We start from the raw sequence: 56211 nt of genomic DNA, 5'->3' as shown, positions 1-56211 counted from the left end.
GCCAGCGGGAGGAGCAGCAGGAAGGCCAGCCCGTAGCGAAGGAACTGGCCGCCCGCGTACGGGTAGTCGCCGAGCAGGCTGTTGGCGGTGAAGGATCCTCCGACGAGGACACAGGCGAGCGCGGCGAGCAGGGCCCCGCGCGTGGTGGTGGCGTTCATGCCCCCGACGCTAGGGAGCGCGGCGGTCCGCCACGGGGTCCACTTCAGGGGCGCTGTCGGGGGCCAATCGCGACGCGCGGACCGGCCTACGGGGAGCCGCCGTCCGCCTCCCGGCGCTCCCGGTCCGAGGCCGGCCAGACGTAGGGCAGGTCGTCGGGGACCCCGGGGAACTGTTCGGCGTACACCTCCGGGTCCTTGCGCACCAGCGCCGAGCGGTGGCTGCGGTGGAAGGCATCGTCGCCGAGCCAGGGCGGCAGTTCTCCCGCGGCGGCCAGTTCCGCCTGCTCCCGCACCGGCTCGCCGGGACGGCGCTCGGCGAGTCCCGCGACCAGTGAGGCCGCGCAGCTGTCCTGGTGGCCCTGCTCCCGCCAGACCCGGCAGACGTCGAGGCCGTAGCGGACGAGTGCTTCCTCGTAGCCCGTCCACATCCGCACCGCGGGGTGCCGGCGCCAGCCGTAGCCGGGGACGGTGAGTCCGCGCAGCACCTGGAGGGCTTCCACGCGCTGTTTGCCCAGGCGCCGCCGGTCCAGGGCCAGTGCCGAGTCCCGGAAACCGGGGTGGGGGAGGAAGGTCTGCACGGTGGTGCCGCTCCGTTCAGCCGGGGAAGAGGCCGCGGGCACGCAGGTGTGCGCGGCGTTCGGCGTAGGCGAGGTCGTCGCGCCACAGGCGGCCCGCGGCGGCGCGCATCAGCGGCCGCAGGGCGGGCGCCAGACGGCGGGCCAGGGGGAATCCGGGCCGGTCCGAGGTGGCGAGCACCGCCTCGACGACGGCGGTGCGCGGCAGTCCGTCCACGCCGGGTCCCAGCGGTGTGGCATGGCTCTCCACCACGGACCCGGTGCCCTCGCCCTCGACGATGCGCATGACGACGGTGCGGGGTCCGGGCGCGGTGAACTCGGCCCGGACGGGGACGACCAGGCGGCCGGTCAGCCGGAAGGACACGTCCACGACGAAGCGGTCGCCGCCCTCCTTGGGGGGCGTGTCCTGCCCGGGTGCCTCGACGACGGTGAGGTCCACGAAGGAGTACGGGTGGAACCACGCTCCGTGCCACGGGTCGAGCCGGTTGGCGACCACGTCCTCGGGCTCGCAGGTGCCCACCCCGCGCCACACCGAGGTCAGCGCCGTCGCCCGGGGCGGCCGGGCGGGCACGAGGGGCTCCGGGGTGGGCGGCTCCGCCCCCACGGTGTCCAGCCGTACCCACACCAGGACGCCGTCGTCGTGGACCGGCAGGGGTTCCCACCCGGCGAACGGGGCGCCGTCGAGGGCGAGTCCGTGCCAGTGGCACACGAGCGTGCCGCACCGTACCGGGCTGTCGGCCAGCGGGGCGCCGAGATGGGGGCAGGCGCCGGGGCCGCCCACCAGACGCCCGTGCGCGTCCCGCCAGACGACGGCCTCGACGCCGGCGACGGTGCCGGCGAGCGGACGCGTGGGCCGTACGCCGGTGCTCGCGCCGAGGACGTACCAGTTGCCCGAGGGGCGGGCCCCGGCACGCCGCAGGGCCGCGGCGACGACGGCGGGGCGCGCCTCGCGCCATGTCGGGCGCTGCCGCTCCCAGGGGAGCGCACGGCGCCGCAGCCGCAGGGGGAGGCGTCCTCGGCGGGGGCGGCCGTCCGTGCTCATCCGGGCTCCTTCGCGTCGAGGGCGGCACCGCGGGGCACGGTCGCGGGCGTGGGGGTGCGGCGTGCGGCGAGCCGGGCGGCGAGTACGCGTACGAGTCCGTCGGCGGCGACGGCCGCGCGGCGTCGGCGGGGCACCACCGCGCGCCGGTGCAGCACCGCGTACCCGCCCTCCGCGATCGTGTCGAGGATGCTCCGGTAGAGCAGCAGGGCGGTGCGGATGCAGGGCCGCGCCACGGGGTCGAGCATGGCGAGGCCGGGTTCGGCCTCGCGGTAGACGCCCCGGGTGAGGTCCTCGGCGGCCCGCAGCGCGGCGGTGATGCGCGTGTCGTGGCGGCCGGTGCGCCTGCTCCACAGCAGCAGGTCCCGCTGGACGCCGTGCGCGGCGAGCAGGTCGGCGGGGAGGTAGACCCGGCCCCGGTCCAGGTCCTCGCCGACGTCCCGCAGGAAGTTGGTGAGCTGGAAGGCGACGCCCAGCGCGGCGGCGTGCGGGGCGGCCAGGGCGCGGGAGGTCACGGTGCCGAGGACGGGGAGCATCTGGAGGCCGATGACGGCGGCCGAGCCGTGCATGTAGGCGCGCAGGTCGGCGTAGGTGGCGTAGTCGGTGACGGTGAGGTCGGCGCGCATCGAGGCCATGAAGTCGGTGAAGTGCGCCGGTTCGATGGCGTACCGGGCGGCGGTGTCGGCCAGGGCCAGCACCACCGGCTCGGCGGCGGGGCGGCCCCCGGTGAGCGCGTGCCGCAGCAGCCGGTCGAGGCGGGCGAGGGCGGCGGCGCGCTCGGCGGGCGTGGCGTCGGCCGTGTCGTCGACGATGTCGTCGGCCCACCGGGCGAACCCGTACAGGGCGTGCACGGCGGGCCTGCGGTCGGCGGGCAGGAGGCGGGTGGCCAGGAAGTAGGTGCGGCCGTGGCGGGCGTTGAGGAGCCGGCACCGGGTGTAGGCGGCGCGCAGGGCGGGGTCGGTGACACCGGCGGCGTCGAGTTCGCGTCCGGTCATCGCCGCCCGCCCCTCGCCGCCCGGGGGCGCCGCGGTGTTCCGGTGATGCGGGCGGCGGCCAGCTTGCCGGACAGCAGTACGGTCGGCACCCCGACGCCCGGGGTGGTCCCGCAGCCCGCGAGGACCGCGTTGTCGGTGCCGCGCACCAGGTTGCGGGGGCGGAAGGGTCCGGTCTGGGCGAGGGTGTGGGCGACCGAGAAGGGGGTGCCGGCGGCGTGCCCCTGTGCGGTCCAGTCGGCGGGCGTCACCAGGCACTCCTCCTCCACGGCGGCGGCGAAGCCGGTCAGTCCCCGGCGTTCCAGGGTGGCGAGCAGCCGGTCGCGGTAGCGGGGCGCGAGGTCGCTCCAGGCGCGGGCGCCGGGGCCGGTGTCGGTGTTGGGGCAGGGCGCGAGGACGTAGTGGAGGTGGCGGCCCTCGGGGGCGAGGGAGGGGTCGTGGGCGGTGGGCCGGGTGATCAGCAGGGACGGGTCGGTCATGAGGGTGCCGGTCCGGGTGAGTTCGTCGAAGGTCCGTCGCCACGCGGCGCCGAAGGAGAGCGTGTGGTGGGCGAGGTGCGGCCAGGTGCGGGTGGTTCCGGCGTGCAGGACGACGGCCGAGGGTGCGTGCCGCAGGGCGAGGGGGCGGCGTGGGCGGCGGCCCAGGAGCCGGTGGACGACGGGCAGGTCGGGGGTGAGGACGACGGCGTCGCACGGGATGCGCTCGTGGCCGGTGACGACGGCGGTGACGCGGTTGCCGGACCGTTCCAGGCGGGTGACGGCCCGTCCGAGGCGCAGGTCGGCCCCTGCGCCGGTGGCGGCCGCGGCCATGGCGCGGGGCAGGGCGTGCAGGCCGCCGCGCGGGAAGTAGACGCCGGCGACGGTGTCCATGTAGGCGATGACGGCGTAGGCGGCCAGCGCGCGGGACGGCGCCACACCGGCGTACAGGGCCTGGAAGGAGAAGACCCGCTTGAGCCGTTCGTCCGTCAGGAAGCGTCCGATGCGGGCGTCGAGGCGGCCGAAGCCGCCGAGGGCTGCGAGCCGCGCCAGGTCGGGGGTGAGCAGGCCGAGCGGCGAGTCGAAGTTGGCGTCGATGAACCGGCGCATCTGCACGGCGTACAGCCGCCCGAGCCAGTCGCGCAGCCTCCGGTACCCGGCCGCCTCCCGGGCGCCGGCGAACCGTTCGACCTCCGTCTCCATCGCGTCGGCGTCGGTGTGCACGTCCAGGGTGGTGCCGTCGGCGAAGCAGGCGCGGTAGGCGGGGTGCAGGGGCAGCAGCTCGACGCGGTCGCGCAGCCGTTCGCCGACGGCCGCGAAGGCCTCGTCGGCCAGGTCGGGCATGGTCAGGACGGTGGGGCCGGTGTCGAGGCGGTAGCCGCCGAGTTCGCGCCGTCCGGCCCGGCCGCCGGGCAGCGGGTCGCGTTCCACGACGGTCACCCGGCGTCCCGCGCCCAGCAGGTGCAGGGCGGTGGACAGCCCGGCGAGTCCGGCTCCGACGACCACGACGTGGTCGGTGCGCCCGGACACCGTCCGCGTCATCGCTCCCTCCGGTCCGCGGGCGGTTCGTCCGGCCGGGGGGTGCGGTGGCCGGCCGTGCCGGGGGGCGTGGCGGGGTTTTCGCTGGAGGGCATGGCGGGGTCCTCTCGTGTGGTCGGCCCCATGCCTTCCCCCTTCGCCTCCGGCGCGACGCCGCGGGGCCCGGTTCGCGTCCGGCAGTCACCCGCCCGGCGGTATCGGGTCCCCCCGGCGGGTTCCCGCGTCGCCCCGTCCAGCGCGCCCTGCGTCGCCGCGGACGGCGCCGGGCGGAATACTCCGCCGGACCCGGCGGGATGCGGCCGGCGGGCGGCGGAAGGGAAGGAGGCGGGCGTGCTCGACGCGGACATCGTGGTCGTCGGTGCCGGGGCGGCGGGGCTCTCCCTGGTGCACCGGCTGCCGGCCGGGACGCGGCACGGCGCGGCGCCCTCCGTCGTCCTCGTCGATCCGCCGCCGGGGCCGCTGCGGCCCGCGCGGCGCACCTGGTGCTTCTGGGAGGCCGGGCCCGGCCGCTTCGACCGGGCGGCGACGGCCTCGTGGGAGTGGCTGCGGGTGCACGGCCGGGACGGGAGGGCCGTGCGCCGCAGCATCGCGCCGGCCCGCTACAAGATGGTCCGCTCCGACGACTTCGAGGCGCTGGTGGAACGGGACCTGAAGGACCGTCCGGGGCTGCGGCGCGTCGAGGCCACCGTCGGCGCGGTGACCGGCCTGCCGGACGCCACCGTGCGGGTCTCGGCCACGGACGCGGCGGGCGCGCCGGTCGGCCTGCGCGCCCGCTGGGTCTTCGACTCCCGTCCGCCGGACCGGCTGCCGGCCGCGCGCACCCGGCTGCTCCAGCACTTCCGGGGCTGGTTCGTGCGCACCGAGCGGCCGGTCTTCGACCCGGAGGTGGTCGACCTGATGGACTTCCGCACCGCGCAGCCGCGTCGGGGCCTGTCCTTCGGCTACGTACTGCCCACCGGACGGCACACCGCGCTGGTCGAGTACACCGAGTTCGGCCCGGCTCCGCTGACGGCCGAGGCGTACGACCGCGCGCTGGAGGACTACACGCGCCGCGTCCTGCGCACCGGCGCGACGGAGGTCCTGTCGACCGAGCAGGGGATCGTGCCGATGACCGACGCCGTCTTCGCGCGGGGGGCCGAGGGCTGCGACCGCGTCTTCCGGATCGGCGTCGCGGGCGGTGCGACCCGGGCGTCCACCGGGTACACGTTCGCCGCCGTGCAGCGGCAGTCCGAGGCCGTCGCCCGCGCGGTGCGCGCGGGCCGCCGTCCGGTCCCGCCGCCCCCGCACCCGGCGCGGGCCCGGTGGATGGACGCGGTGCTGCTGCGCGCCCTGGACACCGGCCGGGTCGACGGACCCGACCTGTTCTTCCGGCTGTTCGACCGCGTACCCGCCGGGCGGCTGCTGCGCTTCCTCGACGGCCGGTCGCGGCTGTACGAGGACCTGGCGGTCGGCGTGCGCGTCCCCGTCCTGCCGATGCTGCGCACGGCGGCCGAACTGCCGTGGCTGCCGCGCCGTCACCTGCCCGTCCGCTGAACCCCACCCGCCGAGTACCGACCGTCCGGAGCCCTTGATGCCCTTGCCGTGCCACACCGCGCCGACCACCGCCTCCGGCCGCGACGCGGCCCCCCGCGACCGCCTCGGCACGCCCGCCCCGGCCCGTCGCACCCCGCCCGGCCACGTCACCCGCCGACCGGGTACCGCGGGCGGCGGTGCGGCGCCGCGCCACACCGCCTCCGGCCGCGCCGCGGCCCCCCGCGACCGCCTCGGCACGCCCGCCCCGGCCCCGACGGGGTCCCTCCCCCGCGCCGGGACCGTCGGCCGCGTCCGTACCACCCGGGACGCGCGGTGATCCGGGGCGGTGGGGTGCGGCCGCCCGGGCGGGACCGGCGGGCGCGGATGCTGCCGCCCGGGCCGGGCCGGGAGCGGGTCGAGGGCGACGCGCCGCCGTCCGTGGCGGTGGTCGGCGGCGGCATCGCGGGGCTCGCGGCGGCGACCCTCCTGGCCGAGCGCGGGGTGCGCGTCGTGCTGCACGAGCGTGAGCCCGTGCTCGGGGGCCGGGTCGCGGGCCGGGCGGTCACCCTGCCGGACGGCACGCCCGCCACGATCAGCCGCGGCTTCCACGCCTTCTTCCGCCAGTACTACAACCTGCGGAGCCTGCTGCGCCGGTGCGATCCGGGCCTCGCCATGCTGACCGGGCTGCCGGACTACCCCCTGCGGCACAGCAGCGGGCTGCACGACGGCTTCCGCCGGATTCCGCGCACTCCCCCGTTCAGCGCCCTCGCCTTCGTCGCGCTGAGTCCCAGTTTCGGGCTGCGGGACCTGGCGGCACTGCGGCCCGCCGCCGCGCTGCCGCTCCTCGACGTCGGTACCCGCCGCGTCCACGAGCGCCTGGACGGCGTCAGCGCCGACGCCTTCCTCGACTCCCTGCGCTTTCCCGCGGCGGCCCGGCACCTGGCCTTCGAGGTGTTCTCCCGCAGCTTCTTCGCCGACCCGGGCGAGCTGTCGGCCGCGGAGATGGCCCTGATGTTCCACATCTACTTCCTCGGCTCCAGCGAGGGGCTGCTCTTCGACGTGCCGCGCGAGCCGTTCCCGCAGGCGCTGTGGGACCCCCTCGCCGGGCACCTGGTGCGGCACGGCGTCGAGATCCGCACGAGCACGTCCGTCGAGGCCGTCCGGCCCGGTCCCTCCGGCGGGCGGCTCGTGGTCGACGCCGCCGGGGCCCGCCCGTACGACGCCGTGGTGCTCGCGATGGACGTCGGTGGGTTGCGCGGCGTGGTGAGCCGCTCGCCGCACTTGGGGGACGCCGGCTGGCGCGCGCGGGTGGCACGGCTGCGCAACGCCCCGCCGTTCCTGGTCTCCCGCCTGTGGCTGGACCGCCCGGTCGCCCCCGGCCGGCCCGGGTTCCTCGGCACGAGCGGCTACGGCTCGCTGGACAACGTCAGCGTGCTGTCCCACTGGGAGGGCGAGGCGGCCCGGTGGGCTGCGCGCACCGGCGGCTGCGTCGTCGAACTGCACGCCTACGCCGTGCCGTCGGGGGCTGTCCGGGAGGTGGAGGAGAAGCGTCTCGTGGACCAGTTGCACCGGGTGTATCCGGAGACCCGCCGGGCCCGCGTGCTCGCCGCGCGGCACGAGTGGCGGGCGGACTGCCCGCTGTTCGCCGTCGGCGGCTACGGCGACCGTCCCACGGTGCGCACCCCCGACCCGGCCGTCGTGGTCGCCGGGGACCTGGTCCGTACGGATCTGCCGGTGGCGCTGATGGAGCGCGCCGCCACCTCCGGCTTCCTCGCCGCGGGCGCCCTGCTGGAGCGGTGGGGGGTGCGGGGCGAGACGCTGTGGACGGTGCCCGACCGGGGCCGGTCCGCACCGCTGCGGGCCCTGGCACGGCGGTTCGGGGCACACTGAGACGGACGGGGCCGCGGCGGATCGGGGCACACCCGCACGGACAACCGCGGGCGCGCCGCGCGGGGCGCTGCCACCGATCGCCCGCCGCCTCCGGAACCCACCGCCGTGAAACCAGCCCCGACGGGGGGCGACTCGCCACCAGGACCCCGCCCGGACCCGGGCCAGACCGACCCGCCGGGACGGGACGGGCGCCGCCGCGCGTCGGCCGTCGCCCCGGGGCCCACGTCGGGAAACCGGCCGAGGCGGGGGCGGTTCGCCGCCGGGCCCGGCCCGGTCCCGGGGCCCGGGTCCCGCCGGGGCTAGCGTCCCCGGTCCGCTGTGCGGTCGGCCTGTCCGCCCGCGCCCAGCGGGCCGGTGTGGCCAAGGGGCTCCTGGGCCTCCATCCGGGGCAGTTCGTGGCGGGACAGCCGTACGACCGTCGGCGGCAGCGTCGCGCGTCCCCACTGGACCAGGCGCAGCCAGCCCGGCACGTACACGGCGGTACGGCGGCGCTCCACGGCGCGGACCAGCCGGGCGGCGACGTCCTCGGGCGGGAAGGTGCGGCGGGCCGGGGGCGGCATGTGCGCGCGCAGTTGACGCAGGACCGGGTACCGGTCGGCGTCGCGGATCATGTCGGTGTCGATCCAGTTCAGGTAGGCGGTGCCCACGGCGACGCCGCGGTGGGCCACTTCCGCGCGCAGCGAGTGGGTGAAGGCCTCCACACCGGCCTTGGCCGCGCAGTAGGCGCTCATCATGGGGGCGGCGCCGAGCGACGCCAGCGAGGCGATCTGGAGGTGGTAGCCCGCGGTGTCGAGCAGGTCCGGCAGGAAGGCGCGGGCCGTGTGGGCGCTGCCGGTCAGGTTGACGTCCACGACGCGGCGCCACTCGGCGGGGTCCGAGGTGGCGAACGGACCTCCGTGGGCGATGCCGGCGTTGGCCACCACGACCGACGGTCTGCCCAGGCGCCGGCGGGTCTCGTCGGCCGCGTCGGCCAGCGCCGCGGGGTCGGTGACGTCGGTCTCGACGGCGAGCGCCGGGGTCGGCAGGTCCGCCGCCAGGGCGTCCAGCAGCGGTTTCTCCAGGCCGAGCAGGGCTAGCCGGGCGCCTCGGTGGGCACACGCGCGGGCCAGGGCGGCGCCGAGTCCGCGCGCGGCGCCGGTCACCACGACGGTGCGGTGGTCAAGGGGACTGTCGTTCACCGGTCGGCCCTTCCCTCGGTTCCTCGGAGACGTCACGGACCGGCCCGGACCGGCGCCCGCTCGCGGTCAGCACCGGTCACCGGCCCGGTCGCGTCGGGTCAGGGACCGCTGCAGCCGGGCGAGGCCCGCGAACCGGTGCTGGCGCAGGGCGGCGCGCGCCGCGTTGGCGCCGGGTGCGCCGTGCACCCCGCCTCCCGGGTGGGCGCCCGCGGAGGCGAGGAAGAGACCGGTCACCGGTGTCTCCGGCCGTCCGGTGCCGGGCACGGGCCGGAAGACGAGTTGCTGGTGCATGGCGGTGGTGCCGCCGTTGATGGCGCCGCCCTCCAGGTTGGCGTTCATGGCCTGGAGCGTGGGCGGGGCGAGCACGCGCCGGGCCCGGACCAGGGCGCGGAATCCGGGCGCGAACCGTTCCACCTGGCGTTCGACCCGGTCGGCCATCAGTTCCCGCTCCCGTCCGTCCCAGCTCCCGGTGATGCCCTCGTCGCCCGCGTCGCCGCGGATGTCGTGCGGGACGTGGGTGTAGGCCCAGGCGGACTCGGTGCCGGCCGGTGAGCGGGTCGGGTCGGTGGTCGTCATCTGGCCGAAGAGCGAGAAGGGGCGGTCGGGGACCTGCCGCATGGCGATCTGGGCGGCGAACCGGGTGAGTTCGTCGAGGCCGTCGGCGAGGTGCACGGTGCCCGCCCCCGCCGCCTCCTCGCAGCGCCAGGGCACGGGGCCGTCCAGCGCCCAGTCCACCTTGAAGGTGGCGAAGTCCCACTGGAAGCGCCGCAGGTCGCCGCGGACCTGGTCCGGCAGGTCCGCCGGGGCGACGAGCCTGCCGTAGAGGGCGGGGACGGACACGTCCGCGAGGACGGCGCGGCGGGCGGTGACGGCATCCCCGTCGGCGGTGCGCACACCGGCCGCGCGCCGGTCGCGGACCAGGACCCGGTCGACGCGCCGCCCGCAGTGCAGGGTGCCGCCCCGGGCACGCAGCCGTCGGACCAGGGCCTCGGTGAGGGCGCCGGAGCCGCCGACCGGCACGGGGAAGCCGTAGGTCTGTCCGAGCATCGACATCAGCCAGCCGAAGCCGCCGCTGCCGGCCGCTTCGGGGGCGAGGTCGGCGTGCAGGGCGTTGCCGGCCAGGAGCAGTTTGCCGCCCTCGCCGCGGAACTCCTCCTCGCCCATGCGGCGCACCGGCAGGACCAGGGTGCGGGCGAGCCTGAGTCCGCCCGCTCCGCGCAGCCGCAGGGCCAGCCGGGCACCGGCGCGCAGCGGCGGGAAGGGGGTGAACAGGGCGTCCACGATGTCGGCCCGGTAGCGGTCCCACACCTCGTGCAGCCGTTCCCAGGCGGCGCCGTCCCCGGGTGCGAAGGCGTCGAGCGAGGCCGCGGTGGTGGAGAGGTCGCGGTCGAGGACGGCGCAGGTGCCGTCGGTCAGGGGGTGGGCCAGTACATGGGGTGCGTGCGCCCAGCACAGCCCGTACTCCTGCAGGCGCAGTCCGCGAAGGACCGGGGATGCGGCGGCCAGCGGGTAGAAGGAGCTGAACAGGTCGTTGACGAAGCCGGGGGCGACCGCCTCGTCGTGCCGCACGGCGCCGCCCGGCTCGGGCTGCTCCTCCAGGACCGTCACGCTCCAGCCCGCGTCGGCCAGCAGGTTCGCCGCCACCAGGCCGTTGGGTCCGGCTCCCACCACGACGGCATCGACGGCGTCGACGGCGTCAGGCACGGCCGGTTCCCCACCCGCGGTGCACCTCGCCCACCGAGTCGGGCGGGTCGGGACGGCACCGGTCGCCGGCGCGGGACTCGCACAGCTTGGCGAGTCTGGCGAGCATGGCGCGGTGCCGTACCTGGATCAGCGCCTCGACGCCGACGTTGTGCAGCAGGCCGCCGGGACCGCGCAGGGGGTGCTCGTCCACGATCACCAGGCACTGCTCGCCCCACGGGCGCAGTTCGACGGCGATCCGCGCGGTGCCGAGCCGGCCCGCCTTGGCCTCCAGTTCCAGCACGGAGCCCTCCACGCATCGTCTGACCACCGACTCGTTGTCCAGCAGCAGCGGCCCGAGCCGCACCTCGTACGCGATCGTCGCCCCGACCTGCGGCCACCGCCCGTCCCTGGGGGTGACCTTCGAGGGGCCGACGACCCATTGCACGTAGGCGTCGCCGTCCGCGAGGACGTCCCAGACGGCCTCCGGGGTCGCCTGGATCAGCCGGTGCCGAACCGCCACGTGTGCCTCCCACGTCCAGTGGCCGCTGCGGGCCGTCATTGCGAGGACGGAGCCTGAGTGCCCCGTCGGCGGCCGGCCAACCGGGGCGGAGGCGTCGGATCGCCCGGGCGTCTCCCGGGAGCGCGGACCGGCGGCAGGGAAAGGCCCTGCATTGGCATGGACCTGAAGACTCGGGCTGGCTAAGCTCGAAGCGACCCGACGAGAGCGCTCTCAAACCGCGGTTGTGCCACGCCACCTGTTCCACCCCCACCTTTGCTGGAACGACGAAGGGCAACTCCGTGAGACGCAGCAGACTCAGGCACCTCGGCCTGGCCGGACTCCTCGTGCTCGGCAGCCTCACCGCCGTCGGCACCCTGCCGGCCTCGGCGGCCGACACCCCCGCCGCCCCCGCCGCCTCCGTCGACGAACGGCCCGCCTCCGCCGGCCTCCTGGACGCCATGCAGCGCGACTTCGGCCTCACCCGGGACCAGGCCGAGGACCGGCTCGCGGCCGAACGCGAGGCCACCGAGCTGGAACCGGTGGCACGCCGGGCCGCCGGATCGGCCTTCGGCGGCTCGTGGTTCGACGCCGACGCCGGGAAACTCACCGTGGCCGTCACCTCCGACGCCGCCCCCTCGACCGTGCGGGCGGTGCGCGCCACCGGCGCACAGGTGCGCACCGTCGAGCACAGTGCGCGGCAGCTCGACGCGGCCAAGGCCCGCGTCGACCGCCTCGACGCACCCGCCGGTGTCAGCGGCTGGCACGTCGACCAGCGCGCCGGCACCGTGGTCGTCGACGTGGTCGCCGGCGAGCAGGCTGACAACGATGTCCGGCACTTCTTGCAGCAGGCCCGCGAGACGGGACCGGTCACGGTGCGCGCGGTGCCGTCGGCGCCGGGTACCTTCGCCGCGGGCACCGTCGGCGGCGACCCGTACTACACCGGCAACGTCCGCTGCTCCATCGGCTTCTCCGTGCACGGCGGGTTCGTGACCGCCGGGCACTGCGGCCGGGCCGGCGCCGGGGTCAGCGGCTGGGACGGCTCGTACATCGGCACGTTCCAGGGCTCCTCCTTCCCCGACAACGACTACGCGTGGGTCAGCGTGGGCAGCGGCTGGTGGACGGTGCCGGTCGTGCTCGGCTGGGGCACGGTCTCCGACCAGCTCGTGCGCGGTTCGAACGTGGCGCCCGTGGGTGCGTCGATCTGCCGCTCCGGCTCCACCACGCACTGGCACTGCGGCACGGTGCTCGCCCACAACGAGACGGTCAACTACAGCGACGGCTCCGTGGTGCACCAGCTCACCAAGACCAGTGTGTGCGCCGAGGGCGGCGACTCCGGCGGCTCCTTCATCAGCGGTGACCAGGCACAGGGCGTCACCTCGGGCGGCTGGGGCAACTGCTCCAGCGGCGGGGAGACCTGGTTCCAGCCGGTCAACGAGATCCTCAACCGCTACGGCCTGACCCTCCACACGGCCTGACCGGGCGGGGTGACGGGGAGGGCCGGGACGTTCTCCGCCCGGCCCTCCCCCACCGCCGGCGCCTCGGGCACCCAACGGCCGCCGGTCCGGGGCACGGGGCCCAGGGCGCGAGCCCGGAGCGGGAGCCCAAGTCGCGGGCCCAGGGCGCGAGCCCGGAGCGGGAGCCCAAGTCGCGGGCCCGGGTGGGCTCAGACGTCGCCGGGACCGGTCCCCGGCTCCGGTGCGTCGGGGCCCGTCGCCGTGGTCAGCCGGCGGTAGGCGGCCCGCGCGTGCACCAGGCGGGCCAGCGCCGTACCGACGAGGGCCGCGCCCAGCAGGCAGGCGAGCCACAACGCGTCCCGCCGGCCGGCCCACGTGAGGGTGCCGGCCGGCGGTATGGCGAAGCCGTTGAGGGACAGCCAGCACAGTACGGCCGTCCCCGGTGCGGCCGCGAACGGCGCGCACAGGCCGAGCAGGGCCGCCAGCAGCGAGAGCGCGACCAGGGCGAGACCCGGACGTCCCGAGCCGACGGTTCCGTTGAGGAGCCCCACCAGCAGGAGGGCGCCGCCGAACGCCCCGGCCCACACCAGGGGGGCCGCGACCGGCCTGGGAACGGGTCTGGCACCGCTGCCCAGGGGCACCCACTCGATCATGCTGACTGGCTCCTTCCGGTCCCGGACGCGTCCGGCCACGGCGGCGTGACCACGCTCCTGTGGGCAGATTGTCCCACCGGGCACGTGGTGTTCCGCCTTGGCACCGCGCCGGGGCGGACGGGGCTAACGCTCCGCCTCCGCGTGCTCCGAGGTGGAGAGCGGCGAGCTGGACGAGGAGGAGGCCCCGGCCGGCACCGGACGACTGTCCTTGTCCGTCTCCGTCCCCTCGCCGCTCCCGCCCGGTGCCGCGGCCGTTGCCGCAGCCCCGGGCAGCAGCCGGCCCGCGGCCCGCAGCGCACGGGCGAGTACGTGGGCGCGCCCCGCGACGACGGGTCCGAGGACGGCGAGGACGAGCACGTACCCCGCGATGAAGGGAGCGAGCCGCGCGTCCAGTCCGGCGCCCGCGGCCATGGCGGCCAGGATCAGCGCGAACTCGCCCCGGGCGACCAGGGTGGTGGCGATCTCCGCGGCCGGTTCGCTGCCGTAGCGGTACACCCGGGCGACGCACAGTCCCGCGACGACGTTCATGACGACGGTCAGGGCCGCCGCGGCGGCGACGGGACCGGCGACCGAGGCGAGGTCGCCGGGGTCGATGGCGAGGCCGAAGGCGAAGAAGAAGATGGCCGCGAAGGCGTCGCGCAGCGGGTGGACCAGCTCCCTGATCCGCGGCCCCGAGGGAGTGCCGGCGAGGATCAGGCCGACCATGAAGGCGCCGATCGCGTCGGCGACGCCGAGGGTTTCGGAGACCCCGGCGACGAGCACGGCGGCGCCGAGGAAGCTGATCACGAGCAGTTCGTTGTCCCGCGTGCTGATCAGCCGGCCCACGAGCCGGGTGCCGTAACGGGCGGCGGCGGCCAGCACCAGCAGGAAGCCGAAGGCCTTGCCGGCCTGCAGCGCCGTGTCGGCCAGGCCGTGCGCGCCCGAGATGACCGGTTGCAGGGCGGCCAGGTACAGCGCGAGGAAGATGTCCTCCACGACGATGACGCCGAGGATGAGCCGGGTCTCGGGGCGTCCGATCCGGCCCAGGTCGATGAGGATCTTGGTGACGATCGCGGACGAGGAGATGCCGAGGACGCCCGCCAGGACCAGCGCCTCGCGCACGCCCCACCCGAGGACGAAGCCGAAGCCGAGCCCGGCGCCGACGTTCAGGAGCAGATAGACGCCCCCGGCGGTCAGCAGCCGTTTGCCCCCGCTCTTGAGGTCGTCGAGGTGGAACTCCAGCCCCAGGTAGAAGAGCAGCAGCACCAGTCCGAGTGCGGAGAGCATCTCGAAGTCGTGCGCGTCCTCCACCAGGACCAGGCCCGGTGTGTGCGGGCCGAGCAGGATGCCGGCGAGCATGAACAGGGGGATCGTCGGCAGTCCGATCCTGCCGCCGAGGCGGGCGAGGAACGCGGCGGCCACGAAGGCACCGCCCATGGCGAGCAGGGTGTCAGCGTGTCCCACGGGTCACCGCCTTCACGCGCGCGCAGGGTCGCAAGGGCTTCACTTGACGGGGATGGATGCGCATTCTCCTTCGTCGGTCGTGCGTAGTCGGGTGGTACGTCGTCAGGTCTTGCGTCGTCGGGTCTTGCGTCGTCGGGTCGTGCGTCCTCGGGTCGTGCATCTTCAGGTCGTACGTCGTCAGGTCGTGCCGGCCGGGTCGTGCGCGGACGTGCCGCGGCCGTCGCACGGCACGTCGTCGTGCGGCACGTCGCTGTGCCACACGTCGCTGTGTCGAACGTCGCCGTGGCATACGTCTTGGTGCCACACGTCGTCGTGCCGCATCGTCGTGCCGGGCCGGGCGGCCCCGGACCGCCACGCCGCGTGGCGTGACACCGCTCGGGGCGGGAAACCCGCGGGCCGGCACCGGGCCCGGACGGCGAGCGCCCGTGCCCCGGGCCGCTTCCGGTCCGCGGCGTACGCCACCGTGCCGCCCGTCGGCCGACCGGCGCCCGGGCGGGCACGGCGCATCCGCGCCGGACCATGCGGCACCGCCCGCGAACGGGCGGGACAGGGCTTCCGCGACAACCTCCCCCGGCCCCCGAAAAACCCCCGGGGCGCGGCGTCGGTCCACTGTCACACGCTCTGCCACCGCGCGGCCATCGGGGACGACACCCAAATGCTCCGGCGGCCGACACCCATCGGCGGGCCGGGTGGAAAGGCCGCTCGGCGGCCCGATGCGGGCACGCCGCGGCCGACTCGGGGATCCCGGCCGCGGCGCACCCTGCCGCCCCGTGCGCGGGAGGACGGCGCGCGGCGGGGCACGACCCGCGTCTTCCCCGGCCTCTCGTCATGACTCTGCGCCGACCGAGTGATCGTCAGCAGCGGCCCCCGGTGTCCGGCCCCGTCACGCCGTCCGCCCCGCCGCGCGGAGCGGCGAGGCGGACGGGTTGCGGACGGTCCGTCAGCACGGTGTGGTTGCCATCAACTTCTCGAAGGAAGCCATGCAGTCCGGGCAATGACGCGCCCGTTCACCGTCGGATGCTTCTCTGCGTTCGCGGAGCTGCTGTCCGCAGAGTGTGGCCGCGGCCTGCTTGGACAGTACGTGCCACACCAACGCTCCGCCCGCCTTCTCCGGGCCCACGCACATTTCGTACATGATCGGCCTCCCAGCCTGGACGCCGCTGACACCCACCAGGAGACACCGGTTCGGCCGCGACCAGTAGCGCGCGGGGTCCATTCGGGTGACCGCCGGTTCGGCCGCCCGGGACGGATGCGCACCCGGACGGCTGCAAACGATCAGCCAACCGGCCCTGAACGGGTGCGCGTGACGCGGCGTCAGGGTGCGCGGCACGGGGCGGCTGCCGTCGCGGACGCGGGTCGGGCAGCCAGGCGCAGCCCTCGGTGAGCAGTGCCGGGGTGCGGTCCGGCAGCGGGTTCAGCCGGCCGCGTTGTCGGTGCGCATCCGCACCTGCTCCTCCAGCCGCCGCAGGCTGCCGTCGAGGGCCTCGGTCACCGTCCCCCGTCCCGGGTCGTGGCTGTCGTCGAAGAACGACAGGTGCACCGTGACCTCGCTGGCCCCGCTGTCCAGTCCGGCGACCTGCAGCCAGCCGGCGTAGCTGCCCTGCTCGCGGGTGCCCCATTCGAGCCGCATCTGCTCGGGCCGGGCGCGCAGCAGGGCGGAGGTGTCCTGGTCGGTGCGGTCCTCGTGGACGGTGACGGCGGGCGGTTCCTCCGGCTCCACGTGCAGGTCGCCGGGGAGCCAGGTCGCGAGCTGTCCGACGTTCGCGGCCTGGTCGAAGACCTGCTCGGGCTGGGCGGGCATGGTGCGGGATCGCTCGTACTCGGTCATGCGGCACCACTCCTCCGTGCTCGGGGTCGTACGTGGTGACGCGTGCCCCTTCTGCCGGGACCGAAGCGCTACCCGGACGACCGGCTCGGGGGGCGGGGCCGGGAGCCCGGTGCCAGACTGCTGGGCACCGTCCCCGCCGCGGCGGGCTTGCGACGAGAGGAGACGACGTGGCCACGCCGGACCCGGGCGACGCGGCGCTGAGCCGGTTCCTCGCCGATCCGGCCCGCCTGAACCTGGACCTGCGCGCCACCACCGCGCGTTCCGCCAAGGCGCTCGGGCTGCGGCACGCCGTCGTCTACCTCGTCGACCTCCAGCAGCGCCGGCTCGTCCCCCAGACGGCCGTGGCGCCGACGCTGCCGGTCGACGGTTCCCTGGCGGGCTGGGCCTACCGCACGCAGTCGCTGCGGGTGGAGGAGTCCGCGACGGGCGGCGGCATCACCGCCTGGTTCCCGCTCCTCGACGGCGCGGAACGGCTCGGCGTACTGGCCGTCGACGAGCCGGCCCTCACCGCGTCCTCGCTGACCCGCGGCCGGGCGCTCGCCTCGCTGCTCGCCATGGTGATCACCTCCAAGCGGCTGTTCGAGGACTCCGTGGTCCGGCACACCCGCACCGAGCGGATGCAACTGCCGGCCGAGTTGCTGCGCGCCCTGTTGCCGCCGCGCACCATCGGCGACGGGAACGTCGTGTCCACGGCGGTGCTCGAACCGGCCTACGAGATCGGCGGCGACGCCTTCGACCACGCGCTGACCGAGACGACGCTGCACGTGGCCGTCATGGACGCCATGGGGCACGACCTGGCCTCCGGACTCACCACCACCGTGTCGCTGGCCGCCTGCCGCAATGCCCGGCGCACCGGTCTGCACCTGCCCGAGCTGGTGCGGAACGTGGACGAGGCGCTGTCCTGCTGGCTCCCGGACAAGTTCTGCACGGCGGTCGTGGCACAGCTCGACCTGGTCACCGGCTTGCTGCACTGGGTCAACTGCGGTCACCCGGCGCCGATCCTGATCCGTGACGAGCGGCTGCTCATCGACGCCATGGAGCGTGACACCGACCCGCCCATGGGCATGCCCTCCCTGCTCACCTCCCAGCAGCGCCGGGTGCACGAGATCGCGCTGAAGCCGGGGGACCGGGTGCTGATGTACACCGACGGTGTGGTGGAGGCCCGGACCCGGGAGGCGAAGCTGCTGGGCCTGGAGCGTTTCGGCGACTACGTCATCAGGGCCACCGCCGGCGGTGAGCTGGCGCCGGAGTCCCTGCGCCGTCTGATCCACTCGATCCTGGACATGAAGAAGGGCCAGTTGCGGGACGACGCGACGCTCCTGATGTTCGAGTGGCGGCCGCCGCCGCGGGGCGGGCGGACCCTCCCGCGCCCCCAGTCGGGCTGACGGCCGGCGGTACGGCGCCGGGTACCGCGCACAGGGGCGGCGGCCGGTCCGCCCCCGCGACGGCGATCAGCCGGGGAAGGGGACGGGCGACGAGGCAGCCCGCCGACGGCCGGGCCCGCGGCCCGGACGCCGGCGTCTCCGAACCGCGCCCCACCGCCGGGCAGGCAGGCACGGCCCCCGGGCGCGAGGCACCTCACGAGGACCGCTCCGTCGCCCGCGCCCAGGCGATCCTCCCTGCCTTCGACGTCTGCCGGCCGGGCGCGGCCCGGCCGTCCCCCCGCTCGTCGGGGCCGTCGCGTCCGGCCCGTCAGGACCGGCCCGTCTCCTCCCCCGTCGTACGTCCGAGGCAGGTGACGTCGGCGGGGTCGAGTCCGGCCGCGCTGATCTCGTGGAAGCCCAGGCGGTCGTAGAAGGCCCTGGCCGGGGTGTTGGCGGTCGCCATGACCAGGTGGACGGCCGGGACGCCGCGCTCGCGCAGGGCACGCCAGAACGTCCGCATCAGGGTGCGGCCGTGGCCCTGTCCCTGCCAGTCGGGGAGCAGGTCGATGTGCAGATGGGCCGGGTACGCGGCCAGTTCGGGGACGATCATGCGCTCCGGGTCGTGCAGCAGCCCGGCCATGACCTCGTCCGGGGTGCGGTCGGCGGACGGGGCCTTCGGCGCGGGGTACCGGTCGGCGACCCGCGGCAGCCACTTCGTGCGGAACTCCCCGGCGAAGCGCGCGGTGTCCGCCGTGCCGAGGATGTAGCCGACGGCGCGGCCCTCGCCGTCGTCCAGCACGAAGGCCAGGTCCGGGTCGAGGTGGACGTAGGGGGCGGCGAAGATGGCGGGGAGGATCGCGGGGTCGGCGTACACGGGCCGGCTGTCGCGGCCGTTGTGCGCGGTCCGGATGCAGATGTCGTCGAGGGCCGGGGCGTCGGCCGGGCGGTAGGGACGTACGGATGCGGTCGCTGTCACCGCAGCATCCTGCCCGCTTGGGAGCGCTCCCACAACTGCTTTCGCTTCGACCCTCCGCCCCCGGGTACCCGGCGCCCCGCCAGTGCCCGGCGACGGAGCGCGGACGGAAGGCCGGCAGGAGGCCGACGATGGAGGATGCGACGGACCGGATCGCGCGCCCGTGGGGCCCGAGGGTGCCCTACGGGCGGCACGGGACCTGGCCGGCCCGGGTGGACACGTTCCTCGCGGACGGCGTGGAGCCCGGCGCGGTGCAGCGCTGGGTGCAGTCCGCGTCGATCCTGCACTCGGACGGCGACGCGATGGACATCGCGGTCGCCGACGGCCGGATGGTGGGCGTACGGGGCCGGGACGTGGACCGGGTCAACCGCGGGCGGCTCGGCCCCAAGGACCTGTTCGGCTGGCAGGCGAACGCCTCCCGGGACCGGCTGACCCGTCCGCTGGTACGGCGCGGCGGGCGGTTGACCGAGACGGACTGGGACACGGCGATGGACCTGGTGGCCGCCCGCTCGCGCGCGCTGCTGGACGAACGCGGGCCGGGTTCGATCGGCTTCTACACCACCGGCCAGTTGTTCCTGGAGGAGTACTACACGCTCACGGTCCTGGCCCGGGCCGGCATCGGCACCCATCACCTCGACGGCAACACCCGGCTGTGCACCGCGACGGCGGCGGAGGCGCTCAAGGAGACCTTCGGCTGCGACGGACAGCCGGGCAGCTACGACGACTTCGACCACGCCGACGTGGTCGCGCTGTTCGGCCACAACATCGCCGAGACACAGCCCGTGCAGTGGATGCGGCTCCTCGACCGCTTCGAGGGGGCCGACCCGCCGCGCCTGCTGTGCGTGGACCCGCGCCCCACCCGCGTCGCCGAGCACGCCGCGGTACACCTCGCGCCGCGGGTCGGCACCAACGTCGCCCTGCTCAACGCGCTGCTGCACGAGACGATCCGGCACGGGCGGATCGACCGCGACTTCATCGCCGCGCACACCGTCGGTTTCGACGAACTGGTCGCCCGCGTCGCCGACTGCACGCCGAAGTGGGCGGCGGGAATCTGCGACGTCCCCGCCGCCCGGATCGAGGAGGCGGCCGAACTCGTCGGCACCACCGACGCGTTGGTCTCCACCGTCCTCCAGGGCGTCTACCAGTCCCACCAGGCCACCGCCGCCGCCGTCCAGGTCAACAACCTGCACCTGATCCGGGGCATGCTGGGCCGGCCCGGGGCCGGCCTGCTCCAGATGAACGGCCAGCCCACCGCCCAGAACACCCGCGAGTGCGGTGCCAACGGCGACCTGCCGGGGTTCCGCAACTGGCAGAACGACGCCCATGTCGCCGACCTCGCCGCGGTCTGGAACGTCGAACCGGAGACCGTCCCGCACTACGCGCCGCCGACCCATGCGATGCAGATCTTCCGGTACGCCGAGCAGGGCTCGCTCAGGATGCTGTGGATCAGCGGCACCAACCCCGCCGTCTCGATGCCCGAACTCTCCCGCATCCGCGCGATCCTGGCGCAGGAACGGCTGTTCACGGTCGTCCAGGACCTGTACCTGACGGAGACGGCGCAGTTGGCCGACGTGGTGCTGCCCGCCGCCACCTGGGGAGAGAAGACCGGCACCCTCACCAACGCGGACCGTACGGTGCACCTGTCCGAGAAGGCGGTGGAACCGCCCGGCGAGGCCCGGCCCGACCTGGACATCTTCCTGGACTACGCGCGGCGCATGGACTTCCGGGACAAGGACGGCGGTCCGCTGGTCACCTGGGACGGCCCGGAGTCGGCGTTCGAGGCGTGGAAGCGGTGCAGTGCGGGCCGCCCGTGCGACTACACGGGGCTGTCCTACGCCCTGCTGCGCGACACCAGCGGCATCCAGTGGCCCTGCGACGAGCGGAACCCGCGGGGCACCGCGCGCCTCTACACGGACGGCATCTCCTGGGCCCACCCGGACGTGTGCGAGAGCTACGGCAAGGACCTGGTGACCGGCGCGGCGCAGGAGGCCGTGGAATACCGCTCGCTCAACCCGGACGGCCGGGCGATGCTGAAGGCCGCCGCGTACCTGCCGCCGCACGAGGAGCCCGACGAGGAGTACCCCTTCCAGCTCACGACCGGCCGGACCGTGTACCACTTCCACACGCGGACGAAGACCGGCCGCGCGCCCCAGCTCGACGACGCCGCCCCCGACGTGTGGGTGGAGATCTCCACCGGTGACGCGGAGCGGCTCGGTCTGGGCGAGGGGGACCTGGTGGAGGTCACCAGCAGGCGCGGCGCCCTGCGCGGGCGGCTGCGGGTGACCCGCATCCGCCCGGGTCTCCTCTTCGTGCCGTTCCACTACGGCTACTGGGACACCGCCGGCGGGTCCGGGCCGGGCCGGGACACCCCCGGGCGGGCCGCGAACGAGACGACCGTCACCGACTGGGACCCCGTCTCCAAGCAGCCCCTGTTCAAGACGGCCGCGGCCGCGCTCACCCTCGTCGAACGCGGGGACGGCCGGCCCTCCCCCGCCCCGACGACCACCGCGTCGGCCCCCGCCGACCCCGGCGTCGCCCCGCCCACCTCGGGCGGACCGGCGGCGCACACGACGCGGCAGGAACCCGCCGCGTTCCCGCACGGCCGGCAGGAGGACGCACGGTGAACGGCATCACCCTGACCCTGCGCACGCTGCACCGGGGCGAACGGCGCCTGGCGCACGACCTGGTGACCGTCGCCGAGCGGCACCGCACCGAGCACGAGGTCCACCACGTCGCCGCCGACCTCTCGGCCTGGTCCCGCGAGCACGTGCGGCGGCTCGCAAAAGCGGGTGCGGAGCACGGCGTGAGCCTCGGCGACCCGCCGGACCACTCCCCGGACGGCGTCCTGGCGACGCTGCGGAAGAAGGCGTCCGAGGCGGTCGTGCACCGGCCGGAGCCGGGCCTGCTGCTCCTGCGCGACCTGCGGGAACTGCACCTCGCGGCGGCGGAGAACTCCCTGCACTGGGAGATGCTCGCCCAGGCCGCACAGGCGTCGAAGGACAGCGGACTGCTGGCGCTCGTCTCCTCCTGCCACCCGCAGACACTGCGCCAGATGCGCTGGACCAACACCATGGTCAAGAACCTGTCGCCCCAGCTCCTCACCAGCCTGTGACCTGCGGGTTCCCCGCCGGGCACGGTACTGGGGAGCGCCGGTGGCGCCCCGGCCGCCGAATGGCGCGGGCCGCCACGGGCACCTGATGATCCCAGGGGGCACGCCCCCGCCGATGCCCCCGTTGACACCCCCTCGGAGAGAGCGAGACAGCGTCATGAGTCTTCTGCGTCTGGCCGGCCGGCCGATGCTCGCCTCGATGTTCGTCGCGGGCGGCCTGCAGTCGCTGCGCAGGCCGCAGGACGTGGCCCCGGCGGCCGAGCCGGTCGTGCGGCCGGTGGCCGACCGCGTTCCGGTGCTGCCGGACAGCACGGAGCAACTCGTACGGCTGAACGGCGCCGTGCACGTGGCGGGCGGCCTCATGCTCGGGCTCGGCCGCTGCCCGCGGCTGGCCGCGCTGGCCCTCGCGGTGACCCTGGTGCCCACCACGCTGGCCGCGCACCGGTACTGGAACGCCGAGGACCCGTCCGAACGCGCCCAGCAGCGCATCCACTTCCTCAAGAACCTGTCGATGATGGGCGGGCTGCTCATCGCGGCAGACGACACGGGCGGCGCGCCCTCGTGGCTGTGGCGCGGCCGGCACGCCGCCCGGGGGCTGCGGCACGACGCCCACCTGGTGCAGCGTTCGGTCCGGGCCGCGGCCGGTCCCGCGTCCCGCGCGGGCGGCGTCCGGGCCAGGCTCGGCGTCTGAGGCGGGAGTTAGCCCACCACGCTCGGGGGGACCCGGTCGTTCCCGATGCCCGTGGCGGTCGTTCCCGCGCCCGCCACGACCCTCTGGAGGTGGACATGGGACACGGCGGAAACGTCATCGACGAGCTGACGACCGATCACCGTGAGGTCGAGGAACTCTTCGGCAGGATCGAGGCTCTGCCGCCCGGTCACAAGGACCGCAAGCTGTACGCCGATCAGGCCACGATCGAGTTGGTGCGGCACTCGGTGGCGGAGGAGGCCTACCTGTACCCGGCGGTCCGGGAGCACGTGGAGGGCGGTGGCGCCCTCGCGGACAAGGAGCTCGAGGACCACGCCGGCGCCGAGCAGATCATGAAGGACCTGGAAGGACTCGCGGCGGACGACGCCGAGTTCGACCGGCTGATCGGCAAGCTGATGAGCGAGATCCGTGAGCACGTCGCCGACGAGGAGGGCAACCTGTTCCCGAGGCTCCGTGCGGCGTGTCCCGCCGAGGCCCTGGACGAACTGGGCGAGAAGGTCCGCCGGGCGAAGAAGACCGCGCCGACCCGGCCGCATCCCTCCACCCCGGACAAGCCCCCGATGAACAAGCTGCTCGCGCCCGGCGCGGGCATGGTCGACCGGGTGCGGGACGCGCTGTCGGGGCGCGGCAAGTCCGGCTGAGCGGCCCCCGCCGGCACCCGTGCCAGGGGCCCGTCGCCACGGCGACGGGCCCCTGGCACGTGTCGGGGTACGGCCCGCCGCTCACGTCCACCACTCCCCCGTCCGCCCCTTCGCCGGCACCCCGGTCGCCTCCGGGAGCGGGTCGGGCCGGTCCCGGAGGGCGGCGACGGTGCGTTCCAGGCCCTCCTGCCAGGTGACCCGCGGCAGCCAGCCGAAGATCTCGCGGGCGAAGCCGGTGACCGGCCGGGGCCCGACGGGCTCGTCCCCGGTGTCCTCGACGAACCTGAGCGGCGAGCGGGAGCCGGTCAGCTCGATCACCCGTCGGGCGATCTCCGCGGCCGTCGGCTCCTCGTCGCCGCCGAGGTCCACGGGCCGCACGGAGCTTCCGGCCGCGACCAGCAGAACGCCGTCGACCATGTCGTCGACGTAGCACAGCGGGTGGGTGCGGCTGCCGTCCCCGGGGACGGTGACCGGCCGTCCGGCCAGGGCCTGCTCGATGAGGGCGCCCGGGGTGCCCCCGCAGTCCGTCCGCATGCCGGGGCCGTAGCCGGTGAACAGCCGGACGATCCCGGCGTTCGAACCGTGGGCGCCCGCGTGGGCGGCGACCAGGGCCTCGGCGAACCGGACGGCCTCGGCGCGCACGCTGTGCGGCCGGACCGGGTCGGCGTCGTCCGGTACGTCGCCCACCGGGCCGGCGGGGCCCGCCGGCGGGGAGGATGCGAGCAGGAACCGGGCGCCGTCCCGCTCCGCGACGGCCAGCGCGGTGCGGGTGCCCAGGCTGCCGGTGTCGAGGACGTCCACGGGCTGCCGGGGCCGGGCTGCCAGGGTTCCGGGACCCGCCAGGTGCAGGACCAGGTCGTAGGGGCCCCGGAGGGCGTCCGCGCAGCCGGGTTCGCAGACGTCCCGTTCGAGGAAGCGGAAGCCGGGGCGGCCCGCGAGGTGGGCCACCTTCTCGGCGCGCCCCGTGGAGAGGTTGTCCAGGCAGTCGACCTCGGCGCCCGCGTCGAGCAGCCGGGTGCACAGGTGGGAGCCGAGGAATCCGGCGCCGCCGGTCACCAGGACCCGGTCCCAGGGCGCGCGGGACTCCCCTCGGCTGAACGCCGCCGTCGGCATCATGAGGACGACCCTTCTCCTCGGCGAGGCACTGCCGGAGCGCCGGGTGCGGACACGGAGCGCGCGCTGCGCCCGGGGGCACGCCCGGCGCGCCCGAAACGCGCCCCGAGTGCCCCGCCGGGCCGCTCACATGCGCCGGTGCCCGCCGCCGGTCCGCCTCGCCGTGACCGCCGTCACGCCCGCCGGTCGTGCTCCGTCCGGCGCCCGGTGCCGCACACCCGTGCTGTGAGCAAGCCCACTCGGCCCGCCAAGTACGTCGCGGGCCACGGTTGTTGGCCGGCCCGGGCAGCGGGCGGGGGCGCGTACCGGCGAGGACTCGCCGGTGCCTTCTGCCACGATGGTCGGCGCCGTCTCCGGCTCAGTGGAACGGCCGCGCAACGCAGCCGGCGTACTCGTTCCCGTCCGTTTCCCCCTCCGGGTCCCCCGACCCGCCTTCGAGTGGCGCCCTGTGTCTTCTTCCCCCGTCTCCGCCCCGCCGCCTCCCGCTCCCGCGCCGTCCCGGCCCGCGGCCGCCTCGCCGTGGCGCTCCCTGCGGTACCGCAGCATGCGCTGGTGGTCGGTCGCGAACTTCGTGTCCAACGCCGGTACGTGGATGCAGATGACCGTGCAGAACCTGCTGGTGCTGCAGATCACCGGGTCCGCCGCGGCGACGGGCCTGTCCATGTCGGTCCAGGCCGCGCCGGCCCTGCTGATCAGCGTGTTCGGCGGGGCGGCCGTGGACCGCTGGCCGCGCAAGCTGACCGCCGCGGTCAGCCAGGCACTGCTCGGCGCGGTGGCCTTCGTGACCGCGCTCATGGTGGCGCTGGACCGGCTCGACGTGACCTCGCTGATGGTGCTGGCCGCCGTCACCGGCGTCGTCGCCACCGTGGACGGCCCGGCGTGTTCCCTGCTGGGCAACGACCTCGTCCCGCGCGAGGACGTGCCCTCCGCGATCGGAGTGGGCGCGCTGGTGCACCAGGCGGGCCGGCTCACGGGCGCCGCCCTCGCCGGAGTGACGGTCGGCTTCCTGGGCACGGCCGCCGCGTACGCCGCCAACGGGCTGTCGTTCCTGTTCGTGGCCTCGGTGATCCCCTTCCTGCGGCCGGTGCGCGGTGCGGTCGGACACCGGGCGGCGGCGAAGGACGCCGCTGCGCCGGAGAGCATGGGCGTGCGCGAGGGGCTGGCCTTCTTCGCCCGCCGTCCCCGGCTGCTGGCGCTGGCCGGGGTCACGGGCGTGAGCGCCGTCTTCGGCCGCAACTACCAGTTGACGCTGGCCGTGCTGGTCACGGGGCCGCTGGCGGGCGGGGCCGGGTCGTTCGGCACGGTCTCCACGGTGCTGGCGGCCGGCGGCATCGTCGGCGCCGTGCTCGGCGCCCGGCTGCGCCGCCCCTCCGTACGGGTGGTGGGCGCGCTGGCGGCGGCGGGCGGGCTGCTGCAGGTGGTGGCGGGGATGTCGCCGTCGCTGGCCGTCCTGCTGGTGATGGTGCTGCCGATGGCCGTGGTGGAGTCCGTCTCCGACACCGCGGGCACGGCGGTGCTGCAGACCGACCCGCCCGCCCGCATGCGCGGCCGGGTGCTCGGCGTGTGGGGCAGCATCGGCACGGTGTGGAGCCTGGGCGGTCCTCCGGCGCTGGGCCTCCTGATGGAGCTGGCCGGTGCCCGCGGCGCCCTGATCGTGGGCGGGCTGGTCATCGCCGCCGCCATCGGTGCGGGCCACCTCCTGCACGGACGCCTGGCGACGGCGCCGCGGGTGTCTCCGGTGGCGAACCTGGAGACGGCCGCCTGAGGCCGTGCGGGGTGGCCGAGGTACCCGCAGGGCGTTCCCGGCCGGGCGCGGGGTCGGGCGACGAGGGGCGGGGTCAGGCGACGAGGGCCTGGCCCGGATCCAGCCGGGTCACGAGCTGGGCGTGGTGCAGGGCCGCGACGGGGGCGACGAGGTCGGGGTGGCGCAGCAGCGCCGCGGCCCGGCGGTCCGCCGCGTCGGGGGCGAGCAGGCGCCGGAACTCCACCGGTGTCCCGGCCGGGCCGCCGCCCCCGGTCAGCGCGGCGACGGCCGGTCCGGCGAGCGCCGGGTCGGTCAGCAGACAGGCCGCCCAACTGGCGACGACCTCGTCCACCCAGGTCCGCCAGGCGTCCGCGTCGGGATCGGCGGACGGCGCGCCGTCGGCGCCGGTGATCCAGTCGAGCCGGGCGGAGCCGCCGGGGCCCGTCACGTCCAGCAGCGCGACGTCCATCGGGGTGGGGTAGCGCAGCCGGGCCGCCACCGTCACGGCCTGCCGGGCCTGCGCCTCGCACAGGGCGTCGGCCAGCGCACCGCCGGAGGCGGGGTAGGCGCGCAGGAGCCACTGCGCGGTCGCCGCGATGACGGGGGAGAGGTCTGTGTGCACTGCCGGGCCGTCCGAACTGCTCGTCGTGGGGAACACGGGTCCGTGGAAAACGGTAGCCCGCGGCGCGCCCCGCGGGACATGGCACGGCTCTCGCCCGCGGCGTGGCCTCGGCCACACCGCACCCCGGTACGGTCGGCGCGGCCGTGACCCGCGGGGCCTGGCCCGTGCCGCCGCTCCCACGCGAACCGACCCCGCCCCACGAAGAAACCGAACACCACCACCAGCACCGGACCGACCGCACCGCGCCGCCCACGCCCCTACGGCATGGCCCCCGCCGCACCCCACCCCGACACGGTCTGCACGACCACAAAACCGCCAACGCGAGGCCCACCCCGGGCGCGCCGCTCCCACGTGAACCGACCCCGCGCCCACGAGGAAACCGGACGACACCGGCGGCCCCGCGCCGCCCGCGCCCACGGTGCCCACGCTGCCGATCCTGCCCCGGTCCGCGGCATGGACTCCGCCGCACCGCGGGCCGCCGGCCGCGGCCCCGTCCCCGGGTGCGACCCTGTATCCCGTTCGCCGATCACCGGGTTCCCGCCCGGTTCACCGGTGTGGAGGAGAAGCCCTGAGTACCGCCGTCCTCTCCGAGGCCGTCCCCGTCGCCCTGCTGCTGGGCGTCCTCGCCTTCGCCGTGCTGCGCCCCCGGGGCCTGCCGGAGGCGGTGGCCGCCGTGCCCGCCGCCGTGCTGGTGGTGGCGCTCGGCACGGTCACCCCGCGCGAGGCGTGGGAGCAGACCCGGACGCTGCTGCCGGTCATCGTCTTCCTCGCGCTGGTGCTGATGCTGGCGTACCTGTGCGCGAAGGAGGGCCTCTTCGAGGCGGTCGGCGCGGCCGTGGCCCGCCGGTGCGGGGGAAGTCCGCGGCGTCTGCTGGCCGGGGTGTTCGCCATGGCCTGCGCGGTCACGGCCGTGCTCAGCCTGGACGCCACCGCCGTCCTGCTCACCCCCGTGGTCCTGGCCACCGCGGCCCGGGCCGGCGCCCGGGCCCGCCCGCACGTGTACGCGACGGCGCACCTGGCGAACTCCGCCTCGCTGCTGCTGCCGGTGTCCAACCTGACCAACCTGCTGGCGTTCACGGCCAGCGGGCTGACCTTCACGCGGTTCGCCGTGCTGATGGCGCTGCCCTGGGCGGCCGCGATCGCCGTGGAGTACGCCGTGTTCCGCCGGTTCTTCCGCGCGGACCTGGCCGAGCCCGTGCCCGCCGCTCCCGCCCGGGTCGCTCCCGTGCCCGCGAAGAAGCCGGACGACGAGGCCGGTGCCGGGCCGGCCGCGCCGCCCGCGCCGACGGTGCCCCGTTTCACCGTCGTCGTCGTGGCCCTCACGCTGGCCGGGTTCGCGCTGGCCTCGCCGGCCGGGGTGGCGCCCGCCTGGGCGGCGCTCGGCGGTGTACTGGTGCTCGGCGGACGTGCGCTGGCCCGGCGCCATGTCACGCCCCGGGAGCTGGCGGGCGCCGCGGCGCCGTTGTTCTGCGTGTTCGTGCTGGCCCTCGGCATCGTGGTGGGGGCGGTGATGACGGGCGGCGCCGCCTCGGGGCTGGAACGGCTGCTGCCGGACGGGGACTCCCTGCCCGCGCTGCTCGGGGTGGCGGCGGTAGCCGCGCTGCTGGCCAACCTCGTCAACAACCTGCCGGCCGTGCTGGCCCTGCTCCCGCTGGCCGCGCCCGCCGGTCCCGCCCAGGTCCTCGCCGTGCTGATCGGCGTGAACCTGGGCCCCAACCTGACCTACGTCGGTTCGCTGGCGACCCTGCTGTGGCGGCGCATCCTGCACCGGCAGGGCATCGAGGTGGAGCTGGGCCGGTTCACCCGGCTGGGGCTGCTCACCGTGCCCACCACGGTCGCCGCCTCGACGGCGGCCCTGTGGGTGGCGGTGCGCCTCGTCGGCACCTGAGTACGGCCCCTGCCGGTGCCCGCCCGTCAGCGCCGGTCAGTGCGGGTCGGCGCCGGCCGGCGCCGGTCACTGGGTCGCGACGACGAGGCAGCGCCGCAGTTCCGCCACGGCCTCGGGCGCACCCTCGACCCGTACGTCGCCGTCCCCGCCCTCGCCCGCCCGGTTCCACAGCGACCTCAGCACGCTCTCCGGGGAGCCGCTCAGCCTCACGTCGGCGGTGCCGTCGCCCGCGCCGTCCGTGACGGTGAACTCCCCCGGACCGGTCCGCACCCGCCACGCCGCCTCGTCGCCGGCCCGCACCAGGAACGTACGGCCCGGCGAGCCGTCCAGGATGCCGGTGAAGTAGTCGCCCCACTCGGCCACGGCGTACGCGGCGAACACCTTGAGCACTTCGTCGATCCCGTCCACGGCGAGGTCGTCCGGTACGGCGGTGACGGGCCGGCCGGTGGCGAGCTCGGCGTCGATGCGGTGGACGACGGTCTCCTGCGCCATCCGCCGGATCCAGAAGCCGACGCTCTGGTCGGGGCCGTACCAGGTGGCGGCCGGGTCCTCGGGGGCGCGGGCGGCGAACTCGGCGCGCAGCGCGGCGTAGCCCCGGTCGAGGAGTGCCGTCGGGGGCTCGTCGGCGAACTCCGCGGGCGGCCAGGGCTCGGGCTCGGCCCCGTCGCGCATGGCTGCGGTCTTGTGCAGGTAGACCCCGCCGACGTGGCGGGTCAGGTCGGCGACGGTCCAGCCGGGGCAGGTCGGCACGGGGGCGTCGGCGTCCGTGCCGACGACGGCCCGCAGCCGGTCGTGGTCGGCCGCGAGGCAGTCGAGGAATCGGGTGTACTCCATGCCGCCGAGCCAAGCACAGGCTCAGGCCCCCGGCACGGTCTTTCCGGCGGGCGCCGGATTCACCAGGCCGGGCTGGGCACCGCCGGGCGGCGGACCGCCTCGGCCGCGTCCCGCAGGTGCAGCGCGACGCTGATCAGGGCGCGCAGGGCGGAGGGCCGCAGGCTCTGGGCGCTCTCGGCGGCCAGCACCAGCAGACAGCCCGCGGCCTGCTCGACGACCGGGACGGAGAAGGCGAAGTCGTCGCCGTCGGCCCCGCGGAACGCGCGCCACGGCGTGGCGGCACCGTCGATGGCCTTGTGCACCGCCTGCTCGAGGTGCTGTGCGGCCTGCCGGCACACGGGGGCGGGCAGGGTGATGGTGCGATGAAACGCTGAACTGGTCATACTCCCATTGCTCCCCCGTGCCCGAGGTGTCCGATAGACGTATCCGGCGCTTTTCACCGGGTCGGCGGGCAGCCGGCCCTCCGCGGCGGGCCCCGGTTCGGACCTGCCCGGGCACGCGGTGTCGGCCTAGGCTCGCGGCATGGATTCCGTCACCTCGTCCTCGGCCGTAGCGGCCCGCTTCACCGGCCGGACGGCCACCGTCGAGCGCCCGCTGTCCGGCGCGCTCACCGAAGTCGGCCTCGACGACGGCCGCACGGTGGTGGTCAAGCTCGCGGACTCCCCCGGCGCGGCACGGGCCGAGGCCGCGGGGCTGCGCTGGCTGGCGGACGCCGGCACGGTGCGGATCCCCGCGGTGCACGGCGTGGACGGGCGCCGGCTGGTCTCGGACCGGGTGGCGCAGGGGCCGTCGAGCGCCGGGGCGGCGGTGCGGTTCGGCCGGGACCTGGCCGGGCTGCACGCCGCCGGGGCGCCGGCGTTCGGGTCCGCGCCGCCCGGTGGCCCCGAGGAGGCGTACATCGGGCTCGCCCCGATGCGCAACGTCACCGGGGACGACTGGCCCCGGTGGTACGCCGCGCACCGCGTGCTGCCGTACCTGCGCCGCGCCGTCGACGCCGGCACCGTACGGACCGGTGAGGCGGCCGTCGTCGAGCGGGTCTGCGAGCGCCTGCCCGAACTGGCCGGGCCCGCGGAACCGCCCGCCCGGCTGCACGGCGACCTGTGGAACGGCAACGTGCTGTGGGGCGCCGACGGGCACGTCCGCCTGATCGACCCGGCCGCCCACGGCGGGCACCGGGAGACCGACCTGGCGATGCTGCGCCTGTTCGGCTGTCCGCACCTGGACCGGGTCCTGGCGGGCTACCGGGAGGCGGCTCCGCTCGCCGGGGGCTGGGAAGGCCGGGTCGGCCTGCACCAGCTCTTCCCGCTGCTGGTGCACGCCGTGGTGTTCGGGCGCGGTTACGCCGAGCAGGCGGTCACGGCGGCGCGCACGGCGCTGCGCCACGCGGGCTGAGACCCGCCGTCCGCCGTTCCAGTCCCCCGTACTGTCCCAGTGGGTCACATGTCCCACTGGGTCACATGTCTCAACGGGTCACATGTCCCAATGGGACATGAACGGGTGTAGTCTCGGAGACATGACGGCGACGAAGCCCTCCCCCACCACCGAGGACCGGCGGCAGCGCAAGGCGCGGCAGACCCGCGACGCGCTGGCCACCGCCGCCTGCGACCTGATCCTGGAGCGCGGGCCGGCGGCGGCCACGGTGGAGGCGATCGCCGAGCGCGCGGACGTCACGCGCCGCACGTTCAGCCGGCACTTCGCCGGCAAGGAGGACGCGGCGCTCGACTTCGTCCGGCGGGACGGCGAGCGGATCAACGCGCTGCTGCGCGCCCGCCCCGCGACGGAGCCGCCCCTGCTGGCCTACCGCAGGGCGGTCCGGGACTGGCTGACCGACCGGGAGGACCCGGCCTGGCACGTACGGCCGCGCATGCGCCGCCTGCTGGCCCTGGCCGACACCGAGCCGGAGCTGTTCGCCGCCTACCAGCGCATCCGGGTCGACGCCCAGGAGGAGTCGATCCGCATCGTCGCCGGCCGGCTCGGCACGGACGACGTCCGGGACGTGCGCCCGGCCGTCGTCGTCGACGCCGCCGCCGGAGTCCTGATTGCCGCCCTGCGCCTGTGGGCACGCGGCGACGAACGGGACTCGGGAGCCGCAGACCTCGCCGCCCTCGTGGAGCGGGCCTACGACGCCCTGACCTCGGAGGCCGCGGCCGCGACCCCCGACAGCACCACCGAAGAGTGAGAACAGCACCATGAGCACCACTCCTGCCAGCACCGAGTACGCCACCGAGTTCACCGGGCGTACCGTCCTCGTCACCGGCGCCGCCTCCGGCATCGGACTGGCCACCGCCCGCAGGCTGGCCGCCGGCGGCGCGAACGTCGTCGTCGCCGACTTCAACGCCGAGGGCGCCGAGCAGGCCGCCGCCGAGCTGCGGGCCGCGGGCGCCGGGGCGACCGCCGTCGAGCTGGACGTGACCCGCCCGGAGTCCGTCGAGGCGGCCGTGAAGTCCGCGGTCGACACCTACGGCGGCCTGGACCTCGCCGTGAACAACGCGGGCATCGGCGGCCCCAGCGCCCCGACCGGCGAGTACGACGTCGACGCCTACCAGCGCGTCGTGCGCACCAACCTCGACGGCGTCTTCTACTCGATGCGCTACGAACTGCCCGCCATCCTGGCCGCGGGCCGGGGCGGCTCGATCGTCAACGTCGCCTCGATCCTCGGCTCGGTCGGCTTCGCGGGCTCGCCCGCCTACGTCGCCGCCAAGCACGGCGTGGTCGGACTGACCAAGGCCGCCGCGGCCGAGTACGCGGCCCAGGGCGTACGCATCAACGCGGTCGGCCCCGGCTTCATCGACACCCCGCTGCTGAAGACCATGGACGAGGCCGCCTACAAGGGCCTGGTGGCCCTGCACCCGGCCGGCCGCCTCGGCCGGTCCGAGGAGGTCGCCGAGCTGATCGCCTTCCTGCTGTCCGACCGGGCGTCCTTCGTCGCGGGCAGCTACCACCTGGTCGACGGCGCCTACACCGCCGTCTGACCACCGGTCGTCCACCCCGGGGGGAACGAGAACAAAGGAGTTCGGTCATGAAGGCACTGCAGTACCGCACCATCGGGGCCCCGCCCGAGGTCGTCACCATTCCCGACCCGGAGCCCGGGCCCGGCCAGGTGCTGTTGAAGGTCACCGCGGCCGGCGTCTGCCACTCCGACATCGCGGTGATGAGCTGGCCGGCCGAGGGCTTCCCGTACGAGCTGCCGCTCACCCTCGGCCACGAGGGCGTCGGCACCGTGGCCGCCCTGGGCGCCGGGGTGACCGGGCTCGCCGAGGGCGACGCGGTCGCCGTGTACGGGCCCTGGGGCTGCGGCACCTGTGCCAAGTGCGCGGAGGGCAAGGAGAACTACTGCCTGCGCGCCGGCGAGCTGGGCATCAACCCGCCCGGGCTCGGCCGTCCGGGCTCGATGGCGGAGTACCTGCTCGTCGACGACCCCCGGCACCTGGTCCCGCTGGACGGGCTCGACCCGGTCGCCGCGGTACCGCTGACCGACGCCGGACTGACGCCGTACCACGCGATCAAGCGGTCGCTGCCCAAGCTGGTCCCCGGCTCCACCGCGGTGGTCATCGGCACGGGCGGTCTCGGTCACGTGGCGATCCAGTTGCTGCGCGCCCTGTCCTCCGCCCGGGTCGTCGCCCTGGACGTCAGCGAGGACAAGCTGCGGCTCGCCCGTGAGGTGGGCGCGCACGAGGCGGTGCTGTCGGACGCGAAGGCGGCGGACGCGGTGCGTGAGATCACCGGCGGTCTCGGCGCCGAGGCCGTCTTCGACTTCGTCGGCGTGGTGCCCACCGTGAAGACCGCGGGGGCCGTCGCGGCCGTCGAGGGCGATGTCACGCTCGTCGGCATCGGAGGCGCCTCGCTGCCCGTCGGGTTCGGCATGCTGCCGTTCGAGGTGTCGGTCAACGCGCCCTACTGGGGCAGCCGCAGCGAACTGATCGAGGTGCTGAACCTCGCCCGCTCCGGAGCCGTGTCGGTGCACACCGAGACGTACTCCCTGGACGAGGCCCCGCTCGCCTACGAGCGCCTGCACGAGGGCAAGGTCAACGGCCGCGCGGTGATCCTGCCCAACGGCTGACCGGCGGGGGCGCGACCGGTCCCCCGTTCCGGTCGTGCCCCCTGCTCCTCGAACCTACGCGGGCGGCTCCGGCGTTGTGAATCGTGCCGGTGCCCGCTGCCGGGCCGGAAGGACTCACTCGTGCACAGGTGAGTCCGGATGGCCCGGTTTCGTCCCGGGCAGGCGGGGCTCGCCGAGCGCGCCGGTCGCCAGGTGGGCCAGCACGACCTCGTACAGATCGCTGCCGGCGGCGAGCAGCTCGCGCTCCAGGACGGGCTCGGCGCTGCGCACGTGCTCGCGGACGGTCTGCGCGTGCATGCCGAGCTTCTGCGCCGCACGCTCGGCGTTGCCCCCGGCGGCGATCCAGGTCCGCAGGGTGCGTCGCAGGTCCCGGCCGTCCGCGTCGAGCCGGCCCAGCAGATCGGCGGCCCAGGTGCGCGGCGCGGCCCCCGACAGCAGCTCGCCGAGCCGGACGGCGCCGGTCCGCGCGCCGGCCCCCGGCGGGGGTTCGGCCAGCCCGATCTGGCAGTTCAGGGCGAGGTGCACGGCGGCCCGCACGGTCAGGTCGGCGAAGTCCGTGCGCAGCAGCGACTCGACCCGTTCCATCCGGGCGCGGACCGTGTTGCGGCTGACGCCGAGGACCTTCGCCGTGCTGACGGCGGTGAACTCCAGGCCGAGCCGGGTGGTGGCGAGCAGTTCGGCGCGCGTGGGGTGCGACAGGGTGTCGAGCGGGCTGAGTACCCCGGCCGTCCAGTCGTGCAGCCCGACCGGGTCCATCAGTCGCTCGGGGCGGGTGCGCTCGGCGTACAGGGCCGCCTTGCCGGGGTGGAACCGGGCCACGGCCAGGGCGCTGACGGCCTGTCCGTAGGCGGCCGCGGTGCGGGCGAGGCCCTGGGGGGCGCTGCCGCCGAGGAAGACGCCGGGACGGCGGCCGACCAGTGCGCGCAGCTCCTGCCCGGCGCTGTCGCGCGGTGCGAGGACGATCACGTGACCGTCCACCGCCGGACACCGCACGACCAGCGCCCGTTCCCCCGTCGCCGACACGCACTCCTCGGCGATGCGGTCCCGTTCCGCGGGGCTGCTCTCCACGACGTAGACGCAGGCCGTGTCGGTGTCCAGGAGGCCGGGCCAGAGTCCGGCGGCCACCCGGCGGGCGGAGACGGTGTCCTCGACCATCAGCAACTGCAGGATGGCCAGGCGCAGGTCCGACGTGGCCCGGCGAAGCCGCCGCCCGGCCGCGGTCGACTCGTGGCCGGCCAGCAGCAGCTCCACCACCTGGGCGGTGTGCGTGACGATCTGGAAGACGTCCCGGTCGAAGGGCGCCTCGCGCACCACGGCGAGCACCGCGGCACCGTCCGGCCGGGACCGTTCCACGCGGACGAGCCGCAGATGGCGGCCCCGGTCCTCCAGCGCGGCCGAGGCGATACGGCCGGAGGTGACGTCGGCGACCAGCGCCTCGTCGAGCGGGACGCGGGTGCCGGCCAGCAGCCTGCCGGTGCCGTCCTGCAGCGAGACGGTGGCGTGCGCGGCGCCGGCCAGCCAGGCCACCACCCGGTTGGGGTCGCGTCCGGCCGGACGCAGGTGCCCGAGCAGTTCCCGCGCCCATTCCGCCTGCTCACCGGCGCCGGGCGTCCGCTGCCCTCTCGCGTCCTCACGGCCCGCCACGTCGGCCTTCTCCTTGTCTCGCCCGGTGCCCTCCCCCAGGCCGGGGACGTTACCCCATGGTCCTGTGCCGGGCCCTTCGCCCGCCGCGGCGGGCGGACCGCCGGGCCTGTCGGGCGCCAGGGCCGGGCGGGCATAAGCTCGGTGAATGGCGAAGTACTTCGACGTGCACCCCGACAACCCCCAGCCGCGCAGCATCGCCCAGGTCGCCGACAGCGTCCGCTCCGGCGCTCTCATCGCGTACCCGACGGACTCCTGCTACGCGCTGGGCTGCCGGCTGGGCAGCCGCGACGGGATCGACCGCATCCGCTCCATCCGGCACCTGGACAACCGGCACCACTTCACCCTGGTCTGCCAGGACTTCGCGCAGCTCGGGCAGTTCGTACAGATCGACAACGACGTGTTCCGGGCGATCAAGGCGTCGACCCCGGGCAGTTACACCTTCATCCTGCCGGCGACGAGGGAGGTGCCGCGCATGCTCCAGCATCCCAAGAAGAAGACGGTCGGCGTCCGCATCCCCGACCACGTGGTCGCCCAGGCCCTGCTCGCCGAACTCGGTGAACCGCTGCTGTCCAGCACGCTGTTGCTCCCCGACGAGGAGGAGCCGATGACGCAGGGCTGGGAGATCAAGGACCGGCTCGACCACGTGGTGGACGCGGTCGTGGACTCCGGGGACTGCGGCACGGAGCCCACCACGGTCGTCGACTTCTCCGACGGCGGGGCGGAGATCGTGCGGCGGGGCGCGGGCGACACGTCGCGGTTCGAGTAGCCGCCCGCCCGCGGGCGACAGCAGACAGCACGACAGGAACGACCGGAACACCGGCGAGAGCGGCAAGAACGGCAAGAACGGCAAGAACGAGAGAAGGGCGTGCCCCCCGATGACCGCAGTGCAGGGAAGCGACGTCGGCATCCCCACCGACGACGGCGTCGCCGACGCCTACCTGACCCGTCCGGCCGACGGCGGACCGCACCGCGCGGTCCTCGTGTACATGGACGCCTTCGGGCTGCGCCCGGGCCTGCGCGCCATGGCGGACCGGCTGGCCGGTGCCGGGTACGCCGTCCTGGTGCCGAACGTCTTCTACCGCGGCGGACGGGCGCCCGTCGTGGAACTGCCGGAGTTCATCGGCCCGGAGGAACGGCCGGAGATCTTCCGGCGGCTCGACCCCGTCCGGAAGGCGCTGTCCCCGAAGCGGGCGATGCGGGACGCGGGCGCCTACCTGGACTGGCTGGCCCGGGCACCGCAGGCGGCCGAGGGGCCGGTCGCGGTGACCGGCTACTGCATGGGCGCCGCCCTCGCCCTGCGCACCGCCGGCACCTACCCGGACCGGGTCGCCGCGGTGGCCGGTTTCCACGGCGGCAACCTGGCGACGGACGGTCCGCACAGCCCGCACCTGGTGGCCGGGGACATCGCCGCCGAGGCGTACTTCGCCCACGCGGACCGGGACCCGGGCATGCCCGCCGAGCAGCAGGAGCGGCTGGAGGCGGCCCTGACCGCGGCCGGGGTGACCCACCGCTGCGAGGTCTACGCGGGCGCGCACCACGGCTACACCCAGGCCGACACCTCCGCGTACGACGAGGAGGCGGCGGAACGTCACTGGGACGCGCTGCTCGGACTCCTGGCCCGGACGCTCTGACTCCGGCCCCGCGAACCCGCCCGCACCGGGCCGGAGTTGACCCTCCGGCCCCCGTCCAGTCCCGGTTCGGCCCCCGTCCGGCCGCCGGTCCGGGCGTTGTTACCGTGCCCGGATGTCCAACTCCTCACGTGATGGTGCCGAGGGCGCCGGCTGGGGCTCCGCCGAGCCCGGCTCCTACCGGGCGCTCATGCCGCGGCACCCCGGGAAAGTGTCCTGGCTGAACCCGGGAACCCTGTGGGCCGCCCGCAACGGCGTACTGGCCTCCTGGTTCGGTGACCCCACCGGCCGCACCCGCTCCCGCTGGGTGGCACAGCGGGCGGCGGCCGGGGCACCGGCCGACAAGGTGATCCGGCGGGAGGACCCCGACCGGTTCTCCTTCCTGGTCGTCGGCGACACGGGTGAGGGCGGCGACTCCCAGTACGCCGTCGTGCCCGGGCTGTTGAAGGCGGGCGGGGACACCCGGTTCGCGGTGCTCGCGAGCGACGTGATCTACCCGGTGGGCAGCGCCGACGACTACGGCCCGAAGTTCTTCCGCCCCTACCGCGACTACCCGGCGCCCGTCTACGCGATACCGGGCAACCACGACTGGTACGAGGACCTCGGCGCCTTCATGCGCGTCTTCTGCGACGACGCCCCGCCGCTGCCGCCGGAACCCGCGCCGCGCCCGTTCACCGCCGCGTGGCTGCGCTCCCTGCTGTGGCACCGGCCGCGCCCGGACGACGGCGCCCGTCTGGACGAGGCGCGCGAGCTGCGCCCGGCCCCGGCCCAGCGGGCCGTCCAGCCGGGGCCGTACTGGGCCGTCGACGCCGGTCCGGTCAGGATCGTCGGCATCGACACGGGGCTGCTCGGCACGGTCGACGCCGAGCAGGGCGCCTGGCTGCGCGAGGTGTCGGCGGGCGACCGCCCGAAGATCCTCGTCACCGGCTCGCCCCTGTACGTGGACGGCGAGCACCACCCGTGCGCCATCGAGGGCGGCGGCACGGTCGACGCCGTCGTGCGCGACCCGGCCCACCACTACGTCGCGGCGATCGGCGGCGACATCCACAACTACCAGCGCTATCCGGTCGACGTGGGCGGCGGCCGGACCGTGCAGTACGTCGTGGCGGGCGGCGGCGGTGCGTTCATGCACGCCACCCACACCATCCCGCGCGTCTCGGTGGCGGGCGTCACCGAGGACGACTTCCGCTCCTACCCGCTGCGCGGCGACTCGCTCGCCTTCTACAGCGCCCTGTACGGCCGGCGGCTGCGGCTGCGGCGCCTGTTCACCCTCACGGAGGCCGAGGCGACGGCCGTGATCGCCGAACGCCTCGGCATCCGCACCGGCCGCGCCCCGGGGGACGGCGCGCGGGTCACCCGGCGCACCCGGATCGTGGCCGGGCTGCTGGGCACGGCGCGGCGGCCCGAACGCCGCAAGCGGTTCCGGCTGCCCGTGCGCAAGATGTACACCTCGGTGTTCTCGCCCGGTTCCGCGACGTACCGCCCGCCCTTCTTCAAGTGCTTCCTGCGGCTGGACGTGACGCCGGAGTCGGTCCGGCTGCGCTGCTACGCGGCCACCGGGAACCGGGCGCAGGAGGAGGACCCGCCGGTCGAGGACGAGGTGACGATCCCGCTGGTGCGACCGGCGTCCGGTTGATCACCGGTCCCCGGGTGGGCGAGGCTGGGACCGGGCGGCACCAGCGCCGCGCACAGTCGAGGGAAGGGCTCCACGGTGATCAGCATCCCGGCGTACACGCTCAACGACGGCACCACGCTCCCCGCCCTGGGCCTGGGCACCTGGCCGATGACGGACGACGAGGCCGAGCGGGCGGTCCGCGAGGCCCTGGGCGCGGGGTACCGCCTGATCGACACGGCGGCGAACTACCGCAACGAGACCGGCGTCGGCCGCGGCATCGCCTCCGCGGGTCTCCCCCGCGAGGAGATCGTCGTGACCACCAAGCTGCCCGGGCGGCACCACGGCTACGAGGAGACGCTCGCCTCGTTCGAGGAGTCCCGCGCCCGTCTCGGCGTGGAGTACGTCGACCTGTACCTGATCCACTGGCCGCTGCCGCGCGTGGACAAGTACGTCGAGTCGTGGAAGGCGATGGTCAAACTGCGCGAGGACGGTCTCGTGCGTTCGGTGGGCGTCTCCAACTTCACGGCCGGGCACATCGAGCGGCTGGAGAGGGAGACGGGCGTCCTGCCGTCCGTCAACCAGATCGAGCTGCACCCCCTGTTCCCGCAGGACGAGCTGCGCGCCTACCACGAGCGCAAGGGCATCCGCACCGAGAGCTGGAGCCCGCTGGGCCGGGGCAGCGACCTGCTGGACGACCCCGCCGTCGCCGCGGTCGCCCGGGCGCACGGGGTGACGCCCGCCCAGGCGGTCCTGCGCTGGCACGTCCAACTGGGCGCGGTGCCGATCCCCAAGTCCGCCGACCCGGCGCGGCAGCGGGCGAACCTGGACGTCTTCGGCTTCGAACTGGACGCCGGGCAGATGAGCGCGGTGGCCGACCGCGCGCACCGGCGGATCGGGGGCGACCCGGAGGTGCACGAGGAGTTCTGAGCGGGGTACCCGGGCCGCGTCGGCGAGGGTCTGCCGGAAGGGAGCGCCAGGTGGGCGGCGAGAGCGACGGGCTGCGGGACTACCACGGCAGGCGGGACTTCGGCCGGACGGGTGAGCCCGCCGGCGACGGGGCGCCGGGCGGGGACGGCCCACCCCGTTTCGTCGTGCAGATCCACGACGCGAGCACCCTGCACTTCGACTTCCGGCTGCAGGTGGCGAACGTGCTCAGGTCCTGGTCGGTGCCGAAGGGGCCGTCGGCGGACCCGAGCGACAAGCGGCTCGCGGTGCCGACGGAGGACCACCCGCTGGAGTACGAGGAGTTCGAGGGCGTGATCCCCGCGGGCGAGTACGGGGGCGGCACGGTCATCGTGTGGGACCACGGCACCTACGAGCCGCTGAGCCACGACCGCCGGGGGCGGCCGGTCGACTTCGCCGAGTCGCTGGCGCACGGACACGCCCGGTTCCGGCTGCACGGCGCGAAGCTGCGCGGCGAGTACGCGCTGACCCGCTTCCGCGGCGGTCCGGAGCGCGGCGCCGGTGAGGACGCCGCCTGGCTGCTGGTGAAGACGGCCGGCGGCGGGCGCGGGCACGGGACCCCGGACCCCCGGCGGGCCCGGTCGGCGCGCACCGGCCGCACGCTGGCCCGGGTGGCCGCGGAGGACGGCGGGGCGTAGGGCCGGGGGGTTCATCCCGCGGGCAGCGGCTGCTCGGCCCAGATCGTCTTGCCGGTGTCCGTCTGGCGGCTGCCCCAGCGCTGGGTGAGCTGGGCGACCAGGAGCAGTCCCCGGCCGCCCTCGTCGTAGGCGTGGGCGCGGCGCAGGTGGGGCGAGGTGGAACTGGCGTCGGAGACCTCGCAGATGAGGGCGGTGTCGCGGATGAGGCGCAGTTGGATGGGCGGCTCGCCGTACCGGATGGCGTTGGTGACGAGTTCGCTGACGACGAGTTCGGTGACGAAGGCCGTGTCCTGCAGTCCCCACGCCGTCAGCTGTCCGACGACGGTCTGCCGGGCGGCCGCCACGCCGGCGGGGTCCGGGGGGACGTCCCAGGTGCGCACCCGGTCCTCGCCCAGCGCCCGGGTGCGGGCCAGCAGGAGTGCGACGTCGTCGCCGGGCTCCTCGGGCAGTACGGCCTTGAGGACGCCGTCGCAGAGCGCGTCGAGGGAAGCCGCGGGTGCGGCCAGGGCCCGGCACAGTTCCGCGGTGGCGTGGTCGAGGTCGCGGTCGCGGTCCTCGACCAGTCCGTCGGTGTACAGGGCGACGACGGAGCCCTCCGGGAGTTCCAGCTCCGTCGCCTCGAAGGGCAGTCCGCCCACCCCGAGCGGCGGCCCTGCGGTCATGTCGACGAGCCGGGTGGTGCCGTCGGGCAGGAGGAGGGCGGGCGCGGGGTGGCCGGCGGCCGCGAGGGCCAGGTGCCGGGACACCGGGTCGTACACGGCGTAGAGGCAGGTGGCGCCGAGTTCCGGGATCTCCGCGTCGCCGCCGTTGTGCGCGTCGGTGGCCGAGAGGTGGGTGACGAGGTCGTCGAGGTGGGTGAGGAGTTCGTCGGGCGGCAGGTCGACGTCGGCGAGGGTGCGCACGGCCGTGCACAGCCGGCCCATGGTCGCCGTGGACGGGATGCCGTGGCCCACGACGTCGCCGACGACGAGGCCGACGCGGGTGCCGGAGAGCGGGATCACGTCGAACCAGTCGCCGCCGATGCCCGCCGCGGACCCGGAGGGCAGGTAGCGGTGGGTCACCTCGACCGCGGCCTGTCCGGGCAGGTCCCTGGGGAGCAGGCTGCGCTGGATCGCCAGGGCGGTGGAGCGCTCGCGGGCGAAGCGGCGGGCATTGTCGACGGAGACGGCGGCCCGGCCGGCCAGTTCCTCGGCCAGTACGGCGTCCTCGGCGGTGTACGGCTCCCGGGGCGCGGTCCGCAGGGCCAGCGCCACGCCCAGGGTGGTCCCGCGGGCCCGCAGGGGCACGGCCAGGACCGAGCAGACGACTTCGCGGAAGGGGCGGTTGTACGGGGCCTCGGCCTCGCGGATCCGCATCCACCGGTCGAACTCCGGGTCGCCGGGGCCGCTGAGGACGACGCGGCCCTCCCGCATCGCCCGGTCGGGCGGGCTGCCGGGCGGGTGGACCCCGGGTCCGCCCAGGGGTGCCTCGGGGGTGGGAAAGCCTTCGGTGGCCGCGACGTGGGCCACCCGGCGCAGTGCGGCCTGCCCGAGGGGCGTCACGCGGGGTTCCTCGGTGCCGAGGACCCAGTCGAGCAGGTCGACGGCGGCGAAGGCGGCGAAGCGCGGCACGAGGAGCCCGGCCAGTTCCTCGGCGGTGCGGACGACGTCGAGGGTGGTGCCGATGGTGCCGGCCGCGTTCAGCAGGGAGAGCCCCTCGCGTGCCCGGTGCTGCTCGGTGCTCTCCAGCGCGGCCATGGCGACGGCGGTGAGCGCGCCGGACGCGTCGTGGACCGGCCAGATCTCCACGGTCCAGGCGTGCAGGGGGGTGCCGTTCGGCGCGGGTGAGTAGCTCTCGTACTGGACGCGCCGCCCGGTGTCGGCGACGACGCGCAGGTGGTGCAGGAAGGACCGTGCGTCACCCTCGAAGTCCCCGAGCGTGTCGGGCAGCCGGCGGCCGAGCAGCGCGTCGGCGGGCCTGCCCATCAGCCGGCACGTGGTCTCGTTGACGTGCACGAAGCGCAGGTCGGGGTCGACGACGGACATCGACAGGGGGGCCTGGCGCACGGCGTCGCCGACCAGGGCGGGCGGTGGGCCGCCGGGCGGGTCGGCGGTCACCGCGTAGCCGTCGGGTTCGCCGTCGGCGCCCAGCAGCGTCGCGGCCCGCAGCCGCAGGCCCACCGGACGGCCCTCGCGGTGCCGGATCACGGCGGAGCGGACGGTGTCGGTGCTCGACAGCGCGCCGGGGGGCAGGGCCCGCGCGAGCAGGTCCCGCGCGGGGCGGCCCACGACCTCCTCGGCCCGGTATCCGGTGAGCCGCCGCGCGCCGTCGCTCCACCCCGTCACCAGCCCGCGGGCGTCGACGATCGCCGTGGCGGAGGAATCCTCCATGCCGTCCAGGATCATGCCGGGACGGTGCGGTATCAACCGGGACGGGGCACAGGTGGAACCGTCACCGTCCGTGAGCGCGCAGCGCGGCCAGGGCGCGGTCGGCGTGCGCGTTCATCCTGATCTCGCTGCGGACGACCTCCAGCACGGTGCGGTCCCGCCCGACGACGAAGGTGACCCGTCTGGTGGGCGCCAGGCCGAAACCCCGCTTCACCCCGAACCGCTCGCGGACCGCACCGTCGGCGTCGGACAGCAGCGGCATGCCCAGGGTGTGGCGCCCGGCGAACTCCTGCTGCCGTTCGACGGTGTCGCCGCTGATGCCGACGGGCCGGGCGCCGGCCTCCGCGAACTCGGCGGCGAGGTCGCGGAAGTGGCAGGCCTCCGCGGTGCAGCCGGTGGTGAGGGCGGCCGGGTAGAAGAACAGGACGACCGGGCCGTCGGCGAGCAGTCCGGACAGGCTGCGCGGGGTGCCGGTCTCGTCCGGCAGCGTGAAGTCCCCGACGGTGTCGCCCACGGCGGGCAGCGCGCTCATGCCCGTCCTCCGCTGCCCTGGGCGACGGCGCGGGCCCACAGCACGAGCGGCACCTGTACGGGCAGCCGTCCGAGGGCGGCGGCCCTGAGGGGGGCGGGGCGGTGCCGCCAGTCCCAGGCCATCTTCACGTTGGCGGGGAACACCCCGGCGAAGAAGGCGGCGGCGCCCAGCGCGGCGGTCCTGCGGGTGCGGGGCAGGGCGAGTCCGGCGGCGAGCGCGAGTTCGGCGACGCCGCTGGCGTACGTCCAGGTCCGGGGCGTGCCGGGCAGGGACCGCGGGACGATGGCGTCGAAGGGGCGGGGCTGCGCGAAGTGGGCGACACCCGCGGTGGCCAGCAGGCCGGCGAGCAGCAGGGGTGAGCGGTCGGACCGGGACACGGTTCCTCCTCGTGGGGGCCTGACGCGCGATATTACTCGACGGTAAGGACCCGGTCCCCACCACCGCCGGGACGACCGCCCGACCGTGACCGAACCCCAGCCGACGGCACTGCCGGGTCCGTCGACACCGGCCCGCGCCCGGTCGGCGTCGAACGTTGGGCACGGGCCGTTTCGCACTGAGCGGGGGTCGTGCACGGGCCGGGCCACGCACGCTGTGCGCGGGCAGGGGGCGCACGCTGAGCACCAACCGGCACATGCACGCCGCCGCACGGGCCGCGTCGTGGGCACTGAGCACCGGCGAGCGGCTGTGCACGGGCAGCGCACGCACGCTGAGCACCAACCGGCACATGCACGCCGCCGCACACGGGCCGAATCGTGCGCACTGCGCACAGGCGAGCGGAGACGTGCGCGCTGAGCGCCGGCGGGCTGCTGGGCTGCGCGCCAGCGGCATCACCGGCACAGCCCCCAGGGACCCGCGCACACACGCTGTGCACGGGCAGCGCACGCACGCTGAGCACCAACCGGCACATGCACGCCGCACACGGGCCGCGTCGTGGGCACTGAGCACCGGCGAGCGGAGACGTGCGCGCTGAGCGCTGGTGCGCTGAGCGCGAGCGGCGTCGCCGGACGGCCCAGCCGGGACCGGTCGGGCCGGATGGGTCGCGGGCTGTGCTCCGGCCAGGGAAGTCGACCGACCCGGCGGCACGGCCGGAGGGCGGACGCCACCCGCGTGAGCGTGCCGGTCAGCGTCCGTCCCGGGGCGTGACGGGCGCCAGCCACATGCCCACGATGGCGTCCACGAGGCCGTCGGCTGCGTCCTGCCAGCTCGCGCGCGGGGTGGGCCGGTTCTCCGCCAGGGCCCGCTCCCGCTCCTCGGCGGTGTGCACGATGAGGTGGCGGGCCATGTCGCCCCGCTCCGCACGGACCTCGTCCGGCAGTGCGGGCATGCACCGGTTGCGCCCCTCGATGATCGACCGCAGGGAGACGGACGCGCGGGACTGCTCGGTCATGATCGGCCGCAGCACCGGGTCGGTCATGACCTGGGCGCAGAACCGCGCGTACCACGTGGGGCTGCCCAGTGCCGCCAGATGGTCGAACTGGGGACGGACCAGGCAGTCCACCCAGTCGCGCAGGTCGGACGAGTCGCCGAGGGCGGCGAGCTGCCGGGCGCGCAGTTCCTCCACCCGCTCCGAGTGGCGCTCCGCGATGGCCCTCACCAGGTCCGCCTTCGTGCCGAAGTGGTAGCCCACCGCGGCGTTGTTCCCCTGCCCGGCGGCCTCGCTGACCTGGCGGTTGGAGACGGCGTACACACCGTGCTCGGCGAACAGCCGTTCGGCGGTGGTCAGGATGAGCTGCCGGGTCGCGCTGACCTGTTCCGCCCGGACCGTCCTGCCCGCCATGTTCACCACCGCGCCGGGACCCTCTCCTCACCGCCCGCGACGACCGGTCCCTCGAGTCGTCGCAGGTCCGCCGCCGTACGGCGGGTTGTCACGGAAGCCTACGGGGCGCCGGCGCCGGGACACCGCCCGGCCCGGGCGGGCACTCGTCCTCCACACCCCGTAGGATACTTCAAGCGACTGACTTAAATACTCGCGTTCCGCTTTCACACCCACGGCACGATTCATCGCTTCCTCGCTCGAAAGGCTCTTCCATGCCCGCTTCCCCCGCCACACCACGGCCGAACGCCGTGGTCGCGGTACTGGCCCTGGCCGGCATCGTCGTCGCGCTCATGCAGACCCTGGTCATCCCGATCATCCCGGAGCTGCCGAAACTCCTGGACGCGTCGGCCTCGGACGCGGCCTGGGCGGTGACCGCCACGCTCCTGGCCTCCGCGGTGGCCACCCCGGTCGTGGGCCGGCTCGGCGACATGTTCGGCAAGCGGCGCATGCTCCTGCTGAGCCTGATACTGCTGATCAGCGGCTCGGTGGTCTGCGGGCTGAGCGACGCGCTGGTCCCGATGGTCGCCGGCCGCGCCCTGCAGGGCCTGTCCGCCGCCGTGATCCCGCTCGGCATCAGCATCATGCGCGACGAGCTGCCGGCCGAGCGCCTGGCCGGCGCCACCGCGGTGATGAGCGCCTCCCTCGGGGTCGGCGGCGCGCTCGGCCTGCCCGCCGCCGCGCTGATCGCGGACAAGCTGGACTGGCACATGCTCTTCTGGCTCTCCGGCACGCTCGGCGCCCTTTCCCTGGTGCTGGTGCTGGCGCTGGTGCCCGAGTCGGCCGTGCGCACCGGCGGACGGTTCGACCTGCTCGGCGGCGTCGGCATGGCCGCCGGCCTGGCGAGCCTGCTGCTGGCGATCTCCAAGGGCGGCGACTGGGGCTGGTCCTCGGGCACCACCCTCGGCCTGTTCGCGGCGGCCGTGGTGATCCTGCTGGTCTGGGGCTGGTGGGAGCTGCACACCCCGGAACCGCTGGTGGACCTGCGCACCACCGCCCGCCGCCAGGTGCTGTTCACCAACCTGGCGTCCGTCGCCATCGGCTTCTCGATGTTCGCGATGTCCCTGGTGCTGCCGCAGCTCATGCAGCTCCCCGAGGCCACCGGTTTCGGACTCGGCCGCTCCCTGCTGACCACGGGCCTGGTGATGGCGCCGTCCGGCCTGGTGATGATGGCGTTCGCCCCGGTCTCCGCGAAGGTCTCGGGGTCGCGCGGCCCGAAGGTGACCCTGATGATCGGCGCCCTGATCGTCGCGGCCGGCTACGGCCTGAACATCGTGCTGATGTCCGAGGTCTGGCACCTGGTCCTGGTCTCCTGCGTCATCAGCGCGGGCATCGGCTTCGCCTACGGCGCCATGCCGTCGCTGATCATGGGTGCGGTGCCGCCGAGCGAGACCGCCGCCGCCAACAGCCTCAACACTCTCATGCGGTCCCTGGGCACCTCGGTCGCCAGTGCCATCGCCGGTGTGATCCTGGCCCAGATGACCATCGACCTGGGCGGCTTCGCCCTGCCGTCCGAGAACGCGTTCAAGGTGGTCATGGCCATCGGCGCGGGCGCGGCCCTGCTGGCCTTCGCCATCGCGTCGTTCATCCCCCGGCACCGCCCCGCCGGCCCGGCGGCCGGCCCGGTGCCGTCCGACGGCGTCGCCGCCGAGCCCGCCCCGGCTCGCTGACCCCGACGGTCCCCGGTCCCGCACGGCGCCGCTCCCGCTCCCCGGGACCGGCGCCGTTCAGGCGAACCTCGCGGACAACGCGCGTGACAGCACCCGGGCCCGTCGAGAACTGACCCGTGGAGCTGCCGCTGATCCCTCCGATGCTCGCCACCCCCGGCACCCTGCCGCCCGCCGCACAGGACGCGCGCTGGGCCTACGAGACCAAGCAGGACGGCCAGCGCGTGGTGGTGTACCTGCCCGGCGACGGCAGCGTCCTGCTGCGCGCCCGCTCCGGCCACGACATCACCGGCGCCTACCCGGAACTGGCACCGCTCGCCACCGCGCTCGGCGACACCCCCGCCGTACTGGACGGCGAGGTGCTCGCCCTGGACGAACGGGGCCGCGCCGACTTCCAGTTGCTCCAGTCCCGGATGGGCCTCGCCCACGCGCCGGGCCGGGCGGCCCACCGGGCGGCGAAGGTCCCCGTCCACCTGGTGCTGTTCGACGCCCTGCACCTGGCCGGCCGCTCCCTGCTGCGCACCGCCTACACCGGCCGCCGCGAGCGCCTGGAGGGCCTCGGTCTGAACGGGCCCTCGTGGTCGACCCCCGCCGCACTCGTCGGCCACGGCGAACAGGCCCTGCGGGCCACCCGCGAGCACGGCCTGGAGGGGCTGGTGTGCAAGCGGCTGGACTCGCTGTACGAGCCCGGGGTCCGCTCCCGGGCCTGGATCAAGATCCGCAACATGCGCAGCGAGGACGTCGTGGTCGGCGGCTGGCTGCCCGGCAGGGGACGGCTCGGCGGCCTCCCCGGCGCCGTCCTGGTCGGCCAGCGCGCAGCGGGGCGGCTGCACTACGTCGGCGGGGTCGGCACCGGCTGGAGCGCGGGCGAGCGCACCGAACTGGCCGCGCTGCTGACGGCGGCCGCGACCGACGTCTGCCCCTTCGACCCGGTGCCGTCGGTGCCGGGGGCGCGCTGGGTCGTCCCCCGCCTGGTCGGCGAGGTCCGCTACAGCACCCGCACCCGGGAGGGCATGCTGCGCCAGCCGTCCTGGCTCCGGCTCCGCCCGGACCTGGCGCCCGAGGAGTCGGCCGCGGACGTTCCGGACGACCTGGTGTGAGCATGCGGCGCCGTCCGGCGTCGGGCTGCTCTTCACCTCTGGGACACCCGGGCCCCCTTGGCGCGGGAGGGAAAAGAGGGGAACCTGAACTCCCCTTCCCCCCACAGCCGTTGGGCTGCTCCCCGAGGAGGACGCGATGTTCTCGCGTACCGCCGCAACGCCCCGCCCCAGATGGCTCGCCGCGCCGCTCGGCGCCCTCGCCCTCGTCCTGGCCTTCCCCGCCACCGCCCTGGCCGCCCCGCCGCCGGGACTGCCCGCCAACGCCGACAGCCTGGAGCTGCGGTACCAGCCCGCCTACGACTACGACACCGACGGCTGCTATCCGACCCCCGCCATCGGCGCCGACGGCGCGGTCAACGGCGGACTGAATCCCACCGGCGCGCTCAACGGCAACTGCCGCGACGCCTCCGACCTGGCGAACACCAACGGCTACGCGCGCGCCCGGTGCGACGGCGACTGGTGCGCCTACATGTACGGCCTCTACTTCGAGAAGGACCAGGCGCTGCCCGGCACGAGCCTCGGCGGCCACCGGCACGACTGGGAGCACGTGGTGGTGTGGGTGAAGGACGACACCGTGCAGTACGTGTCGACGTCCAGCCACGGCTCGTTCGACGTGCACGAGCGGTCGGCCGTCCGCTTCGACGGCACCCACCCGAAGATCGTCTATCACAAGGACGGCATCAGCACCCACTGCTTCCGCCTGGCCACCTCGAACGACGAGCCGCCGGAGAACCACGAGGGCGCCTGGCAGTATCCGCCGCTGGTGGGCTGGAACGGCTATCCGGCGGGTCTGCGCGAGAAGCTGACCGCCCACGACTTCGGCAGCGCCAACTTCGGCCTCAAGGACGCGAGTTTCGCCTCCCACCTCGCCGCCGCCCGGCCCGCCGGCGTCCCCTTCGACCCGAATGCCTGAGAACCCCGGCGCACACTACGGTGTCCCCATGTCCGACCTCCGGCCGATCCGCGTCGTCTCCCGCGACTCCCCCATGGCGCTGGCCCAGGTCGAGCGCGTACGGGCCGAGTTGGCCGCCCTCCACCCCGGCGTGCGCACCGAGGTCGTCCCGGTGCGCACCACCGGCGACAAGTGGCTCGGCGACCTGTCCCGGGTGGAGGGCAAGGGCGCGTTCACCAAGGAGGTGGACGCCGCGCTGCTGTCGGGCGAGGCCGATCTCGCGGTGCACTGCCTCAAGGACGTGCCCGCCGACCGGCCGCTGCCCGCCGGTACGGTGTTCGCCGCGTTCCTGGAGCGGGACGACGTGCGGGACGCGCTCGTCCACCCGGACGGGCTCACCCTGGACGAGCTGCCGGACGGCACACGCGTCGGCACGTCCTCGGTGCGCCGTGTCGCCCAACTGGCGGCCGCCCACCCGCACCTGCGGTGCGTGCCGTTCCGCGGCAACGCCAACCGGCGGCTGGCGAAGCTCGCCGCGGGGGAGGCGGACGCGCTGCTGCTCGCCGTCTCCGGTCTGCGGCGCATCGGCCGGAGCGACGTGATCAGCGAGGTCCTCTCCCCCGAGACGATGATGCCGCCGATCGGCGCGGGCATCCTCGCCCTGCAGTGCCGCGAGGACGACAGCGGCCTGATCGACGCGGTGAGCGGCCTCGGCCACCCCGGCACGCACCGGGAGGCGACGGCGGAGCGCATGCTCCTGCACGTCCTGCAGGGGCACTGCAACAGCCCGATCGCCGGACTCGCCCGCGTGGAGAGCGGCGGGGAACTCTCGTTGCGGGCCTGCGTCTTCACCCCGGACGGCAAGACCCGGCTGAACGCCCACGAGTGGGCGGGCCGGCTCGACCCGGCGACCCTGGGCACCTCGGTCGCGGTGGCCCTGCTGCGCCAGGGCGCCCGGGAGATCATCGACGGCATCGCGCACTGAGCCCCGGCGGACCGGGCGGGTCAGGCGGGGCCGTCCTCCGACCGGCCCCGCAGGAAGGCGCTCACCTGGTGCGCCACGCCCTCGTCCCGCGCCGTGCCGCACGGCACGGCGCCGGCCCCGTCGGGCAGCCCCAGCGCACCGCTCCACAGGCGGCGGTCGGCCCACTCCTCGTCCACCCGGAGCTGCACCTGGACATCCACCTGACCCAGGCTCGCCTCCGGGCCGGCTCCGTAGAGCACGGCGGTGGCCCGGCGCAGCGGGTAGACGTCGAATCCCTCGATGAACTGGGAGTTGCGCCAGTCGAGGAAGGCGCTCTCCCCGTCGGGGCCGATCCGCAGGTCGATCTGGCCGTCCTCCAGGTGGATGCCGAGCCGTCGCCCGCCCCGGTTCTCGACGGTCACCCGGACCCGGAAGTACGTCAGCCCCTCCGCGGCGTCGTCCCGCCCGCGCGGCGGCTCGGCCGGCTCCAGGCGGTGGACTCGGACCCGCAGGCCGGCGTGCTCGTCGTACTCCTGCCAGTCCCCGACCACGTTCGGCTCGTACACGGTGCCCCTCTCGACCTCTCGACGCTGCTTCCTATCTGTGTGCCGATCGCACTGTCAAATGAGCGGAATGCGCCGTGGCCAGCACCTTCGCCCCTTTTGATCGACGATCAAGCGCTGCCCAGGGAGGATCCGCCGGCGCCCGTGCGCACGATCACCCGGAGCGTGCCGCACATCACGTCCGGCGACGGGGCGGCCGCCCGGTCACCGGTGTGCGGCCGTTCGAGTGGCCGTCCGGGGCATTCGCGCTCAGTATCCATATATACGAGGACTTGCCAGCACCCCTGCTGAGGGAGGTGCGCGTGATGCGTGTCGCCGGCAGAACCCAGCCCCACCCGCACGACGACGCCCCCGACACGGCCGCGGCGTTCGACCGGCTCGCCGGGCTGCCCGAGGGACCCGAGCGCAAGGCGCTGCGGGACGAACTGATCCGGGTGTGGCTGCCCATGGCCGAGCGGATCGCCGTCCGCTTCCGGGGCCGCGGCGAGAACCTGGAGGATCTCTACCAGGTGGCGGCCCTGGGTCTGGTCAAGGCCGTCGACCACTACGACCCGCGGCGCGGCCACGCCTTCGAGGCGTACGCCGTGCCGACCGTGACCGGGGAGATCAAACGGCACTTCCGCGACCACATGTGGACGCTGCACGTCCCGCGCCGCATCCAGGACCTGCGCAACCGGGTCCGCAAGTCGGCGAAGGAGCTGGCGCAGACCACGCCGGGACGCGCGCCGACCGTCGAGGAGATCGCCGAGCACGCGCACCTGACCACGGTCGACGTGCGCACCGGCATGGAGGCCCTGGAGTGCTTCTCGGCGCTGTCGCTGGAGGCGGAGATGCCCGGCACCGACGGGTACGCCCTCGGCGACGCGCTGGGCGGGCCCGACCCTGCCTTCGACGCGGTGGTGGACCGGGTGGCCGTGCGGCCCTGCCTGGAGGCGCTGCCCGAGCGCGAGCGCACCATCCTCTACCTGCGCTTCTTCGGCGGGATGACGCAGAGCCGCATCGCCCAGCAGCTCGGCATCTCCCAGATGCACGTCTCGCGGCTGCTCACCGGCTGCTTCGACCGGATCCGCGAGGAGATCCTGGCGGAGGCCCGCTGAGCGCGTGCCCCTCGCCCAGGGGCCGCCCCAGGCGGTCCTCCAGCGCGGCCAGGATCTCCGGCGGCATCACTCCGGTGCGCCCCCAGATGAGTACCGTTTCCGCCACATTGCGGAGTTTGATGTTCGTATGCTGGGAAACTTCCTTCAGGACGATCCATCCCTCGTCCGGCGACACCGCGCCGAGGACGACGATCACGCCGATCGCCTGGTCGACGACGGCGTGCGAGACGACGGCCTCCTTGAGCTGCCGGACCTGCTCCTGCAGCCGGAAGATCTGGTCCGCGTCGGAATCCGGCCCCGGGCCGGGGGCCGGGTGCGCGTCGGTGGGGGGCATGGTCACCTCCGGACCTCCATCCTCACCAGCCCCGACGCCTCGCGCCACCGGACGGTCGGGCACGGGCGCGGCACCGTTTCGGCACCGGGTGCGGGGTACTCGCCAGGCGCCCGCCGCACTCCCGGCCGGACACCGGCGCGGAGCCGGTGGCTGCCGGTGGACGAGATCAGGACACGACTGCCATGAACCACGACATGACCTCCTCCGCCCGCGGGGACGGCCTGCTGTCCACGCACTCCGTGTACGGAGCCCCCTGCTGGGTGAGTCTCACCAGCCGTGACCTGAAGGCGACCGAGGAGTTCTACTCCGCCGTCCTGGGCTGGCAGTGGCGGCCCGTCCGGCTGGGCGAGCCCTTCCGCATCGCCCTGGCCGACGGGGTGCCGGTGGCCGGGATCGCCGCCGTCGCCGCGATGTGGCAGATGGCGGTGGCCTGGACGCCGTACTTCGCGGTACGCAGCGCGGACGAGGCCGCGTCGCGGGCACAGGAGCGCGGGGGCACCGCCGCGGTCGGGCCGATCTCCCTGCCGCCGGGCCGGGCGGCCCTGCTCGCCGACCGGGACGGGGCGACGTTCGGGATCTGGGAGGGCGAGCTGTTCTCCGACTGGGACACCTGGCGCACCAAGCGTCCGGCCTTCATCCGGCTGCACACCCGCGACGCCTTCGACGCCGCGATCTTCTACGGCGAGATCTTCGAGTGGGACTCGGGACAGGGCTGCGAGGTCCGGTACGAGGGCGACGAGGTGGTGCTGCGCCACGAGGGCGAGGTCGTGGCCCGCATCGAGTCGGGGGCGCTGGGAGCGGCCCCGGACCCGGCGGTGCGGCCGCACTGGCAGGTCCACTTCGCGGTCGAGGACGTCGCGGCCTGTGCCCGTGCCGCGGAGCGGCACGGGGGCAGCGTGCTCTCCCTGCGGGCGGACGAGGCGGTGCTCCGGGACGCCGACGGCGCGCAGTTCACGGTGACCGCGCGCCGTCTGGAGGGCTGACCTCACCGGCTCACCGGCCGGTGCGGGAGGCCCGGGAGAGCAGCACCAGGCTGCGCTGCCCGACGGTCAGCCTGGTGCCCGCCTTGTGCTCGGCCTCGTCGGGGACGCCCTCCGGGTCGGCGGTGTCGACCAGGGCCGTCCAGCGTTCGCCGTAGGTGACGTCGGGCAGCCGGAAGTCGGCCGGCTCCCAGTGGCTGTTGAAGAGCAGCAGGAAGGAGTCGTCGACCACCGGCCGGCCCTGGGCGTCGGGTTCGGCGATGGCGTCGCCGTTGAGGAAGACGCCGACGGTGTGCGCGTCGGAGCGCTGCCAGTCGTCGTCGGTCATCTCCCGCGCGTCCGGCAGCAGCCACACGAGGTCGGGCAGCGGCTGGTCCGCGTGGGTGAGGGTCTCCCCGCGGAAGAAGCGCCGCCGGCGCAGCACCGGGTGGTCGGCGCGCAGGGCGATCAGGCGGCGGGCGAAGTCCAGCAGAGCGCGCTGCTCGTCGTCGAGCCGCCAGTCGATCCAGGAGGTTTCGTTGTCCTGGCAGTAGGCGTTGTTGTTGCCGCCCTGGGTGCGGCCCAGTTCGTCGCCGTGGCAGATCATGGGGATGCCCTGCGAGAGCAGCAGCGTGGCCAGGAAGTTGCGCTGCTGCCGGCCGCGCAGTTCCCGCACCGCCGGGTCCCTGGTCTCGCCCTCCGCGCCGCAGTTCCAGGACCGGTTGTGGCTCTCGCCGTCCCGGTTGTCCTCGCCGTTGGCCTCGTTGTGCTTGTCGTTGTACGACACGAGGTCGCGCAGCGTGAACCCGTCGTGCGCGGTGACGAAGTTGACGCTGGCGCGCGGACGGCGGCGGCTGTGCTGGTAGAGGTCGGAGGAGCCGGTCAGCCGGGAGGCGAACTCGCCGAGCGTGTGCTCCTCGGCGCGCCAGAAGTCCCGTACGGCGTCGCGGTACTTGCCGTTCCACTCCGACCACAGCTGGGGGAAGTTGCCCACCTGGTAACCGCCCTCGCCGACGTCCCAGGGCTCGGCGATGAGCTTGACGCGGCTGATCACCGGGTCCTGCTGGATGAGGTCGAAGAACGCGGACAGCCGGTCCACCTCGTGGAACTGCCGGGCCAGGGTGGCCGCGAGGTCGAAGCGGAAGCCGTCGACGTGCATCTCGGTGACCCAGTACCGCAGCGAGTCCATGATGAGCTGGAGCACGTAGGGGTGGCGCATCAGCAGGCTGTTGCCGGTGCCGGTGGTGTCGTAGTAGTGCTGCCAGTCGCCGTCCACCAGGCGGTAGTACGAGGCGTTGTCGATGCCGCGGAAGGAGAGGGTGGGGCCCTTCTCGTTGCCCTCGGCGGTGTGGTTGTAGACCACGTCGAGGATCACTTCGAGGCCGGCCTCGTGCAGGGTCTTGACCATCGACTTGAACTCGCTGACCTGCTGGCCGCGGGTGCCGAGGGCGGCGTAGCCGTTGTGCGGCGCGAAGAAGCCGATGGTGTTGTAGCCCCAGTAGTTGGACAGGCCCCGGTCCTGGAGCACCCCGTCGTGCACGAACTGGTGCACCGGCATCAGCTCCACGGCGGTCACCCCGAGGGAGGTGAGGTGGTCGACGACCGCCGGGTGCGCGAGGCCCGCGTAGGTGCCGCGCAGCTCCTCGGGCACGTCGGGGTGGGTGCGGCTGAGGCCGCGGACGTGGGCCTCGTAGATGACGCTCTCCGAGTACGGGCGCCTGGGCGGGCGGTCGTCGCCCCAGTCGAAGAAGGGGTCGGTGACCACGCCGAGCATGGTGTGCCCGGCGCTGTCGCCCGGGTCGGCCCTGCCCCTGGCCCGTTCGAAGAGGGAGGCGTGGTTGTCCACCAGCCCGTCCACGGCCCGGGTGTAGGGGTCGAGGAGCAGCTTCGCCGGGTTGCAGCGGTGGCCGACGGCCGGGGCCCACGGGCCGTGGACCCGGTAGCCGTAGCGCTGCCCCGGGCCGACGCCGGGCAGGTAGCAGTGCCAGACGAAGCCGTCCACGTCGGGCAGCGGGACGGTGCTGTGGCGGCCGTCGTCGTCGACGAGCACGAGGTCGACCCGCTCGGCGACCTCGCTGAACAGGGCGAAGTTGGTGCCCTGTCCGTCGTACGAGGCTCCCAGGGGGTAGGGGTGCCCGCTCCACACGGGCGACCCCTTCCAGTTCGGCCTGGCGCGGGTCACCGGGCCTCCTCCAGGATGCCGCCGGACGTACGGGCCCACCCGGCCGCCCGGGCCACGGGCATGATCTCTCGCGGCACTTCCAGCCCCTCCTGGGTGATCGGCTCGGGATCCGTCGCGACCAGCGGGACGCGTTCGCCGGCGCGGGCGCGGCGCGAGAACCAGATGACCTTGGCGCCGGTGTCGGCGGCGCAGCAGCCCCAGCCGTCGCTGTTGGCCGCGAGGTGCTGCAGACAGGTGCGCAGGTCCTGGTCGGGACGGAGCGCCTGGTCGTTGCCCGCTACGGCCGTGATGAGGTGCTGGCGGTTCCACCACATCTCGATCGACGTGTTCTTGTCGCTCGCGTGCTCGTCGATCGCCAGCAGCAGCATCTCGGCGCCCGAGCAGACGGGTTCGACGAGGTTCTCCAGGTTCCAGAACCGGAGGTGAGCGGCCAGGATGCGCCTGACCTGTCCGACCCGTTCCGGGCTCACTTCCACGTCGAGGTGGTAGTAGCAGGGCACTGCGGTCTTCATCGTCGTGGCTCCTCACCGCGAGGACTCTCGCTCCTCCTCGTCCCGTGGGGGACGGGCTCCCCGATCACGAAGCGTGAGCGCTGTTCGCTTCTGAGTCACTCCAGAGTGGGAGCGGTAGTCCATTCGTGCAACACGAGCAGTTCGGGGCCGGGACCGGGGCGGGGGCGGGCGGGAGCGGGGCCCGGAATGCAGTTGAAGATCCAACAAGACGGGGTGTCACCACCCGTGCACCATGTGTGAAGAACTCGTTCGCCCCTGCGCCGATCGGCCCCTGCCAGGCCGTTCGGCCGGAGCCGAACGCCCAGAACCCGATCGTCCGGACCACCGGACCGCCCGGAAGGTGACCGGCCATGCTGCTCCCCGCGAAGAGCGAAGTCGCCCGGAAGCTGCGGCACTACCGCGCCTGGGAACGCTCGATGCTGGCGTCCCCCGCGGACGTCACCGTCCGGACCACCTTCGAGGACTCCGGATACACCCTCTGCGTGCTGATGGGGAAGCGGTGCGCACGCGAGGCCGCGGACGCTGCCGAGAGGTATCTGCGGACGAACCTGCTCACCCCTGCGCAGGAACGGCCGGAGCGGCTCTCCCCGGCGGGCCACAGGGCCCCCTCGGGCGCCGCCTGACCCGAACGGCCCAATCCAGTCGGCCGGGCCCGCGCCCGGCCACGAGCACGGCGGAGGTGAGATGCGGATGAGTGCGAGCGTGGGAATCGGACGTATCCCGGTCCGGGACGTCCATCCGGTGGTGGACAACGGCAGACGCCCGGCGAAGGCGGTGACGGGAGAGACGTTCGAGGTCACCGCGACCGTGTTCCGCGAGGGGCACGAGGCGGTGGCCGCCAACGTCGTGCTGAAGGACCCCGAGGGCCGCCCGGGACCGTGGACGCCGATGCGGGAGCTGGCCCCGGGCACCGACCGCTGGGGCGCCGAGGTCACGCCGGGGGCACCGGGTCACTGGACGTACCGGGTGGAGGCGTGGAGCGACCCCGTCGCCACCTGGCGGCACGCGGCGCGGATCAAGATCCCGGCCGGCGTCGACACGGGTCTCGTCCTGGAGGAGGGCGCCGAGCTGTTCCGGCGCGCCGCCGCGGGGGTGCCGGCGGACTCGGGGCGCGCGGTGCTGCTGGCGGCGGCCGGGACCCTGCTCGACGACACGCTGCCGGTGGCCACCCGGCTGGCGGCGGCGCTGACGCCGCAGGTCGACGCGGTCCTGGCCCGTCACCCCCTGCGCGACCTGGTCACCTCCTCCGAACCGCTGCCCCTGCTCG

At 75.0% G+C, this 56211-nt stretch carries 53 protein-coding genes (1 of these 53 only partly in view); 28 read left to right on the top strand and 25 right to left on the bottom strand.

Going from position 1 to position 56211, the window contains the following annotated elements:
• From IG88_RS0132210 to crtI, 5 genes are all read right to left on the bottom strand, one after another.
• Positions 1 to 158: the 5' portion of an EamA family transporter gene (locus tag IG88_RS0132210; RefSeq protein ID WP_037837170.1), read on the bottom strand. Its footprint begins 781 nt before the window's first position; only the first 158 of its 939 coding nucleotides appear in the window; it begins with the start codon at positions 156 to 158; the stop codon falls past the left edge of the window.
• Between the two features lie 86 nt (positions 159 to 244).
• The gene (locus IG88_RS0132205; RefSeq protein WP_031048968.1) at positions 245 to 736 is read right to left on the bottom strand and encodes an MSMEG_6728 family protein; all 492 of its coding nucleotides are present in this window, start codon (positions 734 to 736) and stop codon (positions 245 to 247) included.
• A gap of 16 nt (positions 737 to 752) precedes the next feature.
• Complete coding sequence (locus tag IG88_RS42945; protein ID WP_031048965.1) at positions 753 to 1775, bottom strand: DUF5914 domain-containing protein; 1023 nt, start codon at positions 1773 to 1775, stop codon at positions 753 to 755.
• Positions 1772 to 2767 (bottom strand): phytoene/squalene synthase family protein, encoded by a 996-nt coding sequence (locus IG88_RS0132195; protein WP_031048963.1) that lies wholly within the window; start codon positions 2765 to 2767, stop codon positions 1772 to 1774. The genes IG88_RS42945 and IG88_RS0132195 overlap by 4 nt, the downstream gene beginning before the upstream one ends.
• Positions 2764 to 4281: a phytoene desaturase family protein gene (gene crtI, locus IG88_RS0132190; RefSeq protein ID WP_031048961.1), complete on the bottom strand. Its 1518-nt coding sequence runs from the start codon at positions 4279 to 4281 to the stop codon at positions 2764 to 2766. Before crtI ends, IG88_RS0132195 begins: the two co-directional genes overlap by 4 nt.
• A gap of 327 nt (positions 4282 to 4608) precedes the next feature.
• Here crtI and IG88_RS0132185 point away from each other — a divergent pair, with 327 nt between their 5' ends.
• The 3 genes from IG88_RS0132185 to IG88_RS0132175 are packed head-to-tail and all read left to right on the top strand — an operon-like array spanning position 4609 to position 7680.
• Positions 4609 to 5811, top strand: coding sequence for a lycopene cyclase family protein (locus tag IG88_RS0132185; protein ID WP_031048959.1), 1203 nt, complete (start codon positions 4609 to 4611; stop codon positions 5809 to 5811).
• 37 nt (positions 5812 to 5848) lie between these two features.
• On the top strand, positions 5849 to 6127 hold the full coding sequence (locus tag IG88_RS0132180; protein WP_031048957.1) for a hypothetical protein: 279 nt from the start codon (positions 5849 to 5851) through the stop codon (positions 6125 to 6127).
• Positions 6128 to 6174: 47 nt separating this feature from the next.
• A complete protein-coding gene (locus IG88_RS0132175; RefSeq protein ID WP_199807524.1) occupies positions 6175 to 7680 on the top strand; it encodes an FAD-dependent oxidoreductase in 1506 nt (501 codons plus the stop codon).
• A gap of 299 nt (positions 7681 to 7979) precedes the next feature.
• On the opposite strand, the gene IG88_RS0132170 is transcribed toward IG88_RS0132175, so the two are convergent.
• From IG88_RS0132170 to IG88_RS0132160, 3 genes are all read right to left on the bottom strand, one after another.
• A complete protein-coding gene (locus tag IG88_RS0132170; protein WP_031048954.1) occupies positions 7980 to 8858 on the bottom strand; it encodes an SDR family oxidoreductase in 879 nt (292 codons plus the stop codon).
• 66 nt (positions 8859 to 8924) lie between these two features.
• A complete protein-coding gene (locus tag IG88_RS0132165; protein WP_031048952.1) occupies positions 8925 to 10562 on the bottom strand; it encodes a phytoene desaturase family protein in 1638 nt (545 codons plus the stop codon).
• Positions 10555 to 11061, bottom strand: coding sequence for an SRPBCC family protein (locus IG88_RS0132160; RefSeq protein WP_031048950.1), 507 nt, complete (start codon positions 11059 to 11061; stop codon positions 10555 to 10557). Before IG88_RS0132160 ends, IG88_RS0132165 begins: the two co-directional genes overlap by 8 nt.
• A 278-nt stretch (positions 11062 to 11339) precedes the next feature.
• On the opposite strand from IG88_RS0132160, the gene IG88_RS0132155 reads away from it, so the two are divergent.
• Positions 11340 to 12515 (top strand): S1 family peptidase, encoded by a 1176-nt coding sequence (locus IG88_RS0132155; protein ID WP_031048948.1) that lies wholly within the window; start codon positions 11340 to 11342, stop codon positions 12513 to 12515.
• 188 nt (positions 12516 to 12703) lie between these two features.
• On the opposite strand, the gene IG88_RS0132150 is transcribed toward IG88_RS0132155, so the two are convergent.
• The 3 genes from IG88_RS0132150 to IG88_RS0132135 form a co-directional block, all read right to left on the bottom strand.
• Positions 12704 to 13147, bottom strand: coding sequence for a hypothetical protein (locus IG88_RS0132150; protein ID WP_031048946.1), 444 nt, complete (start codon positions 13145 to 13147; stop codon positions 12704 to 12706).
• Between the two features lie 123 nt (positions 13148 to 13270).
• Positions 13271 to 14590, bottom strand: a complete 1320-nt coding sequence (locus IG88_RS0132145) for a cation:proton antiporter (RefSeq protein WP_031048945.1) — start codon at positions 14588 to 14590, stop codon at positions 13271 to 13273.
• A gap of 1414 nt (positions 14591 to 16004) precedes the next feature.
• Positions 16005 to 16418, bottom strand: a complete 414-nt coding sequence (locus tag IG88_RS0132135; protein ID WP_031048941.1) for an SRPBCC family protein — start codon at positions 16416 to 16418, stop codon at positions 16005 to 16007.
• 35 nt (positions 16419 to 16453) lie between these two features.
• Here IG88_RS0132135 and IG88_RS0132130 point away from each other — a divergent pair, with 35 nt between their 5' ends.
• The gene (locus IG88_RS0132130) at positions 16454 to 17803 is read left to right on the top strand and encodes a PP2C family protein-serine/threonine phosphatase (RefSeq protein ID WP_051852143.1); all 1350 of its coding nucleotides are present in this window, start codon (positions 16454 to 16456) and stop codon (positions 17801 to 17803) included.
• Positions 17804 to 18110: 307 nt separating this feature from the next.
• Here IG88_RS0132130 and IG88_RS0132125 read toward each other — a convergent pair whose 3' ends face one another.
• Positions 18111 to 18758: a GNAT family N-acetyltransferase gene (locus tag IG88_RS0132125; protein ID WP_031048938.1), complete on the bottom strand. Its 648-nt coding sequence runs from the start codon at positions 18756 to 18758 to the stop codon at positions 18111 to 18113.
• Between the two features lie 128 nt (positions 18759 to 18886).
• Here IG88_RS0132125 and IG88_RS0132120 point away from each other — a divergent pair, with 128 nt between their 5' ends.
• The 4 genes from IG88_RS0132120 (at position 18887) to IG88_RS0132105 (ending at position 23214) form a co-directional block, all read left to right on the top strand.
• Complete coding sequence (locus IG88_RS0132120; RefSeq protein ID WP_031048936.1) at positions 18887 to 21379, top strand: molybdopterin oxidoreductase family protein; 2493 nt, start codon at positions 18887 to 18889, stop codon at positions 21377 to 21379.
• Positions 21376 to 21867 (top strand): hypothetical protein, encoded by a 492-nt coding sequence (locus IG88_RS0132115; protein WP_031048933.1) that lies wholly within the window; start codon positions 21376 to 21378, stop codon positions 21865 to 21867. Before IG88_RS0132120 ends, IG88_RS0132115 begins: the two co-directional genes overlap by 4 nt.
• 154 nt (positions 21868 to 22021) lie before the next feature.
• A complete protein-coding gene (locus IG88_RS0132110; RefSeq protein WP_031048932.1) occupies positions 22022 to 22555 on the top strand; it encodes a DoxX family protein in 534 nt (177 codons plus the stop codon).
• Between the two features lie 95 nt (positions 22556 to 22650).
• Positions 22651 to 23214, top strand: a complete 564-nt coding sequence (locus tag IG88_RS0132105) for a hemerythrin domain-containing protein (protein WP_031048930.1) — start codon at positions 22651 to 22653, stop codon at positions 23212 to 23214.
• An 81-nt stretch (positions 23215 to 23295) separates the two neighbouring features.
• Here IG88_RS0132105 and IG88_RS0132100 read toward each other — a convergent pair whose 3' ends face one another.
• Positions 23296 to 24330 carry an NAD-dependent epimerase/dehydratase family protein gene (locus tag IG88_RS0132100; protein WP_031048927.1) on the bottom strand — a complete coding sequence of 345 codons (1035 nt, stop codon included), beginning with the start codon at positions 24328 to 24330 and terminating at the stop codon, positions 23296 to 23298.
• Between the two features lie 541 nt (positions 24331 to 24871).
• Here IG88_RS0132100 and IG88_RS0132095 point away from each other — a divergent pair.
• Positions 24872 to 26092, top strand: a complete 1221-nt coding sequence (locus IG88_RS0132095; protein WP_037837166.1) for an MFS transporter — start codon at positions 24872 to 24874, stop codon at positions 26090 to 26092.
• Positions 26093 to 26165: 73 nt separating this feature from the next.
• Here the strand turns inward: IG88_RS0132095 and IG88_RS0132090 are convergent, their stop codons facing one another.
• A complete protein-coding gene (locus tag IG88_RS0132090; RefSeq protein WP_031048922.1) occupies positions 26166 to 26693 on the bottom strand; it encodes a hypothetical protein in 528 nt (175 codons plus the stop codon).
• A 568-nt stretch (positions 26694 to 27261) separates the two neighbouring features.
• Here IG88_RS0132090 and IG88_RS0132085 point away from each other — a divergent pair.
• Positions 27262 to 28581 (top strand): SLC13 family permease, encoded by a 1320-nt coding sequence (locus tag IG88_RS0132085; protein ID WP_031048920.1) that lies wholly within the window; start codon positions 27262 to 27264, stop codon positions 28579 to 28581.
• Positions 28582 to 28647: 66 nt separating this feature from the next.
• Here IG88_RS0132085 and IG88_RS0132080 read toward each other — a convergent pair whose 3' ends face one another.
• Together IG88_RS0132080 and IG88_RS0132075 are read right to left on the bottom strand one after the other, a co-directional pair.
• Positions 28648 to 29415, bottom strand: coding sequence for a maleylpyruvate isomerase family mycothiol-dependent enzyme (locus IG88_RS0132080; protein ID WP_031048917.1), 768 nt, complete (start codon positions 29413 to 29415; stop codon positions 28648 to 28650).
• Between the two features lie 59 nt (positions 29416 to 29474).
• A complete protein-coding gene (locus IG88_RS0132075; protein ID WP_031048916.1) occupies positions 29475 to 29798 on the bottom strand; it encodes a hypothetical protein in 324 nt (107 codons plus the stop codon).
• A gap of 139 nt (positions 29799 to 29937) precedes the next feature.
• Between IG88_RS0132075 and IG88_RS0132070 the strand changes: the two genes are divergently transcribed.
• From IG88_RS0132070 to IG88_RS0132055, 4 genes are all read left to right on the top strand, one after another.
• Positions 29938 to 30807 carry a fructosamine kinase family protein gene (locus tag IG88_RS0132070; protein WP_031048914.1) on the top strand — a complete coding sequence of 290 codons (870 nt, stop codon included), beginning with the start codon at positions 29938 to 29940 and terminating at the stop codon, positions 30805 to 30807.
• 121 nt (positions 30808 to 30928) lie between these two features.
• A complete protein-coding gene (locus IG88_RS0132065; protein WP_031048913.1) occupies positions 30929 to 31594 on the top strand; it encodes a TetR/AcrR family transcriptional regulator in 666 nt (221 codons plus the stop codon).
• A 10-nt stretch (positions 31595 to 31604) separates the two neighbouring features.
• A complete protein-coding gene (locus tag IG88_RS0132060; protein WP_031048911.1) occupies positions 31605 to 32387 on the top strand; it encodes an SDR family NAD(P)-dependent oxidoreductase in 783 nt (260 codons plus the stop codon).
• A 47-nt stretch (positions 32388 to 32434) separates the two neighbouring features.
• Entirely contained in the window at positions 32435 to 33475 is a 1041-nt protein-coding gene (locus IG88_RS0132055) for an NAD(P)-dependent alcohol dehydrogenase (RefSeq protein WP_031048909.1), read from the top strand.
• 114 nt (positions 33476 to 33589) lie between these two features.
• Here IG88_RS0132055 and IG88_RS0132050 read toward each other — a convergent pair whose 3' ends face one another.
• The gene (locus IG88_RS0132050; protein ID WP_031048906.1) at positions 33590 to 35119 is read right to left on the bottom strand and encodes a helix-turn-helix domain-containing protein; all 1530 of its coding nucleotides are present in this window, start codon (positions 35117 to 35119) and stop codon (positions 33590 to 33592) included.
• Positions 35120 to 35264: 145 nt separating this feature from the next.
• On the opposite strand from IG88_RS0132050, the gene IG88_RS0132045 reads away from it, so the two are divergent.
• The 5 genes from IG88_RS0132045 to IG88_RS0132025 all read left to right on the top strand — a co-directional run bounded on the left by IG88_RS0132045 (position 35265) and on the right by IG88_RS0132025 (position 39963).
• Positions 35265 to 35885, top strand: coding sequence for an L-threonylcarbamoyladenylate synthase (locus IG88_RS0132045; protein ID WP_031048904.1), 621 nt, complete (start codon positions 35265 to 35267; stop codon positions 35883 to 35885).
• Positions 35886 to 35994: 109 nt separating this feature from the next.
• Positions 35995 to 36750, top strand: a complete 756-nt coding sequence (locus tag IG88_RS0132040; protein ID WP_031048902.1) for a dienelactone hydrolase family protein — start codon at positions 35995 to 35997, stop codon at positions 36748 to 36750.
• Positions 36751 to 36862: 112 nt separating this feature from the next.
• A complete protein-coding gene (locus IG88_RS0132035) occupies positions 36863 to 38383 on the top strand; it encodes a metallophosphoesterase family protein (protein WP_031048899.1) in 1521 nt (506 codons plus the stop codon).
• Positions 38384 to 38458: 75 nt separating this feature from the next.
• The gene (locus IG88_RS0132030; RefSeq protein WP_031048897.1) at positions 38459 to 39289 is read left to right on the top strand and encodes an aldo/keto reductase; all 831 of its coding nucleotides are present in this window, start codon (positions 38459 to 38461) and stop codon (positions 39287 to 39289) included.
• A 50-nt stretch (positions 39290 to 39339) separates the two neighbouring features.
• On the top strand, positions 39340 to 39963 hold the full coding sequence (locus tag IG88_RS0132025; RefSeq protein WP_031048895.1) for a DNA polymerase ligase N-terminal domain-containing protein: 624 nt from the start codon (positions 39340 to 39342) through the stop codon (positions 39961 to 39963).
• 11 nt (positions 39964 to 39974) lie between these two features.
• Here the strand turns inward: IG88_RS0132025 and IG88_RS0132020 are convergent, their stop codons facing one another.
• From IG88_RS0132020 to IG88_RS0132005, 4 genes are all read right to left on the bottom strand, one after another.
• A complete protein-coding gene (locus tag IG88_RS0132020; RefSeq protein ID WP_031048892.1) occupies positions 39975 to 42332 on the bottom strand; it encodes an ATP-binding SpoIIE family protein phosphatase in 2358 nt (785 codons plus the stop codon).
• A 61-nt stretch (positions 42333 to 42393) separates the two neighbouring features.
• Complete coding sequence (locus IG88_RS0132015) at positions 42394 to 42861, bottom strand: peroxiredoxin (RefSeq protein WP_031048890.1); 468 nt, start codon at positions 42859 to 42861, stop codon at positions 42394 to 42396.
• Complete coding sequence (locus IG88_RS0132010; RefSeq protein WP_031048888.1) at positions 42858 to 43238, bottom strand: DoxX family protein; 381 nt, start codon at positions 43236 to 43238, stop codon at positions 42858 to 42860. The genes IG88_RS0132015 and IG88_RS0132010 overlap by 4 nt, the downstream gene beginning before the upstream one ends.
• Before the next feature lie 743 nt (positions 43239 to 43981).
• The gene (locus IG88_RS0132005; RefSeq protein ID WP_031048887.1) at positions 43982 to 44638 is read right to left on the bottom strand and encodes a TetR/AcrR family transcriptional regulator; all 657 of its coding nucleotides are present in this window, start codon (positions 44636 to 44638) and stop codon (positions 43982 to 43984) included.
• Positions 44639 to 44889: 251 nt separating this feature from the next.
• Between IG88_RS0132005 and IG88_RS0132000 the strand changes: the two genes are divergently transcribed.
• The 4 genes from IG88_RS0132000 (at position 44890) to hemC (ending at position 49318) form a co-directional block, all read left to right on the top strand.
• Positions 44890 to 46344, top strand: coding sequence for an MFS transporter (locus IG88_RS0132000; RefSeq protein ID WP_031048884.1), 1455 nt, complete (start codon positions 44890 to 44892; stop codon positions 46342 to 46344).
• Between the two features lie 116 nt (positions 46345 to 46460).
• Complete coding sequence (locus IG88_RS0131995) at positions 46461 to 47441, top strand: ATP-dependent DNA ligase (protein WP_031048883.1); 981 nt, start codon at positions 46461 to 46463, stop codon at positions 47439 to 47441.
• A 136-nt stretch (positions 47442 to 47577) separates the two neighbouring features.
• Positions 47578 to 48354 carry an NPP1 family protein gene (locus tag IG88_RS0131990; RefSeq protein ID WP_031048881.1) on the top strand — a complete coding sequence of 259 codons (777 nt, stop codon included), beginning with the start codon at positions 47578 to 47580 and terminating at the stop codon, positions 48352 to 48354.
• 28 nt (positions 48355 to 48382) lie between these two features.
• Entirely contained in the window at positions 48383 to 49318 is a 936-nt protein-coding gene (hemC, locus tag IG88_RS0131985; protein WP_031048878.1) for a hydroxymethylbilane synthase, read from the top strand.
• A 20-nt stretch (positions 49319 to 49338) separates the two neighbouring features.
• On the opposite strand, the gene IG88_RS0131980 is transcribed toward hemC, so the two are convergent.
• Positions 49339 to 49863: a hypothetical protein gene (locus IG88_RS0131980; protein ID WP_031048876.1), complete on the bottom strand. Its 525-nt coding sequence runs from the start codon at positions 49861 to 49863 to the stop codon at positions 49339 to 49341.
• 302 nt (positions 49864 to 50165) lie between these two features.
• On the opposite strand from IG88_RS0131980, the gene IG88_RS0131975 reads away from it, so the two are divergent.
• On the top strand, positions 50166 to 50957 hold the full coding sequence (locus IG88_RS0131975) for a SigB/SigF/SigG family RNA polymerase sigma factor (RefSeq protein WP_030403360.1): 792 nt from the start codon (positions 50166 to 50168) through the stop codon (positions 50955 to 50957).
• On the opposite strand, the gene IG88_RS39310 is transcribed toward IG88_RS0131975, so the two are convergent.
• Positions 50905 to 51291, bottom strand: coding sequence for an ANTAR domain-containing protein (locus IG88_RS39310; RefSeq protein ID WP_051852144.1), 387 nt, complete (start codon positions 51289 to 51291; stop codon positions 50905 to 50907). The two genes, IG88_RS0131975 and IG88_RS39310, sit on opposite strands and share 53 nt — an antisense overlap.
• 182 nt (positions 51292 to 51473) lie before the next feature.
• Between IG88_RS39310 and IG88_RS0131965 the strand changes: the two genes are divergently transcribed.
• Positions 51474 to 52274, top strand: a complete 801-nt coding sequence (locus IG88_RS0131965) for a VOC family protein (protein ID WP_031048872.1) — start codon at positions 51474 to 51476, stop codon at positions 52272 to 52274.
• A 10-nt stretch (positions 52275 to 52284) separates the two neighbouring features.
• Here IG88_RS0131965 and glgX read toward each other — a convergent pair whose 3' ends face one another.
• A complete protein-coding gene (gene glgX, locus IG88_RS0131960; RefSeq protein ID WP_031048870.1) occupies positions 52285 to 54432 on the bottom strand; it encodes a glycogen debranching protein GlgX in 2148 nt (715 codons plus the stop codon).
• Positions 54429 to 54944, bottom strand: coding sequence for a hypothetical protein (locus IG88_RS0131955; protein ID WP_031048868.1), 516 nt, complete (start codon positions 54942 to 54944; stop codon positions 54429 to 54431). Before IG88_RS0131955 ends, glgX begins: the two co-directional genes overlap by 4 nt.
• A gap of 350 nt (positions 54945 to 55294) precedes the next feature.
• Between IG88_RS0131955 and IG88_RS0131950 the strand changes: the two genes are divergently transcribed.
• Positions 55295 to 55567, top strand: a complete 273-nt coding sequence (locus tag IG88_RS0131950; protein WP_031048866.1) for a DUF5133 domain-containing protein — start codon at positions 55295 to 55297, stop codon at positions 55565 to 55567.
• Between the two features lie 61 nt (positions 55568 to 55628).
• Positions 55629 to 56211 (top strand): maltotransferase domain-containing protein (locus IG88_RS0131945; RefSeq protein WP_158854138.1); only part of this gene is annotated, 583 nt, incomplete at its 3' end.

The organism is Streptomyces sp. NRRL F-5650, assembly GCF_000721365.1.
GTDB classification, from domain to species: Bacteria; Actinomycetota; Actinomycetes; order Streptomycetales; family Streptomycetaceae; genus Streptomyces; species Streptomyces ardesiacus.
This window is presented reverse-complemented; position numbering and strand designations above follow the sequence as displayed.

Coding starts and splice junctions, on each gene's coding strand:
- IG88_RS0132080 (WP_031048917.1), bottom strand. CDS start 29,415: ATGGAGTACACCCGATTCCTCGACTGCCTCGCGGCCGACCACGACCGG.
- IG88_RS0132005 (WP_031048887.1), bottom strand. CDS start 44,638: ATGGCGGGCAGGACGGTCCGGGCGGAACAGGTCAGCGCGACCCGGCAG.
- IG88_RS0132035 (WP_031048899.1), top strand. CDS start 36,863: ATGTCCAACTCCTCACGTGATGGTGCCGAGGGCGCCGGCTGGGGCTCC.
- IG88_RS0132075 (WP_031048916.1), bottom strand. CDS start 29,798: ATGACCAGTTCAGCGTTTCATCGCACCATCACCCTGCCCGCCCCCGTG.
- IG88_RS0132020 (WP_031048892.1), bottom strand. CDS start 42,332: ATGGAGGATTCCTCCGCCACGGCGATCGTCGACGCCCGCGGGCTGGTG.
- IG88_RS0132135 (WP_031048941.1), bottom strand. CDS start 16,418: ATGACCGAGTACGAGCGATCCCGCACCATGCCCGCCCAGCCCGAGCAG.
- IG88_RS0132055 (WP_031048909.1), top strand. CDS start 32,435: ATGAAGGCACTGCAGTACCGCACCATCGGGGCCCCGCCCGAGGTCGTC.
- IG88_RS0131990 (WP_031048881.1), top strand. CDS start 47,578: ATGTTCTCGCGTACCGCCGCAACGCCCCGCCCCAGATGGCTCGCCGCG.
- IG88_RS0132015 (WP_031048890.1), bottom strand. CDS start 42,861: ATGAGCGCGCTGCCCGCCGTGGGCGACACCGTCGGGGACTTCACGCTG.
- IG88_RS0132120 (WP_031048936.1), top strand. CDS start 18,887: ATGGAGGATGCGACGGACCGGATCGCGCGCCCGTGGGGCCCGAGGGTG.
- IG88_RS0132000 (WP_031048884.1), top strand. CDS start 44,890: ATGCCCGCTTCCCCCGCCACACCACGGCCGAACGCCGTGGTCGCGGTA.
- IG88_RS0132100 (WP_031048927.1), bottom strand. CDS start 24,330: ATGATGCCGACGGCGGCGTTCAGCCGAGGGGAGTCCCGCGCGCCCTGG.
- IG88_RS0132040 (WP_031048902.1), top strand. CDS start 35,995: ATGACCGCAGTGCAGGGAAGCGACGTCGGCATCCCCACCGACGACGGC.
- IG88_RS0132060 (WP_031048911.1), top strand. CDS start 31,605: ATGAGCACCACTCCTGCCAGCACCGAGTACGCCACCGAGTTCACCGGG.
- IG88_RS0132195 (WP_031048963.1), bottom strand. CDS start 2,767: ATGACCGGACGCGAACTCGACGCCGCCGGTGTCACCGACCCCGCCCTG.
- IG88_RS0132065 (WP_031048913.1), top strand. CDS start 30,929: ATGACGGCGACGAAGCCCTCCCCCACCACCGAGGACCGGCGGCAGCGC.
- IG88_RS0132070 (WP_031048914.1), top strand. CDS start 29,938: ATGGATTCCGTCACCTCGTCCTCGGCCGTAGCGGCCCGCTTCACCGGC.
- IG88_RS0132105 (WP_031048930.1), top strand. CDS start 22,651: ATGGGACACGGCGGAAACGTCATCGACGAGCTGACGACCGATCACCGT.
- IG88_RS0132175 (WP_199807524.1), top strand. CDS start 6,175: ATGCTGCCGCCCGGGCCGGGCCGGGAGCGGGTCGAGGGCGACGCGCCG.
- IG88_RS0132180 (WP_031048957.1), top strand. CDS start 5,849: ATGCCCTTGCCGTGCCACACCGCGCCGACCACCGCCTCCGGCCGCGAC.
- IG88_RS0131950 (WP_031048866.1), top strand. CDS start 55,295: ATGCTGCTCCCCGCGAAGAGCGAAGTCGCCCGGAAGCTGCGGCACTAC.
- IG88_RS0131965 (WP_031048872.1), top strand. CDS start 51,474: ATGAACCACGACATGACCTCCTCCGCCCGCGGGGACGGCCTGCTGTCC.
- IG88_RS0131955 (WP_031048868.1), bottom strand. CDS start 54,944: ATGAAGACCGCAGTGCCCTGCTACTACCACCTCGACGTGGAAGTGAGC.
- hemC (WP_031048878.1), top strand. CDS start 48,383: ATGTCCGACCTCCGGCCGATCCGCGTCGTCTCCCGCGACTCCCCCATG.
- IG88_RS0132095 (WP_037837166.1), top strand. CDS start 24,872: ATGCGCTGGTGGTCGGTCGCGAACTTCGTGTCCAACGCCGGTACGTGG.
- crtI (WP_031048961.1), bottom strand. CDS start 4,281: ATGACGCGGACGGTGTCCGGGCGCACCGACCACGTCGTGGTCGTCGGA.
- IG88_RS0131975 (WP_030403360.1), top strand. CDS start 50,166: ATGCGTGTCGCCGGCAGAACCCAGCCCCACCCGCACGACGACGCCCCC.
- IG88_RS0132045 (WP_031048904.1), top strand. CDS start 35,265: ATGGCGAAGTACTTCGACGTGCACCCCGACAACCCCCAGCCGCGCAGC.
- IG88_RS0132110 (WP_031048932.1), top strand. CDS start 22,022: ATGAGTCTTCTGCGTCTGGCCGGCCGGCCGATGCTCGCCTCGATGTTC.
- IG88_RS39310 (WP_051852144.1), bottom strand. CDS start 51,291: ATGCCCCCCACCGACGCGCACCCGGCCCCCGGCCCGGGGCCGGATTCC.
- IG88_RS42945 (WP_031048965.1), bottom strand. CDS start 1,775: ATGAGCACGGACGGCCGCCCCCGCCGAGGACGCCTCCCCCTGCGGCTG.
- IG88_RS0132150 (WP_031048946.1), bottom strand. CDS start 13,147: ATGATCGAGTGGGTGCCCCTGGGCAGCGGTGCCAGACCCGTTCCCAGG.